The sequence below is a fragment of the Candidatus Pseudomonas auctus genome, assembly GCF_048654275.1.
Classification (GTDB): domain Bacteria; phylum Pseudomonadota; class Gammaproteobacteria; order Pseudomonadales; family Pseudomonadaceae; genus Aquipseudomonas; species Aquipseudomonas pharyngis.
Map to the genome: position 1 here is coordinate 512,086 of NZ_JBJYZK010000001.1, position 57,671 is coordinate 569,756.

Annotated in this window: 43 protein-coding genes and 1 pseudogene (2 of these 44 only partly in view); 32 read left to right on the forward strand and 12 right to left on the reverse strand. The window is 60.2% G+C overall.

All coding sequences use genetic code 11. The features are described 5' to 3' along the window. The 3 genes in view from ACKUG4_RS02345 to ACKUG4_RS02355 are tightly spaced (at most 4 nt apart) and all read left to right on the forward strand, a layout consistent with a single transcriptional unit that may run on beyond the window. Positions 1-488, forward strand: partial view of an FUSC family protein gene (locus ACKUG4_RS02345; RefSeq protein WP_236188333.1) — the end only. The gene continues 1,648 nt to the left of window position 1, outside the view; the window shows 488 of its 2,136 coding nt (coding positions 1,649-2,136); the start codon falls outside the window, past its left edge; it ends in the stop codon at positions 486-488. Further along, positions 478-678 carry a DUF1656 domain-containing protein gene (locus tag ACKUG4_RS02350; RefSeq protein ID WP_039768281.1) on the forward strand — a complete coding sequence of 67 codons (201 nt, stop codon included), beginning with the start codon at positions 478-480 and terminating at the stop codon, positions 676-678. The genes ACKUG4_RS02345 and ACKUG4_RS02350 overlap by 11 nt, the downstream gene beginning before the upstream one ends. 4 nt (positions 679-682) lie before the next feature. Further along, entirely contained in the window at positions 683-1,663 is a 981-nt protein-coding gene (locus ACKUG4_RS02355; RefSeq protein ID WP_064596470.1) for an HlyD family secretion protein, read from the forward strand. Positions 1,664-1,722: 59 nt separating this feature from the next. On the opposite strand, the gene ACKUG4_RS02360 is transcribed toward ACKUG4_RS02355, so the two are convergent. From ACKUG4_RS02360 to mexE, 3 genes are read right to left on the reverse strand one after another with little or no spacing between them, the layout of a single operon-like run. Further along, positions 1,723-3,144, reverse strand: a complete 1,422-nt coding sequence (locus ACKUG4_RS02360; protein WP_039768284.1) for an efflux transporter outer membrane subunit — start codon at positions 3,142-3,144, stop codon at positions 1,723-1,725. Continuing rightward, complete coding sequence (locus ACKUG4_RS02365; RefSeq protein ID WP_064596472.1) at positions 3,141-6,332, reverse strand: efflux RND transporter permease subunit; 3,192 nt, start codon at positions 6,330-6,332, stop codon at positions 3,141-3,143. The genes ACKUG4_RS02360 and ACKUG4_RS02365 overlap by 4 nt, the downstream gene beginning before the upstream one ends. Before the next feature lie 15 nt (positions 6,333-6,347). After that, positions 6,348-7,601 (reverse strand): multidrug efflux RND transporter periplasmic adaptor subunit MexE, encoded by a 1,254-nt coding sequence (gene mexE / locus ACKUG4_RS02370; RefSeq protein WP_064596473.1) that lies wholly within the window; start codon positions 7,599-7,601, stop codon positions 6,348-6,350. Between the two features lie 430 nt (positions 7,602-8,031). On the opposite strand from mexE, the gene gcvA reads away from it, so the two are divergent. The 3 genes from gcvA to ACKUG4_RS02385 all read left to right on the forward strand — a co-directional run bounded on the left by gcvA (position 8,032) and on the right by ACKUG4_RS02385 (position 10,630). Further along, entirely contained in the window at positions 8,032-8,943 is a 912-nt protein-coding gene (gene gcvA, locus ACKUG4_RS02375) for a transcriptional regulator GcvA (protein ID WP_445433324.1), read from the forward strand. 68 nt (positions 8,944-9,011) lie between these two features. Next, positions 9,012-9,839, forward strand: coding sequence for an EamA family transporter (locus ACKUG4_RS02380; protein ID WP_445433325.1), 828 nt, complete (start codon positions 9,012-9,014; stop codon positions 9,837-9,839). 29 nt (positions 9,840-9,868) lie between these two features. Continuing rightward, entirely contained in the window at positions 9,869-10,630 is a 762-nt protein-coding gene (locus tag ACKUG4_RS02385) for an SDR family oxidoreductase (RefSeq protein ID WP_445433326.1), read from the forward strand. 37 nt (positions 10,631-10,667) lie between these two features. Here ACKUG4_RS02385 and ACKUG4_RS02390 read toward each other — a convergent pair whose 3' ends face one another. Beyond that, positions 10,668-11,636 (reverse strand): AraC family transcriptional regulator, encoded by a 969-nt coding sequence (locus ACKUG4_RS02390; protein ID WP_085646525.1) that lies wholly within the window; start codon positions 11,634-11,636, stop codon positions 10,668-10,670. A gap of 101 nt (positions 11,637-11,737) precedes the next feature. On the opposite strand from ACKUG4_RS02390, the gene ACKUG4_RS02395 reads away from it, so the two are divergent. From ACKUG4_RS02395 to ACKUG4_RS02420, 6 genes are all read left to right on the forward strand, one after another. Next, a complete protein-coding gene (locus tag ACKUG4_RS02395) occupies positions 11,738-12,988 on the forward strand; it encodes an MFS transporter (RefSeq protein WP_445433327.1) in 1,251 nt (416 codons plus the stop codon). A gap of 605 nt (positions 12,989-13,593) precedes the next feature. After that, complete coding sequence (locus ACKUG4_RS02400; RefSeq protein ID WP_445433328.1) at positions 13,594-14,748, forward strand: aldo/keto reductase; 1,155 nt, start codon at positions 13,594-13,596, stop codon at positions 14,746-14,748. 118 nt (positions 14,749-14,866) lie between these two features. Further along, the gene (locus tag ACKUG4_RS02405) at positions 14,867-16,000 is read left to right on the forward strand and encodes an NADH-dependent flavin oxidoreductase (protein WP_445433329.1); all 1,134 of its coding nucleotides are present in this window, start codon (positions 14,867-14,869) and stop codon (positions 15,998-16,000) included. Positions 16,001-16,277: 277 nt separating this feature from the next. Next, entirely contained in the window at positions 16,278-17,024 is a 747-nt protein-coding gene (locus ACKUG4_RS02410; RefSeq protein ID WP_445433330.1) for a YkgJ family cysteine cluster protein, read from the forward strand. 397 nt (positions 17,025-17,421) lie between these two features. After that, positions 17,422-17,766 carry an antibiotic biosynthesis monooxygenase gene (locus tag ACKUG4_RS02415; protein WP_445433331.1) on the forward strand — a complete coding sequence of 115 codons (345 nt, stop codon included), beginning with the start codon at positions 17,422-17,424 and terminating at the stop codon, positions 17,764-17,766. 88 nt (positions 17,767-17,854) lie between these two features. Beyond that, a complete protein-coding gene (locus tag ACKUG4_RS02420) occupies positions 17,855-18,733 on the forward strand; it encodes an AraC family transcriptional regulator (protein WP_064600813.1) in 879 nt (292 codons plus the stop codon). Positions 18,734-18,828: 95 nt separating this feature from the next. Here ACKUG4_RS02420 and tatA read toward each other — a convergent pair whose 3' ends face one another. The 5 genes from tatA to ACKUG4_RS02445 all read right to left on the reverse strand — a co-directional run bounded on the left by tatA (position 18,829) and on the right by ACKUG4_RS02445 (position 23,443). Continuing rightward, complete coding sequence (gene tatA, locus ACKUG4_RS02425; RefSeq protein ID WP_445433332.1) at positions 18,829-19,059, reverse strand: twin-arginine translocase TatA/TatE family subunit; 231 nt, start codon at positions 19,057-19,059, stop codon at positions 18,829-18,831. 99 nt (positions 19,060-19,158) lie between these two features. Further along, the gene (locus ACKUG4_RS02430) at positions 19,159-21,399 is read right to left on the reverse strand and encodes a xanthine dehydrogenase family protein molybdopterin-binding subunit (RefSeq protein WP_445433333.1); all 2,241 of its coding nucleotides are present in this window, start codon (positions 21,397-21,399) and stop codon (positions 19,159-19,161) included. A 12-nt stretch (positions 21,400-21,411) separates the two neighbouring features. Next, a complete protein-coding gene (locus tag ACKUG4_RS02435; RefSeq protein ID WP_445433334.1) occupies positions 21,412-21,885 on the reverse strand; it encodes a (2Fe-2S)-binding protein in 474 nt (157 codons plus the stop codon). A 105-nt stretch (positions 21,886-21,990) separates the two neighbouring features. Next, positions 21,991-22,374, reverse strand: a complete 384-nt coding sequence (locus ACKUG4_RS02440) for a putative quinol monooxygenase (RefSeq protein WP_064596500.1) — start codon at positions 22,372-22,374, stop codon at positions 21,991-21,993. Positions 22,375-22,528: 154 nt separating this feature from the next. Next, the gene (locus tag ACKUG4_RS02445) at positions 22,529-23,443 is read right to left on the reverse strand and encodes a LysR family transcriptional regulator (RefSeq protein WP_039768298.1); all 915 of its coding nucleotides are present in this window, start codon (positions 23,441-23,443) and stop codon (positions 22,529-22,531) included. 270 nt (positions 23,444-23,713) lie between these two features. Here ACKUG4_RS02445 and ACKUG4_RS02450 point away from each other — a divergent pair, with 270 nt between their 5' ends. From ACKUG4_RS02450 to pgm, 4 genes and pseudogenes are all read left to right on the forward strand, one after another. Then, positions 23,714-24,736: a zinc-dependent alcohol dehydrogenase family protein gene (locus ACKUG4_RS02450; RefSeq protein WP_064381679.1), complete on the forward strand. Its 1,023-nt coding sequence runs from the start codon at positions 23,714-23,716 to the stop codon at positions 24,734-24,736. Positions 24,737-25,280: 544 nt separating this feature from the next. Continuing rightward, positions 25,281-26,736: pseudogene (locus ACKUG4_RS02455) on the forward strand (hypothetical protein). A 49-nt stretch (positions 26,737-26,785) separates the two neighbouring features. After that, positions 26,786-28,216 carry an aminotransferase-like domain-containing protein gene (locus ACKUG4_RS02460; protein WP_085610258.1) on the forward strand — a complete coding sequence of 477 codons (1,431 nt, stop codon included), beginning with the start codon at positions 26,786-26,788 and terminating at the stop codon, positions 28,214-28,216. A 76-nt stretch (positions 28,217-28,292) separates the two neighbouring features. Next, positions 28,293-29,939, forward strand: a complete 1,647-nt coding sequence (pgm, locus tag ACKUG4_RS02465) for a phosphoglucomutase (alpha-D-glucose-1,6-bisphosphate-dependent) (protein WP_445433335.1) — start codon at positions 28,293-28,295, stop codon at positions 29,937-29,939. A 61-nt stretch (positions 29,940-30,000) separates the two neighbouring features. On the opposite strand, the gene ACKUG4_RS02470 is transcribed toward pgm, so the two are convergent. After that, complete coding sequence (locus ACKUG4_RS02470; RefSeq protein ID WP_064381673.1) at positions 30,001-30,696, reverse strand: pirin family protein; 696 nt, start codon at positions 30,694-30,696, stop codon at positions 30,001-30,003. Between the two features lie 278 nt (positions 30,697-30,974). On the opposite strand from ACKUG4_RS02470, the gene ACKUG4_RS02475 reads away from it, so the two are divergent. Further along, positions 30,975-33,449: a UvrD-helicase domain-containing protein gene (locus ACKUG4_RS02475; protein ID WP_445433336.1), complete on the forward strand. Its 2,475-nt coding sequence runs from the start codon at positions 30,975-30,977 to the stop codon at positions 33,447-33,449. A 58-nt stretch (positions 33,450-33,507) separates the two neighbouring features. Here ACKUG4_RS02475 and ACKUG4_RS02480 read toward each other — a convergent pair whose 3' ends face one another. Then, on the reverse strand, positions 33,508-33,780 hold the full coding sequence (locus ACKUG4_RS02480) for a DUF1652 domain-containing protein (protein ID WP_445433479.1): 273 nt from the start codon (positions 33,778-33,780) through the stop codon (positions 33,508-33,510). 263 nt (positions 33,781-34,043) lie between these two features. On the opposite strand from ACKUG4_RS02480, the gene ACKUG4_RS02485 reads away from it, so the two are divergent. From ACKUG4_RS02485 to ACKUG4_RS02550, 14 genes are all read left to right on the forward strand, one after another. Beyond that, the gene (locus tag ACKUG4_RS02485) at positions 34,044-34,859 is read left to right on the forward strand and encodes a helix-turn-helix domain-containing protein (RefSeq protein ID WP_085646534.1); all 816 of its coding nucleotides are present in this window, start codon (positions 34,044-34,046) and stop codon (positions 34,857-34,859) included. A gap of 51 nt (positions 34,860-34,910) precedes the next feature. After that, entirely contained in the window at positions 34,911-36,317 is a 1,407-nt protein-coding gene (locus tag ACKUG4_RS02490) for an NAD(P)/FAD-dependent oxidoreductase (protein WP_445433337.1), read from the forward strand. A gap of 29 nt (positions 36,318-36,346) precedes the next feature. Next, complete coding sequence (locus ACKUG4_RS02495) at positions 36,347-36,691, forward strand: cupin domain-containing protein (RefSeq protein ID WP_064596520.1); 345 nt, start codon at positions 36,347-36,349, stop codon at positions 36,689-36,691. 56 nt (positions 36,692-36,747) lie between these two features. After that, a complete protein-coding gene (locus ACKUG4_RS02500; RefSeq protein ID WP_445433338.1) occupies positions 36,748-37,833 on the forward strand; it encodes a polyamine ABC transporter substrate-binding protein in 1,086 nt (361 codons plus the stop codon). A gap of 388 nt (positions 37,834-38,221) precedes the next feature. After that, positions 38,222-39,688 (forward strand): serralysin family metalloprotease, encoded by a 1,467-nt coding sequence (locus ACKUG4_RS02505; protein WP_064596527.1) that lies wholly within the window; start codon positions 38,222-38,224, stop codon positions 39,686-39,688. 93 nt (positions 39,689-39,781) lie between these two features. Further along, entirely contained in the window at positions 39,782-40,210 is a 429-nt protein-coding gene (locus ACKUG4_RS02510) for an AprI/Inh family metalloprotease inhibitor (protein ID WP_236188112.1), read from the forward strand. Positions 40,211-40,415: 205 nt separating this feature from the next. Continuing rightward, positions 40,416-42,203 (forward strand): type I secretion system permease/ATPase, encoded by a 1,788-nt coding sequence (locus ACKUG4_RS02515; RefSeq protein WP_064596529.1) that lies wholly within the window; start codon positions 40,416-40,418, stop codon positions 42,201-42,203. Then, positions 42,200-43,549 carry an HlyD family type I secretion periplasmic adaptor subunit gene (locus ACKUG4_RS02520; RefSeq protein WP_039768319.1) on the forward strand — a complete coding sequence of 450 codons (1,350 nt, stop codon included), beginning with the start codon at positions 42,200-42,202 and terminating at the stop codon, positions 43,547-43,549. The genes ACKUG4_RS02515 and ACKUG4_RS02520 overlap by 4 nt, the downstream gene beginning before the upstream one ends. 2 nt (positions 43,550-43,551) lie before the next feature. Then, the gene (locus tag ACKUG4_RS02525) at positions 43,552-44,913 is read left to right on the forward strand and encodes a TolC family outer membrane protein (protein WP_163975170.1); all 1,362 of its coding nucleotides are present in this window, start codon (positions 43,552-43,554) and stop codon (positions 44,911-44,913) included. Between the two features lie 250 nt (positions 44,914-45,163). Then, entirely contained in the window at positions 45,164-48,115 is a 2,952-nt protein-coding gene (gene eprS / locus ACKUG4_RS02530) for an autotransporter serine peptidase EprS (RefSeq protein ID WP_445433339.1), read from the forward strand. A gap of 182 nt (positions 48,116-48,297) precedes the next feature. After that, positions 48,298-51,384 carry an autotransporter domain-containing protein gene (locus ACKUG4_RS02535; RefSeq protein WP_445433340.1) on the forward strand — a complete coding sequence of 1,029 codons (3,087 nt, stop codon included), beginning with the start codon at positions 48,298-48,300 and terminating at the stop codon, positions 51,382-51,384. A gap of 57 nt (positions 51,385-51,441) precedes the next feature. Next, the gene (locus tag ACKUG4_RS02540; RefSeq protein ID WP_445433341.1) at positions 51,442-53,130 is read left to right on the forward strand and encodes a polyurethane esterase; all 1,689 of its coding nucleotides are present in this window, start codon (positions 51,442-51,444) and stop codon (positions 53,128-53,130) included. Positions 53,131-53,230: 100 nt separating this feature from the next. Then, positions 53,231-55,084, forward strand: coding sequence for a polyurethane esterase (locus tag ACKUG4_RS02545; RefSeq protein WP_445433342.1), 1,854 nt, complete (start codon positions 53,231-53,233; stop codon positions 55,082-55,084). Between the two features lie 159 nt (positions 55,085-55,243). Then, the gene (locus ACKUG4_RS02550) at positions 55,244-55,618 is read left to right on the forward strand and encodes a hypothetical protein (protein WP_064596542.1); all 375 of its coding nucleotides are present in this window, start codon (positions 55,244-55,246) and stop codon (positions 55,616-55,618) included. 59 nt (positions 55,619-55,677) lie between these two features. Here ACKUG4_RS02550 and ACKUG4_RS02555 read toward each other — a convergent pair whose 3' ends face one another. Then, positions 55,678-55,902: a YgdI/YgdR family lipoprotein gene (locus ACKUG4_RS02555; RefSeq protein WP_039768348.1), complete on the reverse strand. Its 225-nt coding sequence runs from the start codon at positions 55,900-55,902 to the stop codon at positions 55,678-55,680. A 195-nt stretch (positions 55,903-56,097) separates the two neighbouring features. On the opposite strand from ACKUG4_RS02555, the gene ACKUG4_RS02560 reads away from it, so the two are divergent. Next, on the forward strand, positions 56,098-57,671 hold the 5' portion of the coding sequence (locus ACKUG4_RS02560) for a VRR-NUC domain-containing protein (RefSeq protein WP_445433343.1). It continues 79 nt past the right edge of the window; 1,574 of the gene's 1,653 nt are visible here — the first part of the coding sequence; it begins with the start codon at positions 56,098-56,100; its stop codon lies off the right edge, out of view.

The window sequence follows — 57,671 nt, forward strand, 5'->3', positions numbered from 1 at the left end:
GGGAGCAGGTCTACCAACTGACCAAGAGCCCGGCCACCGATGAACAGCAATTCGCCTTCGAAAGCCGCATGGTTGATCGCCTGACCTCGATGCTGGGCGTGTTGCCGGCCGCCAACGAACGGGACATGCAGCGCCTGTATGAAATCAGCCTCGCCTGTGTAGCGCTGGGCGTGGCCATGCACCAGCTCAGGCAACAGGCGCAAAACAATGCTCTGCTTACGGACGATTTGCATAGGCAGCTGTCGACGGCATTGCGTCAGACCGGCCGTTTCGTCGCCGGCCGACCGGATGTACGCCTGACACCTTTACTGGCTACGCTGCATGCGCTCGGCGATGAGCTGGATGCCTTGCATGTCGCCACCCATGAGCACTTGTGGTCGGTATTTCGCATGCGTGTGGCCCTGTTGATCGTGGTGTCGTTTCTGGAACGCCATGGCGAGCATTTGCAGCCCGACCGATCTGAAGGAGAGCCCATCCTTGCCCATTGATTTCGAGATCGGCGGCGTTTACCTGCCGCCAATCGCTCAGGCCTTGTTGCTGGCCATACCGGTTTTTCTGCTGCTCGACTGGGGTTTGCGCCGGCTCGGCGTCCTGCGTTTTGTCTGGCATGAGGCGCTGTTCGAAGGCGCCCTTTATGCCTGTGTGTGCGCCGCACTGATTCTGCTGATGGGAGCCTGAAACCTTGAAGACGTTGCTCACTCGATTGACGACATTGGCGGTGGTGCTGCTGGCCATCGTGCTCGGCTGGTTTGCCTGGGAACATTACACCCGGGCCCCGTGGACTCGGGATGCGCGGGTGAGGGCGGATGTGGTGACACTCTCGGCGGATGTCTCGGGCCGCATCGTCACGCTGGCGGTGCAGGACAACCAGTATGTCGTCAAGGGCCAGTTGCTGCTGGAAATCGATCCGGCTCGCTACAGTCTGGCCGTCGAGCATGCGAAACGCTCGGTGGAGGTCTCCAAGGCTACGCTTGGGCAGTCGCAAGCGGCCATTGTCGCCAGCGAGGCATTGCTCAAACAACGCCAGAGTGAAGAGCGCCGGCGACGTACGCTCAAGCAAGGGTTCGCGATTTCCGGGGAAGAGTGGGAGAAGTCCAGCACCGATGTGGCGGTGGCCCAGGCCGATCTGTTGCGCAATCAGGCCAATCTCGGTCTCGCCGAAGCCAACGTGCAACTGGCGATTGCTGCATTGACCCAGGCTGAACTGGATCTGCAACGCACCCGCGTCGAAGCACCGGTCAGCGGTTATGTCACCAATCTGCTGACCCGGCAGGGGGATTACGCGGTAGCCGGCAATGCCTTGCTGGCGCTGGTGGATAGCGACTCCTTTTACGTCAGCGGCTATTTCGAGGAAACCAAACTGCCACGGATCGAGGAGGGTGATCGGGTGCGGATCGAATTGATGAGCGGGGAAAAATTCGGTGGAACCGTTCAAAGCATCGCCTTCGCCATTGCCGACCGGGAAAACGCCCCGGGAAGTCGATTGCTGGCCAACATCAACCCCAGCTACACCTGGGTGAAACTGGCGCAACGGGTGCCGGTGCGGATTGGCATCGATCCCGATTACGCGGGCAAGGACCGACTCAGAGCCGGTACCACCGCGACGGTCACGGTGCTGGAAAACCATGAAAGACAGAGACAAAAAAGCCCCGCGACCGAATGATACGCGGGGCAAAAAATTTGGTTGGTTGCGGCCAACCAAAGGAGCTCTTTAAAAATCTGTTACTTGCTGGCGACCGTCTCCGGCTGCCAACCGCCACCGAGGGCCTTGTAGATCGCGACGATGCCGCGATACAGATCCACTTCGGCCTGAGCCTGGCTGTCCTCGGCGTTCAAGCGTTCACGCTGGGCGTCGAGCAGCACCAGGAAATCGGTGGTGCCTTCGCGGTAGCGGATTTCGGCGAGGTCGGCAGCCTTGCGGCTCGATTCGCTCTGACGGATCAGTGAGATCAGGCGCTGTTGACGCTTGCCGTAATCGCTGAAGGCGTTTTCCGACTCTTCCAGCGCGAGCAATACTTGCTGCTCGTAAGTCGCCAGTGCGCCTTCGGCATCGGCATCGGCGCCGCGCAAACGGGCACGCACGCTGCCAAGGTCAAACGCCGCCCAGGTGATGCTCGGGCCCAGTGCCCAGGCGTTGGCCGCCGAGGAACCGATCTGCGAACCACGCCCGGCCGTCCAGCCGAGGAAACCGCTGAGACTGACCCGTGGGAACAGGTCGGCCTTGGCTACACCGATACGCGCCGTGGCCGAAGCCAGTCTGCGTTCGGCGCTGAGGATGTCCGGACGACGCTGCAGCAGTTCGCCCGGATCACCGATCGGCAAGGCCTTGGCAATCGCCGGCAGGTCTTTCGGACTCAGGTCGACGGTCAGCTTGTCCGGACGTTCACCCAGCAGCGTGGCGATACGGTTTTTCTGCCGGGCCTGTTCTGCCTGCAGCTGCGGCACGCTGGCTTCGACCGACGCCAGACGTGCATCGGCACGTTCGACATCGAGCTGATCGCCAACGCCGGCGTCACGCAGGCTGATGGTGATCTTGCGCGACTCCTGCTGGTTGTTCAGGTTGGCCAGCGCGATCTTTTCCCGCAGTTGAGCACCGCGCAGTTGACCGTAAGCGTCCACCAGTTCGGCAATCATGGTGACTTGCAGTTGGTACAGATCGGCTTCGGCCGCTTGCTGGTCGGCGTCGCTGGCTTCCAGATTGCGCTGGATACGTCCGAACAGGTCCAGTTCCCAAGCCATGTCCAGGCCCAGGTCATAGCGTTCACTATTGACCCGATTGGTGGTCTGGCCCGGGATCTGACCTTTGGCCAGATCGCTGCTGGCGCGGCTGGTGATGGTCGGCATTGCATCGTTGCTGGCGTCGTCGCGGATCGCCCGGGCGGCTTTCCAGCGGGCGAATGCCACGCGCAGTTCACGGTTGCCTTGCAGCGATTGAGTCACCAACTGGTTAAGGGTCGGATCGTCGAACTGCTGCCACCAGATGCCTTCGAATTTCGAACGGTCGAAGTTCTTCTGGCCGGCGGCGCCGTCGGTGGCGGACGTAATGTTCGCCGCCTCCGTCGTCGGGGTCTTGTAGTCAGGGCCGACGGCGCAGGCACTCAGGGCCAGCACCAGCAGGCTCGGCAGGAAGACTTTCAGACTCATTGGTGCGCCTCCAGTGGCTTTTGAAGATTTTGCGCCTTGGCCGCTTTGCGAGCTTCGCTGCGCTCCACGAAGTTGCGGATCAGCACATAGAACACGGGGGTCAGCAGCAGACCGAAGAAGGTCACACCGAGCATCCCGGAGAACACCGCCACACCCATGGCATGACGCATCTCGGCACCGGCACCGCTGGAGAAAACCAGTGGCACCACACCCATGATGAACGCGAACGAGGTCATCAGGATCGGCCGCAGACGCAGACGGCAGGCTTCCAGTACGGCGGCCAGCGGATCGAGGCCTTCTTCCTGCTTATCCTTGGCGAACTCGACGATCAGAATCGCGTTCTTGCACGCCAGGCCCACCAGTACGATCAGGCCGATCTGGGTGAAGATGTTGTTGTCGCCGCCAGAGATGATCACACCGGTGATGGCCGACAGCAGGGTCATCGGTACGATCAGGATCACCGCCAGTGGCAGGCTCCAGCTTTCGTATTGAGCCGCGAGCACCAGGAACGCCAGCAATACGCAGAGCGGGAACACGAACAGCGCTGTGTTACCGGACAGAATCTGCTGGTAGGTCAGGTCGGTCCACTCGTAGGTCATGCCGTTCGGAAGTTCATCCTTGAGCAGTTTCTCGATGGCTTTTTCGGCCTGGCCGGAGCTGTAGCCCGGGGCTGCCGCACCGTTGATTTCAGCGGTGATGAAGCCGTTGTAGTGCATCACACGATCCGGGCCCGAGGTGTCGCTGACCTTGATGAAGGTCGCCAGCGGGATCATCTCGCCTTTGTTGTTGCGTACTTTCAGCTGGCCGATCTGGTCGGATTCGAGGCGGAACTGCTGCTCGGCCTGAACGTTGACCTGATAGGTACGACCGAAGCGGTTGAAGTCGTTGGCATACAGCGAACCCAGGTAGATCTGCAGGGTGTCGAAGATGTCGCTGACGGCCACGCCGTGGGTCTTGGCTTTTTCCCGGTCGATGGCGGCATCGACCTGCGGCACGTTCACGGTGTAGCTGGTGAACAGGTTGGCCAGTTCCGGAACGTTATGGCTCTTGGCAATAATGTTCATGGTCTCCTTGTACAACTCTTCGTAGCCCAGGTTGCCCCGGTCTTCGATTTGCAGGCGGAAACCACCGATGGTGCCCAGCCCCTGTACCGGCGGCGGCGGGAAGATCGCCATATAGGCTTCCTGAATCCCGGCGTACTGGCCGTTCAATGCACCGGCAATCGCACCGGCGGACATGCTCGGGTCTTTACGCTCGTCGAACGGTTTCAGGGTCACGAACACGATGCCGGCGTTCGGGCTGTTGGTGAAGCCGTTGATCGACAGACCCGGGAACGCTACGGCGCTTTCCACGCCTGGCTGTTTCAGTGCCAGGTCGGACATGCGCTTGATGACGTCTTCGGTGCGGTCCAGACTCGCGGCGTCCGGCAGTTGCGCGAAGGCCACCAGATATTGCTTGTCCTGGCCGGGTACGAAGCCGGTCGGGGTGCTGGAGAAACCGAAGAAGGTCAGCACCATCAAGCCTGCGTACAGGAAGAGGGCGATGCCGCTGCCACGGATGACCCGGCGCACGGTACCGACGTAACCGTGACTGGCGCGGTCGAAGAAACGGTTGAACGGACGGAACAGCCAGCCACCGAAGATCTTGTCCAGCACTCGCGAGAACCGATCTTTCGGCGCGTCGTGGCCCTTGAGCAAGACGGCGGCCAGTGCTGGCGACAGGGTCAGCGAGTTGAACGCCGAGATCACCGTAGAGATCGCGATGGTCAAAGCAAACTGCTTGTAGAACTGACCGGTCAGGCCCGAGATGAACGCGGCGGGTACGAACACCGCACACAGCACGAGCGCTGTCGCAATGATCGGGCCGGTCACTTCACCCATGGCCTTTTTGGTCGCATCGAAGGGGTTGAGCCCCAGTTCAATGTTCCGCTCGACGTTCTCCACCACCACGATGGCGTCGTCCACCACGATACCGATCGCCAGTACCAGGCCGAACAGCGACAGGGCGTTGAGCGAGAAGCCGAACAGGTGCATCACCGCAAACGTACCGATCAACGATACCGGCACCGCCACCAGCGGAATGATCGAGGCGCGCCAGGTCTGCAGGAACAGGATCACCACCAGAACCACGAGAATCAGTGCTTCGAAGAGGGTGTGAACCACCGCCTCGATGGAGCCGCGCACAAAGATCGTCGGGTCATAGACGATGCTGTAGTCCATGCCTTGCGGGAAGCTTTTCTTCAGCTCTTCCATCTTGCCGCGAACTTCGTTCGAGATTTCGATGGCGTTGGAGCCCGGACGCTGGAAGATCGGGATCGCTACGGCTGGCTGGTTGTTCAGCAACGAACGCAGGGCGTACTGACTGGAGCCCAGTTCGACGCGGGCGATGTCCTTCAGGCGAGTGATTTCACCGTTGTCGCCGGCGCGAATGACGATGTTCTCGAACTCTTCCTCGGAGACCAGACGGCCTTGAGTGTTGATCGACAGCTGGAAGCTTTGCGCAGTCGGAGCAGGGGGCGCGCCCAACTGGCCGGCGGCCACCTGACGGTTCTGTTCACGAATAGCGGTCACCACATCAGTCGCGGTCAGATTGCGCGAAGCGGTCTTGTTCGGGTCGAGCCATACCCGCAGCGAGTAGTCGCCCATACCGAACAACTGCACGTCACCGACACCACCGAGGCGAGCGAGCTCATCCTTGATGTTGAGAATCGCGTAGTTGGACAGGTACAGCATGTCGTAGCGTTTGTCCGGCGAGGTCAAGTGCACAACCATGGTCAGGTCGGGCGAAGCCTTGTCGACGGTGATACCGATGCGCGTCACTTCTTCCGGAAGCTTCGGCTCGGTCCGGGTCACGCGGTTCTGCACCTGCACCTGCGCGTTGTCCAGGTCAGTACCCAGGGCGAAGGTGATGGTCAGGGTGATCTTGCCGTCAGCGGTGGATTGCGAGGACATGTACAGCATGTTCTCGACGCCGGTGATGGCTTGCTCCAGTGGAGCCGCCACGGTTTCACCGATGACTTTTGGGTTGGCGCCCGGGAAGTTGGCACGCACCACCACGGTCGGTGGCACGACTTCCGGGTATTCGCTGATCGGCAACTGGAACAGCGAAATCGCACCGGCGATCAGGATCAACAGCGACAGCACCGCTGCGAAGATCGGCCGTGAAATGAAGAATTGGGAAAAATTCATCGGAGTTGTCGTCCCTTAACCGCGTGGGGTCGCAGCAGCCAGTTTTACAACCGAACCCGGCGCGCCTTTGGCAGGTGCGACTTTGGGCAGGTTGCTGGCTTCCAGCGCTTGTCGTTGTTGAGCGAGAGCGGCAATGGTTTGCTCGCTGGCCATCGGTATCACTTCAGGCGTAACCGGGGAGCCAGGGCGAACCCGTTGCAGACCCTTGACGATGATCGTGTCGTCCTTGTTCAGGCCGCTGCGCACGATACGCAGGCCTTCGATCTTCGGACCGAGTTCAACGGCGCGGTAGACGGTCTTGTTGTCGCCATCCATCACCAGCACGAACTTCTTGCCGAGGTCGGTACCGACCGCTTCATCGTTGATCAACATGGCGTTGTAGGTGCCGCTGCCGACCAGTTTCAGACGTGCATACAGGCCCGGGGTGTAAGTGCCGTCGCTGTTGTCGAACACGGCGCGACCACGGATGGTGCCGGTTTTCGGGTTGACCTGGTTGTCGACGAAGTTCATTTGGCCCAGGTGCGGGTTGCCGTCTTCATTGGACAGGCCCATGTACACCGGGGTAGTGGCGCCGCGCTGACCCTGACGGGCGAGCTGGGTGTATTTGAGGAACACACGCTCGTCGGCGTCGAAGTAGGCGTAGACCTTGTCGGTGGACACAACGCTGGTCAGCGGGGTGGTGTCGGCGGTCACCAGGTTACCGGCGGTAATCTCGGCACGGCTGACGCGGCCACTGATTGGCGCAGTGACGCGGGTGAAGCTCAGGTTCAGCTTGGCCAGGTCCAGTTGCGCTTGCAGCGCGCCAACAGCCGCACGGGCTTCTTGTGCAGCGCTGGTACGCGAGTCGGCCAGTTCGGCGGAGATGGCGTTGCTGGCACGCAGGCGTTCGCCACGGCCGGCTTCGTTTTCACTGCGAGTGGCATTGGCACGGGCCTGGGCAACCAGCGCTTCGAGGCGGCGGACCTCGGCCTGGAACGGACGCGGGTCGATCTGGAACAGCAGGTCGCCTTTCTTGACCAGAGCACCTTCGGTGAAGGCGACTTCGTCGATCTGGCCGGAGACCCGCGGACGGATTTCAACGGTTTCCGGCGCTTCGAGGCGCCCGGTGAATTCGTCCCACTCGTTGACCGGTTGTTCCAGCACCTTGGCCACGCTGACCTTGGCAGCAGGCATGGTGGCGGCGGTTTCCGGAGTCTTGCCGCAGGCGCTCATCACCAGCACGGCCAACAGAGCCAACGGGAAGCGCAAATGTTTGAGTGATTGTTCCATGGATGCATCCGCCAATGTATTGAAGATGGGCGGATGATGCTCGGCGGGTCGATAGCAAAACGAATCGAATGACACGAAGGTAACTATCATTCGGAATGATATAAGCCCGAGAGAAGCCCTCTAGCATGCGCCTTTCGTTAGGGGGCTATCAATTGGCCTGATGACAATTCTGTGTTGCGCGATCGGCAACTGTCGCAGGCGAAATTGCTGGGTGAGGATTATGCGGCGATTAAATGCTGCGCTGAAGTTACCGAGCCTCGACATCCTTGCGGAGCATATGGCGCTTGTTTACAAAGACCTCGCCTGGCTGCTGGATCAATACGCCAACATCAAGAGTCCTGTTACCCGTAACAGGCAACTCACAACATTTCGCTCTAACATGACCTGATACTCATACCTCGATGTTTTGCCAATCCCGGACCCTTTGTTTATGAGAGATCTGCCCCCGACCGCGACCTTGCGGGCTTTCGAAGTATCCACCCGGCACCCGACTTTCACCGCCGCCGCGCAGGAACTGCATGTAACCCAGAGCGCGGTCAGCCATCAGCTGCGGCATCTGGAAGAGCTTTGGGGCTTGCAGCTGTTTGAACGGGGCAAGTCGTTACGCCTTACACCTGCGGGCGCTACCTTGGCGCCGATTGTGCGCGAGTTCTTCATGAGCCTTGAGGCGACGCTGGCCGACTTGCGTGAGCAAAAGGGCAGGGTCCGGCTCAGCGTCAGCACGACCTATTCCTTTGCGTTGAAATGGTTGCTGCCACGCTTGCCGAGCCTGGCCCGCCAGCACCCGGAACTGTTGGTGTCGCTGGACACCACGGACAAGGTCATCCATTTCGCCAGCAGCGAAGCCGATGTCGCGATCCGCTTGGGCAAGGGCAACTATCCCGGTCTGTATTCACAGTTTTTGTTCGGTGAGCAGGTTTTCCCGGTGGCCAGTCCCGAACTGCTGCAACGCGTCGGAATGCCGAGCAGTCCCGCCGATTTGTTGCAGTTGCCGCTGCTGGCACGTGACGGCGCTGAACTGGCACCGAAATGGGAAGCGTGGTTCCAGTCCGTCGGGCTGGCATTTTTGCCGCTGCGGGAAAGCGTCAGGTTTGGCGATACCAATATGACGGTCGAGGCGGCTTTGCTCGGCCATGGCATTGCTCTGGTGCGCAGCGGGCATGTCGAGAAGGAAATCGGCGATGGCCGGCTGGTGCGGCTGTTCGATGTGCCGTTTCAGTCACCGCTCGCTTATTACTTCGTTTGCCCCAAGGGCGTTGAGACGCAGCCGCACATTGTGAGTTTTCGCGAGTGGTTGCTCGGTGAGGCGCTCAAAGTGCAAGGCGGCAGGTTTGAGGCATGAAGAATCGCTCATGGTGCAATGAGGAGCCTTCTCTGTAATCCGGCCGTTCGGGCTGCCTAAAATGGCCAATGCCTACTCATCTCGTCCTCCTTGTCCTGTTCGCCGCGCTGCTGCACGCCGGCTGGAATGCATTGCTGCGCGGCGGTGCCGATCGGCTCTGGTCGATGACGGTGATGTGCGTTGCAATCGCCATAGTCTGTGCAATTGCCGCGATGTTCATGGTGGCGCCTGCGCCTCAGAGCTGGGGGTATGCGCTGCTGTCGGCATTGCTGCACGTTGGCTACAACCTGTTTCTGGTGCGCAGTTACCGGGTCGGCGATCTGGGACAGATTTATCCGATTTCGCGCGGTTCATCACCCGCGTTGATTACGCTCGGCGCCGCGTTGTTTGCCGGCGAAACCATCACCCCCGGCGAAATGCTCGGTATTGCGCTGGTGTCAGGCGGCATCATTTCGCTGGCTTTCCGGGGACGCAGCCTGTCGGTGCCCAGCCTGCCTTACGCATTGGGAACCGGTTGCTTTATCGCGGCTTATAGCGTGGTCGACGGCATTGGCGCGCGGCTGTCCGGTGCGCCGCTGGCCTACACAGTGTGGATGAGTGCCTTGTGGGGCGTGCTGATGCCGGTGGTCTACATCGGTCTGCGCGATGCCCGCAGCCTGTTTTCGATTCGGCCCGGTATGTTCGCTGCGGCAATGGGCGGGCTGGTTTCTCTGCTTGCCTACGCAATCGTTATCTACGCGATGAACGAAGCCCCGCTGGGCGCGGTGTCAGCCTTGCGTGAAACCAGCGTGCTGTTCGCGGCGTTGCTTGGCTACCTGTTCCTCGGTGAAACACTTACCGTCCGCCGGATGCTGGCCTGTGTGGTGATCGCCAGCGGCGCGATCATCATCGGCTGACTCGGCATCATCTGCTAAGGAGTAGTTTCATGGTTAACGTCTCGCAGGCTCCGCTGATTCTGATTACCGGTGGCAGTCGTGGAGTAGGCGCCGCCACCGCCCGACTCGCTGCTGCCCAAGGCTACGATGTTGCGATCAGTTACGTTGCCAATGAGTCCGCCGCGCTGGCGGTGGCGGCGGATATCGAAGCGATGGGGCGCAAGGCGTTGGCGATTCGCGCCGACAGTGCCGACCCCGAGCAGGTCGCGGGGCTTTTTACCGCGATCGACCGCACGTTCGGGCGCATCGATGTCCTGGTCAATAACGCTGGCGTGCTGGCGCAACAGTCACGCCTGGAAGACCTGGGCTTCGCGCGCATGCAACGCATCTTTGCGGTCAATGCTCTCGGGCCGATACTGTGCGCCCAACAGGCCGTGAAGCGCATGTCCCTGCGGCACGGCGGTGCGGGCGGCGTGGTGATCAATGTATCGTCGGCTTCGGCGCGTCTGGGCAGTCCGAATGAATATGTCGACTACGCAGCATCAAAGGGTGCGCTGGAAACGTTCACCATCGGGTTCGCCAAAGAGGTGGCCCGTGAGGGCATTCGCGTCAACTGTATCCGCCCGGGGCACATCTATACCGACATGCACGCCAGCGGCGGCGAGCCGGGGCGGGTCGATCGGGTCAAGGACTCGATCCCGATGGGGCGTGGCGGGCAGCCGGAAGAAGTGGCGCGGGCCATTTTGTGGCTGGCTGGTACAGAGGCATCATTTGTTACCGGTACATTCCTCGACGTAACGGGTGGTAAATGAGTCAGAGGCACGGATCGTCAACTCCTTGCGCTCGACTTCAAGTAACCGCGGGCCGCCTCACCTTGCGACTCAAGCCCGGTGTCCTGCCCGTAATGCGCTTGAATGCACGACTGAAAGCAGCCTGGGATGTATAACCCAAACGCTGCGCCACCTCTTCGATCGGCAGCCTCTCGAGCGTCAGCCACTGGCTTGCAAGCCGCATTCGCAGTTCGGTCACGTAGCGCAGCGGAGTCATGCCAATCGTGACCTGGAAGCGCTCCGCGAATACCGAGCGCGAGGTATTGCTGTGCTCTGCCAACTGCGCAACGGTCCAGTCGCGGCCCGGTTGTTGATGGAGCGCAAGCAGTGCACCGGCCAGGCGTGGATCGCGCAAGGCGGCGATCAGCCCCGAAGCATTGCCGCAGGCGCACTCCACCCAGCCGCGAACAACCATCGCGGCCACCACGTCGGCCAACCGCGCGAGGATGCCGGCAAAGCCCACGCGGGCGGCGCTGACCTCGCGCTCCATGGTGGTCAGGATCGGTACCAGCCCGGGATAACGCTGGCCACCGGCATCAATCAGCATCAGACCCGGCATCAGCCGGCCAAGGCCATGGATACTGCCCAGTTCAAACTCCATGCAACCGCTGAACAAAAGAGTGCTCGGCGTGGGGCTGGCATCGGCTCCGGTATCCACCGCGCTGACGGTGTCACCCAAGGTTTCGCCGTCTAGACCGTCGATGTCTTGAACAGGCGCGTCCGGATGGGAAAACAGTTGATGAGCCGCGCCATGGGAGATGAACACGGCGTTGCCGGCAGACAGCGCGTACCTGTTGCCGTCCTCCATTCGCAATTCCGCATTGCCGACGGCCATGAAGTGGAACCAGGCGTGCCCAGGTTTTTCCGCGAAGCTCAATCCGAACGTTGGACCCGCCTGGATACGCCGGTATTCAACGCCTCGCAGGCGCATGCCACGCAACAGCTCGTTGATGAGGTCCGAGGAAAGAGCAAACTGGTCTGCAGACATTGTTCAGGGGTTTTGATCAAAAAGTAGAGACTTTGGATCATAGATCATCCAGTTTTCAGCGCCTAGACTCGGCTCGCAATGAACATTGGGAGATCCGTGCGATGAATGACTGTGTATGTAACGCCGTATCCGACCGCCATTGCGGCGTCGGTGCGGATGTAGAGCCTGCGACGCCCGCGTGGATGGCCGTCTTCTCATTGGCAATGGGTGTGTTCGGGTTACTCACCGCTGAGTACCTTCCCGCGAGTTTGTTGACGCTGATGGCTACCGAACTGGGAGTGTCCGAAGCGCTGGCTGGCCAGGCGGTGACGGTAACAGCCGTGGTGGCGCTGTTCGCTGGCTTGTTGGTGCCAGGTCTGACCCGCAGCATCGACCGACGTTGGGTGTTGCTGGGCTTTTCCACGTTGATGGTCGCCTCGAATCTGTTGGTCGCCGTTTCTTCCAGCTTCGTGGTGCTGTTGTTGATGCGCATCTTGCTGGGTATTGCCCTTGGCGGGTTCTGGAGCATGGCGGCAGCGGTAGCGATGCGCCTGGTGCCGAATGCTCTGTTGCCTCGGGCGTTGTCGATCATTTTCAGCGGCATAGCCATAGGGACGGTCGTGGCAGTGCCGCTGGGCAGTTATCTGGGCGGATTATATGGCTGGCGCAGCGCGTTCTTTGCAGCGGCGGCGGTAGGCACGGTGACTCTGGCTTTCCAGTCTCTCACTCTGCCGCGCCTCGCGCCGCGCCGGCCGGCAAGACTGCGCACCGTTCTGGAGGTATTGCTGCGCCCGGGCATCGCCATGGGCATGTTCGGTTGTGTACTGGTGCACAGCGGGCACTTTGCGATGTTCACTTATGTTCGGCCATTCCTTGAAGGGACTACCGGCATCGGCCCGCAAGGGTTGTCGCTGATGCTGCTGGGGTTCGGTGTGGCGAACTTCGTCGGCACGTTGTTAGCCGGGAGGCTGCTGGAGCGCTACCCGCTGGCCACTCTGGTGTTGATGCCCGCGCTGGTCGGCGTCGCAGCACTGTCGTTGGTGCTGTTGCCGGCGTCGGTGCCGGGGCAGGCGGTATTGCTGGCGATCTGGGGTCTGGCCTTTGGTGGTGTGCCGGTGGCGTGGTCGAACTGGGTCGCCAATGCGGTACCTGATCAGGCGGAAAGCGCCGGAGGCATGGTGGTGGCCTCTGTGCAATCCGCTATCGCAACAGGCGCGGCCGCTGGCGGTGCGGTATTCAGCCTCGGTGGCAGCGCAGGCGTATTCGTCGCAGCGGCCGCGCTGATGCTACTGGCCGCGTTGCTGATTGCGCTGCGGGTCCGCGTCCCTTCTGGCCATGACGTTCGCCAGACCAAACCCGCGTTGCACCTTTGATCCGGCTTGCACGCTACAGCCTTGGGTACTGGTAGCGGGTGGGCTGTAATCGCGAGGTGCACTGGAAGTGACTGGATTTCCAGGGTCCATGAAAAGCCAGAAATGATCAGATGAACAGCCCGCCCGGCGAAACCTAGAGACTGTCAGGGTCGCCAAAAAACATTCTGACTGGGCTCTAGGGCGGTGGTTTCAGGTTTTAAAAAACTAGTGATGCCCCCATTTTTGCCCCCAATGAAACGGAAGGCCTGCGCGGCCTCGGGAAGCAGCTCGGCCCTTGGCCTGATTACCCTGGCCTGCTGATCGGTTTCTGGGTCGCGGGCCATGTCTCTGATTACTACGCCACCCCTGCGGGGCACCAGTGGCAGAGCATCTGGTTGTTCCCGGCGTTCTTGTCCCAGGGTACGGACTCCCCTCTGTAAACGACCGCGCGGTCCGCTGACTGTCTGAAATGCTCAGAAGAATCCTTGGAATAGGCAGTGATGCCGACAAAACGGGCAAATGATCCCGGCAGGTGCGCCGCATACTGAAACCAGGATTCACCCGGGGTATCGACGGGTTTAACCAACGTCTATCCCATGGCAGCAATTTACAGACAGGACCCGATCATGCAGCAGGATAATAGAGGCACATCAGAAAACGCATTCCAGGATCATCCAGGCTTCAGTCGCCGTGACGTTTTGATTGGCGGGGCGGTCGTTGGGGCCGGTTTGAGTGTTGCTCCGCTGTCCTGGGCAGCCTCGCCGGATAGCGCAAAAGTGAGCGGGGCGCGCGTCACAAACACGCGCAAGCTGGGTTTGCTGGAAGTCTCGGAACTCGGTGTCGGGTGCATGAACATCAGCGCCAATTACGGCGAACCGGCAGGCAAGGAGCAGGGCATCAAGGTCATCCGCACGGCTCATGAACAGGGCGTCACTTTTTTTGATACGGCCGAAGTGTATGGACCGTACACCAATGAAGAATTGGTAGGTGAAGCGCTTTCCCCGTTTCGCAACGAGGTTGTCGTCGCGTCAAAATTCGGTTTCGACATGGATGCCGGCGGCGCCCTCAATAGCCGCCCGGAACATATCAGGAAGGTGCTTGAGGGCTCGCTGAAGCGGCTGCGTACCGACCGTATCGATCTCTACTATCAACACCGAGTCGATCCAAACGTACCGATAGAGGATGTTGCGGGTACGGTCCAGGACCTTATAAAAGAGGGCAAGGTGTTGCACTTCGGTCTCTCGGAGGCAAGTGCAAGCACCATTCGCCGAGCGCATGCCGTTCAGCGTGTGACTGCGGTCCAAACCGAATACTCCGTCATGGAGAGAAGCGTCGAGCACAACGGAGTCCTTGATACCTGTGAACAACTGGGTATCGGTTTCGTGTGCTGGGGCCCGCTGGGTATGGGCTATTTACCCGGTACGCTGAATGGCAGTACGAGGTTCGACGCCGACACCGATCTGCGTTCAGGGTTTGACCGATTCACGCCCGAGAACCTGGAAGCAAACGAGCCAATCGTTGCTTTGCTCAGGCTGTTCGCAATGGAAAAGCATGCCACTCCCGCTCAGATAGCGTTGGCATGGTTGCTTGCGCAGAAACCCTGGATCGTCCCGATTCCAGGCACACGCAAGCTTAATCACCTCCAAGAGAACCTGGCATCCGTCAACGTGAGGCTGACGGCCGCCGAACTGGTGGAAATGGATGCTGCTCTGGCAAAGCTGACGGTGCACGGTGGTCGAATGAGCCCAATGCATATGCGTGCCGTCGACGTCACCCAGTGACCTTCAGAAGGTGAAAGCCGCTGAAGGCGTCCATTAGCGATTTTCCTCCAGCCGGAGCGTTTTGGTGCGGTGTGGAGAAGGGCGTCATTGATCACCCCGTTTTTTATCAGGTACTCAAATGAATCAGGTTACGCGTAAGGTGTTCGAGCCGTTTGTGTTCGACAACGGAATCAAGTTGCGCAATCGCGTGGCGATGGCCCCCATGACAACGTGGGCCGGCAACACGGACGGTACTGTTTCCGACGAGGAAATTGCTTACTACCAGCGTCGGGTAAACGGTGTTGGTCTGGTGATCACCGGTTGCACGCACGTACTCGCCAACGGTATTGGATTCACTGACGAATTTGCAGCGTTCGACGATACATTCGTTCCCAGTCTCAAGCGATTGGCAAAGGCCGCGAAGAGCGGTGGTGCAACGGCAGTGCTGCAGTTGTTCCACGCGGGTAACAAGGCCGTTATGGAGTTGGTGCCGGACGTTGTCAGCGCCAGTGCAGTGAGTATTGACGCAGGACCGTTCAGCGTTCCCGCTACCCCGCGCGCAATGACCCGGGAAGAAATTCACGACGTTATCCTGGCGTTTGGTGAGGCGACGCGTCGTGCCATCGAGGCAGGATTTGATGGTATAGAACTGCATGGCGCCCATGGATTTCTGATCCAGAATTTTTTCTCTCCGAAGTTCAACCAGCGCGATGACGAGTGGGGCGGCTCACTCGAGAACCGTCTGCGTTTTCCATTGGCGGTTGTGCATGAGGTTCATCGAGTCATCAAGGCACACGCTGATCGACCGTTCCTGTTCGGCTATCGCATTTCGCCAGATGAATCTGGCGAAAATGGATTGCGCATCGACGACACCTGCGTGCTTGTCGATGGACTGATCGAAAGCGGTATCGACTATCTCCACGTCTCCCTGGGAAGCGTGCTGGAAACGGTACCTGTCGACGGACAGGGTGATCAGACCACGGCGAAGGTGATACTGGATCATGTCGACGGACGCATCCCGGTGATTGCCGCCGGGCAGATCAAGACGCCCCGCCAAGCCGAGGAAGCGCTTGAGCTCGGCCTGTCGCTCGTCGCGGTTGGACAGGGCCTTGTCATAAATCCTGACTGGGTGGAACTGGCAGAAAAAGGCCACGACGATCAGATTCAAACGGCGCTTAACCCGGCACGTGTTTCGCAGATCGCAATTCCGCCAAAACTGTGGAGTGTAATCGAGGCCACCACGGGCTGGTTCAAACTCCAGGGCACACCGTAACGTAGATTTGGCCGTGGTGCGCAACTGCGAACCTCGGTCAGCGTGCCTCAGCCACATCAATATCAGTGGGGAGGCCCAGACCACTCGACGAGTAGCTCCCGCCGCTCCTCAATCTCCCGCATTTGAGATCGCTTGAATCGAGCAAAGATGCCACTCGATCGAGCAAACGCAACCGCGCTGCATTTCACATACTCCCAAGGTGCCTCAAGACCTGCCTGTGCTGTGGGCAGGTGGCGGGTGTTTCTGTGGAAAGTCGAACTTACAGGCGAGTAGGGATATGCAAAACAACAGCATCCGGTTTGCGTGCAATGGCTGCGGGATCTGCTGCAAGGGGCGGTTGGTTCCACTGACTTTGAACGAGACAAGGCAGTGGCTGGAAAGAGGTCATGAGGTCGCGATCATACTGGAGGCATTTGAACAGTCCTTCTGGACTGCTGGGCCGCAACAGTTTGCCCACGCCGCAGGACGCGCAGTCGAGGTGCCTTGCGGTAATTCTCATGTGCGGGCCATTGCAGTGTTTGCGGGTAATGCGCTGGTGCAATGCCCAAGCCTCGGCGATGACGGTCGTTGCGGCATCTATGAAGAGCGGCCGCTGGTGTGTCGTATATATCCGGCGGAGATCAATCCGTTCATTGCGCTTGATCCGGAACACAAGATTTGCCCGCCCGAAGTCTGGGAGGAGGGTGAAGTGTTGTTTACAGATCGAATCGTTGATCCGGTTCTTGCTGATCAGATTGAACGCTCCCGCCAGGCTGACAGAGAGGATGCGCAGGCAAAAATTGCGCTTTGTGAAACCTTGGGGCTGAACGTGGCTGCATGGAAAGGAAATGCGCTGGCGGTGTACTTGCCAGATCGCCTGAAGCTCGCCGAGGCGATTGCCCGCTACGATACTGGAAAAGTGGGGCATGCTCGTTCCAACTGGAAAGTCCGCGTCGATGCTCCGGCGTTGCGCGAGCAGCTTCACCAGGTGGGCTTGGCGTTTGATGACCAACTGCCCACTGACTACATTTTTCATGCGCTGTAGGTGTCAGGCGTTCTGATTGATTCGGGCAGCTTTCATTTCTGAAGTATATTGAAATAACTAGGCCTGCGGGGTTGATGTTGCTTGATAAGCGTTGAATCAGGCAATCAATCGCCTTGATCGGGCAAGAAGCGAGGTTCGTTGGCGCAGCATACTGAGGTCATGCTGATCAACGATGAAGGACCTCAAATGGCCTCTCTTCTGGCTCCCTGCATATTAAAGGACGCCTGGACCTGGTTGGTTTCGCTCGAACCTTGCCGGCAAATCCTCGCTGGTCATTCCAGGCAGTGCTCGATCCGGACATTGCAGGCCCCGCGCGGCGTATTCAACCGCTTGTTCACATGGGCATGAAAACTGGAAGTGCACGTCGGCCGTACGATAACTTTTTTGGAGAGCCTTCATGACCTGGTCAAGACGAAACTGCGGGTTCAGTCACTTCGTTGAGTTTACCGTCGACCCTATCCACATGCCGGAACTGGTGGCGTCGTTGATGAACCGTATTGAACGCTTTACCTGCTCATGTCCAGGGTTCATCAGAGCGTGCGTGCAAGTGAGTGACGAAGGCGATCACGCGCTCATGCAGCTTCTCTGGTCCTCCAGGGAACACGCGGAGCAAGCGCTGGAGAGGGCGCAGCGCCTGGAGCTCGATCTGTTTCACATGGCGGGCCAACCGTCGGCTAAAGCGCTGCTCTTCAGCTCCTTCAATGTCGTCGCGCAGATGCAAGCGCAGCACTTGTCGACGTGAGGATGAGTAATGGCTTGAACCGTGCCCATCTCTAAGTCTGGTTTTTTTGGAGTTGAATGTGAATAGCGATGTGTCTAACGACCAAATCATGACTGATATCACGCGTCTCGCTAAATCGGTCAGTCAGTTGGTTCCTGGCGATGGTGACCGCATTACCGACATTCCCGGTCTGAGCCTGCATCGGCGTAAAGCCGTTACGGCGCCCATGCACTGTATCTACGGCCTGGGAATTGGCGTGACCTTGCAAGGCGGCAAGCAGGTGATCGTCGGCAGTGAGGTGCTCCCCTATACGCCCGGCGAGTCGATGGTGACCAGTGTCGATCTCCCGGTCACTTCCCATGTCACTCAAGCCAGCGCGCTCAAGCCATTCCTCGGCATGATGCTGGCTCTCGACAGTACCACCGTGACGCAGGTCGCCGAGCGCATGCGGTTGTCGCAACGTATGCGAGATGACGCGTTTCGTCCCGTGACCGTACAGCCTTTGGATGTGGGGGTGCTGGATGCGCTGAGGCGCTTGGTGGACCTGCTCAAAGAACCCCACTGGATTGAGACCCTCGCGCCGCTGATCAAGGAAGAGATCATTGCCCGGCTGTTAAACGGAACCCATGGGCCGCAGTTGCTGCATGTCATTGCCGCCGGTTCACCCAGCCAGCAAATTGCCAAGACATTAGCCTGGCTCAAAGTTAATTTTCGTCAGGCGTTGCGCATGGATGATCTAGCGGTACAAGCGCATATGAGCCCTTCCACGTTTCGCCAACACTTTCGGGCCGTGACCGGGATGAGCCCGCTGCAATATCAGAAGCAGTTGCGGCTACAGGCAGCTCGACAGTTGATGCTCAGCCAGAATATCGATGCAAGCAGTGCGGGCGGGCTAGTGGGGTATGAAAGCTCATCGCAGTTCAGCCGCGAATACAGTCGTTTGTTTGGTGAGCCACCTCAGCGCGATATCAAACGGATTCGCATGTGACGTTAATGGTTGGTTGTGGGATGAGCCTGCAACAGAGACCTTTGTGTTGTCCTGCCCGGCTCTCCCATATGAGACCACCGGCAGGTGCGTGACCGCTAATTTTTCTCGGCCTTTCCCGCCTCGAACCGGTGGATAGTATTGACGGTCGCTTGCACGGTAGAAGCCTGCTCGTCAGGTTTGTTTTCGTCCTCGCTCATGGCTTTGCGAAAGCCTTTGATTGTCTCCCCCATATCCGTGCCCAGGGTTTTCAGTTTTTTAGCGCCGAAGACCAAGACCACCACGACCAAAATGACGGCCCAGTGTTTCCAATCAAAAAATAGCCACATTGATTTCCTGGCGAGATTTAACGCTGATTGCGGGTAGTCAGCGCCTGGCGATCATGGTGTAACAGCACACCATCATAGCCAGGCACTTGCTTCGTCGATTTATGCGAGTTTGAAGGGCAACTGACGTATTGGCTTACCCGTCAAACTGGCTATGGCGTTTGCAAAAGCGGGAGCCAGCGCTGGCAGGCCGGGCTCACCCATCCCGGTGGGGGGCTCTGCGCTTGGCACTACATGAACCGCGAACTCGGGCATGTCGGTGATGCGCGGGACGCTGAAGTCAGCAAAGTTGCTTTGTTGCACTACGCCTTCTTTCAGGGTGATGGCACCGCCCGGCAGGCACATCGACAACCCCATAAGCGCAGCGCCTTGCACCTGGGCTTCAACGCTGCGTGGGTTGACGACCAAATTGCAGTGGACGCCAGCAGTCACATGGTGCAGCACCGGGCGGCCGTCTTGCACTGAGGCTTCGACGACATAAGCGACTACCGAACTGAACGATTCGTGTACGGCCACCCCCCAGGCACGGCCGGCAGGCAGCTGGCGTTTGCCATATTCGCTTTTGTCCACCGCCAGTTGCAGTGCGGCCCGATGGCGCGGACTTTGGTCGGCAAATAGCTTCATCCTGTAATCTACTGGATCCTGCTTAGTTTTTCGGGCGATCTCGTCGATCAGCGTCTCCATCACAAAGGCCGTATGGGTCGACCCCACGCTGCGCCACCACAACACGGGTACGTTCAGTTCCGGATGATGAACCGTCAGGCGCATCGGCACCGGATAAGGGTCGCGCATCCCCTCTGTCGCGGTGGGATCGATACCGTTCTTCACTTGCCCGCCGAACACGGTACCAACGAGGATGGATTGCCCGATCAGGGCGTGATCCCAAGCCAACACCTTACCGCTGTCGTCAAAACCGATGCGCGCCTGGTGCAGATACACGGGGCGGTAGTAGCCACCTTTGATGTCGTCTTCACGGCTCCAGAGGGTGCGGACAGGAACGGTCAGTCCGGCGACACGCGCAGCTTTGGCCACCTCGCAAGCCAGCACAATGAAATCACTGCTCGGCACGCCGCGCCGGCCAAAGCCACCGCCAGCCGTTTGCACGTTGATCTGTATTTGTTCTGGCTTAAGATTCAGCACCTTTGCGGCAGCTGTACTGTCGCCGCCAGGGAACTGAGTGCCAACCCATAGCTGTGCGCGCCCCTCAGAAATCTGGACGGTGCAGTTCAACGGCTCCATGGGGGCGTGGGCGAGGTAGGGGAATACGAACTCTGCATCCAATTGATGCGGCGCCGAAGCAAGTGGCGTCATGTCGGCATCAAATTGGCGTGGGCCGGGCTGGCGAACCAGTTCCCGGTACTGAGCCAATTGTTTTTCGCTGTCCACTTTTTCTACGGTGGTCGAGTTCCATTCCACCTTCAGCGCATCACGAGCCAGCTTTGCCTGCCAATACCCGTCCGCAACCACCGCAACACCTTCGGCGCCGCGGTCCAGCGGCACGCGCAATACCGCTTTTACGCCTTTAATGGCACGGGCTGCGCTGTCATCCAGGGACGCGATTTTTGCACCGAACACCGGTGGGCGGGCAACGACGGCAGTGAGCTGTCCGGGCAAGTGCATATCTATGCCGAAATCCTGCTGCCCACTGCTCTTGGCCTTGGCATCGATGCGCGTAGTGGCCTGGCCAATGATGCGGAAATCCCCGGGATCCTTGAGCGTGACCTTGTCGGGCACGGGCAACGCCATCGCAGCCTCTGCAAGTTCCCCATAGCTCGCTTTATGGCCGGCAGGGCCGAACACCATGCCCGCTTTCGTGGTCAGGCTCGCCACGTCCACGTTCCAACGCGCTGCCGCTGCCGAGAGCAGCATGGCCCGAGCGCGGGCACCCAGCTCGCGGTACTGTGTAAAGCTGTTCTTGATCGAATTGGAGCCGCCAGTAAGGTGTATGCCGAAGAGCGGGTCCTGGTAGGCATTGTTGTTACTGCCGTTGCGGCTGCGCACAAGGCTCCAGTCGGCATCGAGCTCCTCAGCGAGAATCATCGGCAGTCCGGTCTGAACACCCTGACCGAACTCCAGCCGGTTGATCGTCACCGTGACTTCTCCGTTGGACGCGATCTGCACGAATGCAGAGGGCTGCTGACTCGGTTTGAGCGGCGCAACGTCACCGCCGGTGGCCTCCTGCGCCAGCGCCAGGTGAGGAAATGCACCCAGAGCCAGCCCGCCAATGCCGACGATCTTGAGGAAGTCGCGGCGTGGGAGTGTGAAGGAGCCGCGGGCTTGATCGCGTTCGAGCAGATGTTGCAGGGCACGGGGGAGCTCTGTAGTAAAGATGTCGTTCAGCATGGTGAGCTCCGGTCAGGCAAGGACTTTGGCGGCGTCCGCCACCGCCGCGCGAATACGGGCGTAGGTACCGCAGCGGCAAATATTGCCCGCCATGGCTGAATCGATCTCGGCAGCGGTGGGTTGCTTGCCTTTGGGTTGGGCCTTTAGAAAAGCCGTCGCGCTCATGATTTGACCGCTCTGGCAGTAGCCACATTGCGCCACGTCATGCTTGACCCAAGCCTCATGCACGGCAGTACCGATCGGGTCGCTGCCATTTGTCGCGGCTTCGATGGTGGTGATCTTGCGACCTTCGGCCGCGGCTATTGGCGTCACACATGATCGAATGGCCTGACCATCCAGGTGAACAGTGCAGGCGCCGCACAGCGCCGCGCCGCAGCCAAACTTAGTGCCGGTCATCCCCAGGGTGTCACGCAGGGTCCAGAGAATGGGGGTGCTGGGATCTACGTCAACCGTGTATTCACGGCCATTGATGGTGAGGACGCTCATGATAGCTCTCCGGAATGTGTGAGCAGCAATTTGCTCTCAATAACGGCTGACTATAGAGCTGTGCCTTCGGGCTTGATTGCACAATCCGAGCAAATAATTGCCCAATCATTGACCTTGCTGAGCGCTGAGTTGCACCGGGTCGGTTTCTATAAGCGTTCTGGAAACGATCATCGACTTTGTCGTATTCACGTATTTCTGAAAATGGGCAGAGGCGATGTGGCTTTTGTAGGCGGCTTCGTTTGCATAGATTTCGAAGAAGTGAAGGCGGTTCGGGTGGTCCTTTTCCGCCACCGAATAAATCGCGAGCACGCCTGGCTCAAGGCGAACAGAGTCAGCCATTTCCTCCTTGACCGCCGTTTGGTAAGCCGCCAATTGAGCAGGGTCTATCACGAGTTGTGCAATCCGCACGACTTTTGCGGTCGGTTCCGCGGCCAACACCGAACCTACCCAAATGCATCCAAATACACCAGCTATACGCAAGACCGACATGTGCAGTTATTCCAGATAGTGGGGCATCCTTTTCGCACCATCCAATGCATGCCCTCAGATGTGTCCCCAATGTAGCAATCCACTGGAAGTGAACGGATCTACATGGCCTAGGAAAAGCGAGAAATGATCAGATGAACAGCCCGCCCGGCGAAACCTAGAGACTGTCAGGGTCGCCAAAAAACATCTGAATCCGCGACCGTAACCAGCGCTCACCCGGATCGTTGTCCTGCGACCCACGCCAGGCCATGTGCAGTTCAAACGTGCGCGTCGGCAACGGTGGATCTTCCGCGCGAAGACCACCAGCCGCCGTCAGTGCTTCCGCTGTGTAATCGGGGACGGTCGCGACGATGTCGGTGCCCGCCAGCAGCGTACCCAATCCGTTGAACTGCGGCACGGCTAGTACCACATGCCGTTTACGCCCGAGTTTTTCCAGCTCTTCATCGACGAAACCACTGAGGTCGCCGGCAAACGACACCAGCGCATGCGGGCGGGCGCAGTAATCGTCCAGGCTCAGCGGCCCCGGCACGGTATCGGCGCGCAGCAACTTGGGAGCGCTGCGGCGCAGAACCTTGCGTTTGGCGTTGGCCGGCAGGTCGGTGGTGTAGCTGACGCCGATTGAGATTTCGCCGGAGGCGAGCAGGCCGGGCATCAGGATGTAGTTGACGCGACGCACCACCAGCACGATGCCGGGCGCCTCGGCGCGCAGGCGCTTGAGCAGCATCGGCAGCAATGCGAATTCCACGTCGTCCGACAGGCCGATGCGGAATACCGAAGTGCTGGTGGCCGGGTCGAATTCCGCTGCACGGCTGACGGCGGTGGAAATCGAGTCCAGGGCCGGGGAGAGCAGGGCGAAGATTTCCACCGCGCGGGCGGAAGGTTCCATGCTGCGTCCGGTGCGCACGAACAAAGGATCGTCGAACAGGCCGCGCAGGCGCGATAGCGCCGCGCTGATCGCCGGCTGTCCGAGGAACAGCTTTTCCGCCGCACGGGTCACGCTGCGCTCATGCATCAGCGTTTCGAACACGATCAACAGGTTGAGGTCGACACGACGCAGGTCATTACGATTCATCTGGAGTCCTGGCAGAGTCATCAAGCTTGACGAGAGCGACCATATGAGAACAATGGCCGGCATGAATCTTACGGGGAAAGGCTGGTACTCTGCACCGGGTAATTCAGCTTTACTGAGAAGGCGGCAGCAGATTTTTCATGGATTTTTTCAATGCTGGCCATGCTGCGGAATCAATGACAGGCATGTCGACTATTAATAGCCACTGATAGTCTTGGCTGGAAAGCCCAGATAGAGTTCAGGGCATTAGAGGTTACTTTGACGAGGTTTGCGATGTCCCGCACGATCCGTTTTCACAAGTTTGGTCCGGCCGAGGTGCTCAAATGCGAAGAGCATGCGGCTGCTCAGCCAGGTCCTGGCGAAGTGCAGGTGCGTGTCGAGGCAATCGGCATCAGCTGGTATGACACGCTGTGGCGCCAGAATCTGGCGTCGTCCCAGGCGCGTCTGCCTTCAGGCCTGGGTCATGAAATGGCTGGCGTGGTCACGGCCATCGGCGACGGCGTCGAAGATCTGGCCGTGGGCGACAAGGTGGCCAGCTTCCCGGCCGAGAGCCCCAATGATTATCCGGTCTACGGCGAACTGATCGTTCTGCCGCGCACCGCGCTGACCCGTTATCCGGACGTGCTCAGCCCGATTGAAGCCAGCGTGCATTACACGCCGCTGTTGATCGCCTATTTCGGTTACGTCGATCTGGCACGGGTCAAACCCGGACAGTTCGCCCTGGTGACCGACGCCAGTCACTGTGCCGGGCCGTCCTTCGTCCAGTTGGGCAAGGCGCTGGGTGTGCGGGTGATTGCCGCTACCAAAACGGCGGAAGAGCGCGAGTACCTGCTGTCGCTCGGTGCCGAGAAAGTGATCGTCACGGAAGAAGAAGATCTGTTGATGCGAATCAACAAGATCACCGACAACCGGGGTGTCGACGTGGTGTTCGACGGACTCGGCGGGCCACAGATGTCGCTGCTCGGTGATGTGCTGGCGCCCCGAGGAAGCCTGGTGCTGTACGGCTTGCAGGGCGGCAACCAGACGCCGTTCCCGGCCTGTGCGGCGTTCCAGAAGAACATTCAGTTCTTCGTGCACTGCATCGGCAACTTCACCGGCAAGCCAGAGCTGGGCATCATCCAGGACCACGTCGCCTTGCAACGTGCCTTGCGTGATATCAACCAGCTCACCGCCGACCGTGTGCTGCTTCCGCTCAAGACCCGGGTGTTTCCGTTCAACGAGTTTGTCGAAGCTCACCGCTACATGGACGAGTGCCCATGCCGCGAGCGGGTTGCCCTGCAAATCGAAACTGCCTGACCTTCCAATTAGAGTCCGTGGCCCCACGGACTCTTGTGCGTTTTTTCCTTCAGACATCGAGAAACCCTGGGCCAGACGCCTGGGGCTGTTCAGCAACTGAACTGGTTTTTGCTCTCGATCTGTATCTTCTAATTGCCCTTAAGACCCTGATAATTGAATGACTACTTTCATCTCAAGGAATGAGCTATGTCTGTGCATTCTATTTGCTCCGTGCAATATCAATCAGCTGTTTATCATCGCGCCTCAAACTTTTGTTTAATGTTTGTAGGGGCGCTATGTAATCCCTTCTTTTTTTCTTGTGCTCATCGTGCGCAGGGGCTTGTAAGAAGTTTCCTAGGAAAACTCACTTTCTCGAAGAGCCCAGCTACGACGGGGCTTTCGGTCATGCTGCTCGCAAATCCGAGACGCCGCGCGCTCAACTGTTTCAAATAACTACGAAAACTTAAGTGTTAGCATTTCAGCGTCTATTAATTAATGAAGAATGATTGTGCGTTCGCCATTCGTGGCCGCGCGATATAAACCTTTGATACCGGGTGAAGTACTGATGAGCACGATCCATGATCAGGCAATGAATTATGTCTACCAGCAAGTATTGCAACGCCTGCTGAGTTTCTTTTCACGTGCCGAACGCACGGCATTGCAGCTGTTGATCCAGCGCCTGGCGGTTGCTGCGGGGGGGGATGGAGCGCATCGGTGAATTCAAGGTATTGGTGACTCAATCCGGTACCCGTGATTGCTGTTACAGCCTGGCCCTGTTACGCGCCGCCCAGTTGAGCATCGCCGGCCGTGCGCCCGCCACATTTCAGTTGCGGGTCGCCACCGTGCGTTGCAATGGCGTACCGGATTCCGCACTGCACAACATGCATCGCAGCTTCAGTGCTCTGTTCCTGCATGACGACCCAAGGGTCGAGCTTCTGATGGTGGATCATCGCGAGATCCTGCCTTTCAACCATCTGGCGCCTGTCAGCGATGAGGGGCGAGAGGCCGGCAGACTCAATCTGCTGATGGTGGGTCATCGTCGTGGACGGGATGAGGAGCTGACACTGTGGGACGACCTGTATCTGACCACTGCCGAGTTCTATGGCCAGGTTGCCCGCTGGAACAACGGTGTCGACGCCTTGATCAGCAGCGACAACGCGCGTCGTCAGGAGCAGTTTATCGACGGTCTCGACCGGGCGGTGCGCAAGGCCGGCATTGGCGAGCTGGTGCGAAGGGGAGTGGGGTTCGATGAACTGTTCGGATTGCTCGACAGCATCGGTGGCGATTGTTATCGCGAGCTCTATTCCGAGGAAGACCGGGTGCCATGGCGGCCGCTGGGTGAGTTCGAGGCCTGTCGCCGCACCAGCTATATCGGCATCGACGATATGGTGGTCGGCAAGATGGAGGAGCGCTGGCCTTTGCTCAGCGATTTTCTTGGGTTCCAAGCCGATGAACTGATGTTTGAAGCGCGTGCCGGTGAATGTAACGACCCCTTGCTCGGTGCCTACCTGAAGGGGCTGCAAGCCAGTTACTTGGAAGGCCGCAGTTACGAGGCCGGTGTATCGGACTATCTGCAGCAATGCCTGGCGATGATGCGCCGCCGGAACACGCCTGAACAGGTTTGCGAACGCTTCATATCCCGGTTCGGCAATCTCTCCGATCTGGACGGCCAGCGGTCGCTGGCTGCGGCGGCGCTGCAAAAGAATTTCGGCCTCAACGAGGCGCAGGTGGTTTGTCTGTTGTTCGCGCCCTTTATCGATGCCGGCGCCGGCCTTGAACGATTCTTGCGCACTTGCCATCCGGGCATGCTGGTCGCCATGCCCGATCTGCACCGTGCCATGCAGGGCCTGCACGCGCCAGAGCAGGTTCTGCAATGGATGACCGATGTCAGCGGTTTACCCCTGCGACTGATCTGTCGGTTATATGCAATGGATGCAATCCGGATGGGTGAGCCTTTCGCCAAAACGCAGGAATTGCCCGAGCACGAGGTCACAGCGAGTGATCGTTCGGCGGAAGGTTGAATGTGATCTTGCTGCCCGGCCACGGGGAAGTATCTACGGGCACCGGCTCATGAATGAGTCGCAAACCTCCGATTTTGCCTATCAGGCGGTCTACCGCTACCTGACCCAACTGATCAGCGAACCGGGCAATCAGGGAGCCATTCGATTGCCATCGTTGAGGCAATTGGCCGAACGGTTGAACGTATCGATCTCGACCGTTCAGTACGCCTACGCGCTGCTGGAGAGAGAAGGCCGGGTCTACTCCGTGGCCAAGTCCGGATACTTTGCACAGGCGACATCGACGGTCATGCCGCCAGGACGCGGCAGTGATTTGCTGGAAACGGTCTACGTCAATGCCAGATGCGCTGGCATGCAGGTACTGAGTGCCGATGAGCCGGCGTTGGTTCAGCCCCTGGATCGTCCCTTGCTGACGCTCGAGCGAGAGCTGCTGCGTCAGTATCCCCAGCACTTGCAGACGCCCGCCCAGCCTTGCGGCGAATTGGAGCTGCGCACGTTGCTGGCGGCCCGCTACACCTCGTCGGCGACACATTGCTGGCACGCCGAAGATGTCTATATCGGTGCCGATCTGAGAGGGGTGCTGGAAATCCTGATCGCAGTTCTCGGGCTGCGCCACTCAACCGTAGTCGTCGAGTCGCCGTGTGACTGGATGATCCTGCGCTTGCTTGAGTCTGCCGAAGTCCGGGTCATTGAACTGCCGATTCAGCCAGACGGGGCGCTCGATCTGCAGACACTGCAGAGGCTGCTCGAAACCGAGCGGGTGCGGCTGATCCTGTTGTCCTCGAAACTGAACATGCCCCACGGCAGCCGTCACCCTCCGGACAGTCGCCAGGCCGTCGCACAACTTCTCGCGAATCATGGCACCTGGGTTTTGGAGAACGATTGTCATGGCGAGTTGCTGGACGACGATGACGGTGAGCCACTGCGCGAGCTGGTGGATCCCGACCGGCTGTTGATCTTTTCCATGTTCGAAAAAATCATCGGGGTTGAAGCCCCCTATGGGTTTGTCCTGTCGCGACAATGGCGCGCCGATTTGCAGCGTCACTTCCTGTTGCGTTCGTTTCGCCTTTCACCGATCCGGCAGAAGGCCATCGCCCGACTCTATGGAAGCGGGCGGGTCGACCAGCACTTGCCGGTGCTCAAGCGCATACTCAGGGAGCGTCGGACGCGATGGATCGAGCTGATACATGAACGCCTCGGCGACGTTGTGCAGATCATCGAACCCCGGGGCGGTGCAACGATCTGGCTGCATTCTGCGCGCCCGATCACCATGGATGCCGTGTTTCAGCGGTTACTTAAACAACACGTGCTGATTGCACCCGGAGAGCTGTTCAGCCTCCAGGGGCTGCACGCGCAGAACCTGCGTCTGAGTGTGACCGGCAGCGCCGAACTCGAGTTGTTAAGACTTGTCGGATTGCTTGGGGATGCGTTACGACTGGCTCCGCGGGCGGATGTTCGAAAACACCCGGCCTGTGTGCAATAGACCCCATCGCACTCCGGACAAACTGCCAGTAAACTCCCTTGTAATTTCTTGAACCACTCTATTTCAGAGGTTTTGCATGACACTCAGTCCTTTTGCGGGCAAACCGGCACCGGCAGAACTGTTGGTCGACATCCCGCGACTGGTTACGGCGTATTACACCGGTCAACCCGACGCCTCGGTTTCCACCCAGCGCGTGGCGTTCGGCACCTCCGGGCACCGGGGCAGTTCCTTTGATTTGAGTTTCAACGAGTGGCACGTTCTGGCCATCAGCCAGGCGATCTGCCTGTATCGCGAAGCCCAGGGCATCACCGGGCCGCTGTTCGTCGGCATCGACACGCATGCGCTGTCGACCCCGGCCGGGGCGAGCGCCCTGGAAGTACTGGCGGCAAACGGCGTGACCGTAATGATCGCCGAAGGTGATGAATACACGCCGACCCCGGCGGTTTCTCACGCCATTCTTTGCTACAACCGTGGTCGCACCACCGGCCTGGCCGACGGCATCGTCATCACCCCGTCGCACAATCCGCCTCAAAGCGGTGGCTACAAGTACAACCCAACCAACGGCGGCCCGGCCGATACCCACATCACCAAGTGGATCGAAGCCAAGGCCAACGAACTGCTGGCCAATAAACTGGCAGGCGTCAAACGCATCAGCTACGAGCAGGCGCTCAAAGCCAGCACCACCCATCGCCACGACTACGTGAACACCTACGTGGCCGATCTGATCAACGTCATCGACTTTGATGCCATTCGCGGCGCCAAACTGCGCTTGGGCGTCGATCCGCTGGGCGGAGCAGGGGTGCGCTACTGGTCGGCGATTGCCGAGCACTATCGTCTGGACCTGGATGTGGTGAACAAGGAAGTCGATTCGACGTTCCGTTTCATGACCGTCGACTGGGACGGGCAAATCCGCATGGACCCATCGTCCAGCCATGCCATGCAAGGTCTGATCGGTCTGAAAGAGCGCTTTGACGTGGCCTTCGCCTGCGACCCGGATCACGACCGTCACGGCATTGTCACTCCGTCCGGCGGCCTGCTGGCACCGAACAACTACCTGGCGGTGTCGATTGACTACCTGTTCCAGAACCGTCCGCAATGGCGTGCCGACGCGGCCGTGGGTAAAACCGTGGTCAGCAGCGGCCTGATCGATCGCGTGACCAAGCGTCTGGGCCGTCGCCTGTACGAAGTGCCGGTCGGTTTCAAATGGTTCGCTGACGGTCTGTTCGACGGTTCGCTGGGGTTTGGCGGCGAAGAAAGCGCTGGCGCCTCGTTCCTGCGCAAGGACGGCGGTGTCTGGAGCACCGACAAGGACGGTCTGATTCCAGCCCTGTTGGCTGCTGAAATGACCGCCCGTACCAGCCGCGACCCAAGCCAGGCCTACCGTGCGCTGACCGACGAGCTGGGCGAACCGTTCTCGGTGCGAGTCGATGCCAAGGCCAATCCGGAACAGAAAGCGCTGCTGAGCAAACTGTCGCCGGAGCAGGTCACCTCGACCGAACTGGCGGGCGAGAAGATCCAGAGCATTCTCAGCAAGGCTCCGGGTAACGATCAGGCCATCGGAGGCCTGAAAGTGATGACCGAAAACGGCTGGTTTGCCGCACGTCCGTCGGGCACTGAAGATATCTACAAGATCTACGCCGAAAGCTTCATCGGCGACGACCACCTCAAGCAGTTGGTGGCTGAAGCGCAAACTCTGGTAGACGGTGCGATCAGCACCCAGTAAATCCAGATAACGGAAAAGGGCGACCCTGAGGTCGCCCTTTTTTGTGCCCGCGATTCGCCGTTCAGGCCAGATCCACCAACACGATCTCGCTGTCTTCCAGCGCCGTGACGGTCAGCACTTGTTCATCAGCCACCGCCACACCGTCTCGAGCTTGTGCGCGCAAGCCGTTGACTTCAATGACGCCCGTCGCCGGAACCAGATACGCGCGACGTCCTGCATCGAGGCGATATTCAGCAGTTTCCCCGGCCTTGATATTGGCCGCCACCAGGCGTGCGTCGGCGCGGATGCGCAGGCTCTGATCGTCGCCAGTCTTGCCGCTGGCGAGGGTTACGAAACCTTCGCGGTCGCCTTTCGGGAACGGTTTGGCGCCCCATGACGGTGGTGCGCCGGTTTCGGTCGGCAGAATCCAGATCTGGAAGATCTTGGTGTCCGTGGCTTCCAGATTGTATTCGCTGTGGGCGATCCCGGTGCCGGCGCTCATCACTTGCACGTCGCCAGCCTCGGTGCGGCCCTTGTTGCCCAGGTTGTCCTGGTGGGTGATCGCACCTTCACGCACGTAAGTGATGATTTCCATGTCGCGGTGCGGGTGAGTAGGGAAGCCTGTGCCGGCGGCAATGATGTCGTCGTTCCATACACGCAGGTTGCCCCAGCTCATGCGTTGTGGATCGTAGTACTCGGCGAACGAAAAATGGTGATGGGCATCCAACCAGCCGTGATGGGCGCCGCCCAGCGAGCTGAAAGGTCTGAGTTCAAGCATGATCGTCTCCTCAAAAGGTTCGTCATGGGGCGTGATGCCTGAGCCACGAAGCGAGACCGGTGATTGATGGCAGCCATCATCTATCAGTCAATCATCGAGAAAAAGCGTAAAAAGTGCGGCATTCCAATCGAACAAATTGATATTTAAAAAGCTCGAAACCGTCTCATCTCACCTTCAATTGATCAGCTAAGCCAATGACCTGTAAGCATTTCGCTAGAACAAAAAAGCAAATGCAGACACCATAGTCTTCAACAGCCTCACATCCGGAGTCCGTCAGCGTGGCGCAACACACCCCCGATCTTCCTCCCGAACTTCGTCCCTTGGCCGAGATGCCCTGGTTCAAACGCCTGGCGGCGCGTTTCCTTGGCCACGGTCTGACGCAACTACGCGCCCAACACCGTGCCTCGTGGCTGCACGGCCAGGCTGACGGCTTTCGCAGCGGACATACCGCCGGCGTGGATTACGGGTACAAGGAAGGCAAGGCTGACGGGCTGGAAGAGGGGCGCCAGGTCTTGTTGATCCGCGACAGCCGCAATACCGAGCATCGCCCGCCGGGCATCGACAATCACCTGTTCGACGACTGGCGCCTGCCGCTCAGCGCAGAACTGAAGAAGCGCATGAAAGCCGACGTCGCGCGTCTGCTGCCTGCGCACGCCCAGCCGAGCGCGGCGCAATGGAAGATGATTTTCAGCGATACGCCGTCAACATCAGTGATTGCCGGGGCCGGAGCCGGCAAGTCGACCACGCTGGTGTTGCGGATCCTGCTGCTGACTCACTACCTGGGCTTCGAGCTCGATTCGATGACCGTGGTGACCTTCACCCGCGAGTCGCGCAAGGATTTCATCAGCAAACTGATCGAACTGTTTGCGTTATGGGACCGGGCACTCAGTCAGAAAGCTGCGAAGGATCTGGTGCGCACTTTCCACTCGCGGATCTTGCCGATGGTCCGCAGCCTGCCCGGATTCGAGCGCTTGCAGGCATTCGAAAACCTCAGCCACCGCGCGCCGGGTGCAGATGAAGACGTCGACAGCAATCCGTTCGATCTGCGCATCAACGACGCGCAGCGTCAGCAGCTCAACGCCTGTTACCACCGTCTCTACAAAGAAGATCCGCGCTTTGCGCAACTGATCCAGCCGCTGTCCCTGCACGCCTTGCAGCTTAAAGAGCTGGAACGCGATCACCCGGACGTGCAAAAACGCGTCGCTGTGACAGAACTGGCGGCCCGTCGCGATGAAGAGCTGTGCGACATGATCGAAGACATGTGGCTGCGCGCGGGCGCCTGGCCGATCAAGGGCATCGAACCGAGCCGCCAGACATTCGAAATCAACGGCGCATCGTTCCATTGCCATGGTTACATTCCGAGCCTGGATGCCTGGGTCGTGTTGGGTTTCGATCCTCGGGAAAACTCGCAGGTCTGCCGTCCCAACGCCAAACTGACGGTGCGTGCAGAGTGGGCAGTCAAACGCACCCTGTTTCAAGCTTTCTGCCGTAAGCCGTTGATATGGCTTGATAGTTACGAATCATCCAGACGTGTATTGGCCACGCTGGCGGGCGATGCCAGCGCCGGCCCGGGCTTCGATTACAAGGTCAAAGGCGAGCTGGCATCCGCGCCGTTGCTCGATTGTTTTGTCGCTGCCGCAGGCTTCATCGAGAACCTGGGCCTGGATGTTCCGGACGCCGTTGGCCGCATGAATTTCGCCAAGGACGATCCGGACCGGTTTTTCTTCGAAGCTTTAAGCCTGTTCTGGCGAGCGCTGGAAGATCACTTGCTGGATCAAAAGCCGCCGGTCATGACCTACAACCGGATGTTTGCCCTGTTCAGCGAGCACTCACCGGAAAACTTCAAATTGCTCAGCGATGAACTGCTGCGGCCAATGTCGCACCTGATGATCGATGAGTTTCAGGACGTTTCACCGCAGATCGTCTCGTGGATCCGCGCCAGCCTCTCGGAAATACGCAGTCGCGGCCCGGCCATGCACGTCGGACGAGGTGCGCAGCGATCGTCGCTGCTTTGCGTGGGCGATGACTGGCAATCGATCTACGGTTGGCGCGGCAGCTCGCCGAGTTACTTCATAGAGTTCAACAAGGAATTCCCGTCGCCGAGCACGACGCGGGTGATGCTCAGCGAGAACTATCGCAGCCATCAGCACATCATCGACGCGGCAGAACACATCGTTCGGGCAGCGCCGGCGATCCCGGGCAAGAAGGCCAAGGCCAGCGGCGAGGAGAGGCCGTTGCAGCCAGTCAATGTGCTGGAGCGCGACGATCAGGCGCTCGGCGAGCGCCTGGCGGAACACTATCGAAACGGCGATTCAATCCTGATGCTCTATCGAAAAAGCAGCGATAAGTTACTGATAGAACAGCATATTCAGTTAGTAGTTAATGTTGATTCGAGCTTGCCGTACGACTCCCGGCGCCTGAAACAACTGACCTATCACAGCGCCAAAGGTCTGCAGGCCGACGCGGTTTTTCTGTTGGGCGATTGCCAGCACTTGACCAGTTCGCCGTACAAGAATCAGGTGTATCGCATGGCCGGACTGGGCAAGGCCGGCGACAGCGAGCCGTACGACAGCGCGCAAAAAGACGAAATCCTGCGCCTGGCCTACGTCGGTATCACCCGTGCAGTCAGCCATTGCTACTGGTATGTCGAGCCGCAGGACACTCAGGCAGTCAACATGCCTCGGGCCTCGGACCGGGTCGCCAAAGGCAAACCGTTCTTCGTCGATCATCGTCCGGGAAAGAAAATGGCCTGAATCCAATGCCCATGAAAAAGCCCGCACAAGGCGGGCTTTTTTATTCTAAATCAGCCAGTTACGCGTAACTCTTGAGAGATTTCGGAGGAATGAAAGCCTCCAGTTCGTCCTCGACGGCTTCGATTATTCGCTCCACATCCGCCGCGTTCATCACCGTGGCACAGGGGATGCCGGCGATGGCAATCAAGGTTTCGCCGCTGGCCCGATCGAACAGGCGAGCGACCAGACTGCCAGGCGCATCCATGGTCGCCTCGAAACCCATGGGATGAAAATGCCAGCGCATCAGCTGGCAGGCATTGGGGAACGTGACTTTGCTTGTCCCTTTGATCATGTGTTGCCCGCCTTCTTCATCGAGCGCTTCCGTTTGCTCATGGTAGGTGGGAAGAGCCTTCATTGGCTCAACCGGTGACTGCCTTTAAAAGTAGCATCTGAATGTGAAATTCCTGTGAGAATTTTCAGTTCATTTAGCGATTGCGAGGATTCTTTTGATGTAAGTCACGGTCCACCCCAATCGTCGCCAAAATGCCATCACCACCGGTTGTTGAAGCAGCGCCGGAAGTTGGGCAAGCTCGGTTCTTTTTCCAAGAGTCTCTTATGCACGCCGATGATGACGGCCCGGATCAGAGCCAGGCTACGGCCGAGACGGTCATGCGCTATCACCTGTGCTGGAAACACCGGGACCTGGATGGCGTGATGGCGCTGTACCACCCGGACATCCAGTACAACGATTTTTTCCAGAACCGCGTGCTCGGACTCGACGAACTGCGCGAATACGTCCGGGTCAGCATGCCACGCGAGTCCGACGAAGCGCTGGAGCATTGCGACCGCATCCGTATCGACGGCAACACCGCCTTCATTCAATACGAAGTGACGTTACGCGGCGGTAACGGACTGGTGTCGTTTCGTTCCAGTGAAGCGATCACGGTCAAGGACGGGCGGATCTGGCGGGTCAACGAATATGCATCGTTGGTGCGCGAACAGGCTGAAAGTCCGACGACAACCCGCCAGCGTCCGGCGGTGAGTCGCCTGGGCCTGTCGCCGCGCCAGTTGAGCTTCATGGCCGATGACTTGCAGCAGTATTTCCAGCGCCAGCAACCGTATCTCGATCCGGAGCTCGACCTGCAACGGGTGGCGAAGGAGTGCGGGTACAGCCGCAACCAGATTTCCTATTTGCTGAATCAGGTGCTGGGGCAAAGCTTCTACCGCTACGTCAATCAGGCGCGTCTGCAACATCTATTGCAGTCACTGGACAACGCTACGCCGCCACTGCGTATCGACGAACTGGCGTTTGCCGCGGGGTTCAATTCACTGTCGGCTTTCTATAGCTGCTTTCGCCAGCACACCGGGCAATCGCCGAAAGCTTATGCGAAGCAAATTTCTTTGCGGACACGCGCGCAAGACAATCCCTGAGTCCAGCCACTAGGATCGACGCCATCGAAACCTGGATTGGCGGAGTCTTGCATGCCGGCGTGGCGCACTATCAGTTTGTGGATGGACCAACTCGACGAGCCGCTGACCGCGCGCCCGTCGCTTGCGCAGGACCTGGATGTCGATGTGGCGATCATCGGCGCCGGTTACACCGGACTGTGGACCGCGTACTACCTGAAACAACAGGCGCCGAGCCTGAACATTGCCATCATCGAAGCGCAAACCGCCGGGTTCGGCGCGTCCGGTCGCAACGGCGGCTGGTTGATGGGCAATCTGCTGGGCGAGGATCGTTTGCTGGCGGGCCTGTCACCGCAACAACGCCGCGCTTCGTTCGACCTGTTGCACAGCATTCCCGATGAAGTAGAAATCGTCCTGGAACGCGAAGGCATCGACTGCGACTACCGTAAGGGCGGAGTGCTGTATTGCGCCGCGCGCTATCCCGAGCAGGAAGCCAATCTTCGCGACTACCTGAAAAAGCTCCACGCCCAGGGCCTGACCGACGACGATTACCGTTGGCTCAGCCCCGAACAACTGGCGCAGCAGCTGCGCATCGCCAAGCCCTACGGCGCCATCTTCGCCCCGCATGTGGCGACCATTCACCCGGCGAAACTGGTGCGCGGTCTAGCGCGAGCCGTCGAAGGCCTGGGGGTGAAGATTTACGAAAACAGCCCGGTGACCCATTGGCAGGCCGGCAGCCTGCGGACCGACAACGCCAGTGTGCGCAGTCGCTGGATCGTTCCGGCCATCGAAGGCTATTCCGTCACGCTGCCACCGCTGGGTCGTTATCAATTGCCGGTGCAAAGCCTGATCGTCGCCACCGAGCCGTTGCCCGCTTCGACCTGGGATGCAATCGGCCTCAGTCGGGGCCAGGCTTTCAGCGAGTTCAGCCGTCAGGTCACTTACGGCCAGCGTAGCGCCGACAACCGCCTGATCTTCGGCGCCCGTGGCGGTTATCAATTCGCCGGCCAACTGCGGCATAACTTCGACCTGACACGCGATGAAGTCGAACTGCGGCGCTACCTGTTCGGCGAACTGTTCCCACAACTGAAAAACGTACAGATCACCCACGCCTGGGGCGGCAACCTCGGGATGTCCCGGCATTTCAAACCGCACATGCTCTGCGATCGGTCCAACGGCATCGCGCTGTCCGGCGGCTATGGCGGGGAGGGTGTCGGCGCTTCCAACTTGGGCGGGCGGACGCTTGCGGATCTGATTCTCGAGCGCGACACCGAGCTGACGCATCAACCATGGGTGCTGCCCGATGGCGGGATCCACGCACTGCGGGCCTGGGAGCCGGAGCCATGCCGCTGGCTCGGCTACAACGCGATCATCAAAAGCTTCGTCCACGAAGACCAGACCCTGGCCAACCCGGCGACCGCGCCCTGGCGGCGCAAGCTTGCCAGCCAGGTGGCCGGGTTCATGGAAGGTTTCATGCACTAAACGTTGTTTACTACCAGACAGGTAACGCCATGAGCATCACCCAATTCAAGAACACCGCCACGTTGCAACTGGATGAGTCCAACCCGGTGGCCGTGCCGCTCGGCACGCCAGTGGCGATTGCCTCGACCACCAGCGTCGAGCGCGACGACGGCGTCGAAACCGGCGTCTGGGAATGCACCCCAGGTCGCTGGCGCCGGCAGATCACTGCTCAAGAGTTCTGCCATTTCATTTCCGGTCGCTGCACGTTCACCCCGGACGACGGCGGCGAAACCCTGCACATACAAGGTGGCGACGCACTGATGTTGCCGGCCAATACGCTCGGGATCTGGGACATCCAGGAAACCGTACGCAAGACCTATGTCCTGATTTTCTGACGTTTTGATCCTTTTGATTGCCTGCCAACAACAATAGCCAATACAGGAATCGATCCATGATCCGAAAGACCCTCGCGCTCGCACCCTTGATGCTCGCCGTTTCCCTCGCTCAGGCGGCGGATACGGTCAAGGTTTACAACTGGTCCGACTACATCGCGCCTGACACCACCAAGAACTTCGAAAAGGCCAGCGGCATCGGCGTCATCTATGACGTCTACGACAGCAACGAAACCCTCGACGGCAAGCTGATGACCGGCAAATCCGGTTACGACGTGGTGTTTCCCTCCAACCACTTCATGGCGCGGCAGATCGAAGGCGGGGCGCTGAAGAAGCTCGACAAGAGCCAGTTGCCCAACTGGAAGAACCTCAACCCGGTGTTGCTCAAGGCTTTGCAGACCAACGACCCGGGCAACGAACACGGCTTTCCGTACCTGTGGGGCAGCACCGGCATCGGCTACAACATCGCCAAGGTCAAGGCCGTGCTGGGTGACAACGCGCCGGTGGACTCTTGGGATCTGATTTTCAAACCCGAATACATGGAAAAACTGCAGAAATGCGGTGTGGCAATCCTCGACAACGGCCCGGAACTGTTGCCGGCGGCGCTCAATTACCTGGGGCTGCCGCACCACAGCAAGAATCCCGAGGACTACAAGAAAGCTGAAGCGCTGCTGATGAAAGTGCGGCCGTATGTCAGCTATTTCCATTCCTCGAAATACACCAGCGATCTGGCCAATGGCGACATCTGCGTAGCTGTCGGTTTCTCCGGCGACATCCTCCAAGCGGAAAACCGCGCCAAAGAGGCGAAGAACGGCATCGACATCGGCTACGAAATTCCCAAGGAAGGTGCCGCCATCTGGTTCGACATGGTCGCCATGCCCGCCGACGCACCGGACGAGAAGGCCGGCTATGCGTTCATGAACTACCTGCTGCAGCCCGACGTGATGGCCGGCATCAGCAACTACGTGCACTACGCCAATGGCAACGAACAGGCCGACAGCCTGATCGACCCGGCGATCAAGAACGACACCAAGGTTTATCCGAGCCCGGAAATGATGGGCAAGCTGTTCGCACTGGAAGCGATGCCGCTGAACATCGACCGGATCCGCACGCGGGTGTGGAACAAGATTCGTACCGGTAGCTGAAGGAAAAAAGGCGAGGGCGGCACAGCCCTCGCCTGACTATGTTCTGTTGGATCAACTTGATATCAAACCACTGGCATTGCATCGGTAAAGTGCAGCAAAGTGAGACGCTGCTAACAAAAAACAACTTACCGATATTTAATATTTAAATAAGAAATCGTCAGACAATTAGGCAGCCTCACCACACTTTCAAACTTCTTTCGGCGGCACGTGCTTTGTTTACGGGAGTTTCCCGGAACAGTTCAATTTGATCTCGAAAAAATGCTAGACGACAGATTTCAAATTGTGTCAGGTTTCTTACGCCTTCATTGGGCGAGTGATAGGACAATCTCGCCAGAGGTTGTCGCTATCGGACAAAAACTGTTCCATTGCTAAACAAGGAAGTGTGTTTATGTCGAAAGTAAAAGCTAACGCTATTGATACCGCCGAACAGGCTTTTGAGCTGAACGCGGCGCCGCAACCTCTGGCAGCGACCAGCACGGCGTATAACCAGATCAATAGCTTCAGCCATCAGTACGATCGTGGCGGTAACCTCACGGTCAATGGCAAACCCTCCTTTTCCGTCGACCAGGCCGCAACCCAGTTGCTGCGCGACGGCGCTGCCTACCAGGACAAGGATGGCAGCGGCAAGATCGAACTTACCTACACGTTCCTGACTTCGGTATCGTCCAGCACGATGAACAAGCACGGGATCACCGGGTTCAGTCAGTTCAGTGCTCAACAGAAAGCCCAGGCCGTGCTCGCCATGCAATCCTGGGCCGACGTGGCCAACGTGACCTTCACCGAGAAAGCCTCGGGCGGTGATGGCCACATGACCTTCGCCAACTACAGCGGTGGCGTGGACGGCGCAGCAGCGTTCGCGTACCTGCCGGGCACCGGTCCGGGTTACGACGGCACTTCGTGGTACTTGATCAACAGCGGTTACACGCAGAACAAGACCCCGGACCTGAACAACTACGGCCGTCAGACCCTGACCCACGAAATCGGCCACACGCTTGGCCTGGCGCACCCGGGCGACTACAACGCCGGCAACGGCAACCCGACCTACAACGACGCGACCTACGGGCAAGACACCCGCGGCTACAGCGTCATGAGCTACTGGAGCGAAAGCAACACCAGCCAGAACTTCAGCAAGGGCGGCGTGGAAGCCTATTCCTCCGGTCCGCTGATGGATGACATCGCAGCGATCCAGAAGCTCTACGGCGCCAACATGACCACCCGAACCGGTGATACCACCTACGGCTTCAACTCCAACGCCGGTCGCGATTTCCTCAGCGCCTCGTCGTCGGCCGACAAGCTGGTGTTCTCGGTGTGGGATGCGGGCGGCAAGGACACCTTCGACTTCTCGGGCTTCACCCAGAACCAGAAGATCAACCTCAATGAAGCCTCGTTCTCCGACGTTGGCGGCCTGGTGGGCAACGTGTCCATCGCCAAGGGCGTCACCATCGAGAACGCGATCGGCGGTTCGGGCAACGACCTGCTGATCGGCAACAGCGCGGCCAACGAGCTCAAGGGCGGTGCCGGTAACGACATCATCTGGGGTGGCGGTGGCGCCGACAAGCTGTGGGGCGGCGCGGGTTCGGACACCTTTGTGTTCGCAGCCAGCTCCGACTCCAAGCCGGGTGCGATCGATCAGATCCTCGATTTCGTCAGCGGTCTCGACAAAATCGACCTGACCGGTATCACCAAGGGCGCCGGCCTGCACTTCGTCAGCGCCTTCACCGGCGCGGCGGGTGATGCGGTTCTGACGTCCTCGGGCGGCAACAGCCTGCTGTCAGTGGACTTCTCCGGTCACGGCGTGGCTGATTTCCAGGTCAGCACCGTTGGCCAGGCAGCCACCAGCGACATCGTGGCGTGATGTAACACGGGAAAGCGGCGCGTCATGCGCCGCTTTCTTCACTTGCATCGCCGTGACCGGTAAGCAAGGCTACGTGCCGGAGTGAAATTTCCTATGATCCAATTCGCTTTTACCCGCAAAGCGGCGGCGTATCTGTTGCCGATGCTGATGATGATTTCCGGAGAAACAACCATGGCAAGCAGCCTGAGACTCGAAGACCCATCGGTATTTGCCGGGCAGTGGCAAGCGACCCTGAGCGACCGCAACGACGCTCCAGAGGCCCAGGCTTTGCAGGACAAACCGTCGAACACTTGCCTGATCGACCTTGAAGCCAACCAGACGCTGGGCAAAGGTGCCGATTGCCTGAGCGCGTGGTTGCAGGACGCGGCCATCGGCTGGTTCCCCGATCCTGACGGTCTGTCGATCACTGGCAAGGAGGGCTCAAGAATCCAGTTTTTCAGCCGACAACGTGATGGGCTTTATCTGAGCACTTTGAAGTCGGGCCTGGTGATTACACTCAAGCGTGCTGTACAGCAACCTTGATGACCAAAACCGACTGACAGTTTAAATATAAAGCACCCCGTTACAGTTATAAGCCGCAGTGCAATAACACGGAGGCCGGTTTTAATCGGGGAAGTTGTTATTGAAGTGTAAGCAAATGCTGGCGGTGTATGTCTCGCTCTCATGGCGAGCAATTAATTTGAAGTCTCGCCAAGCAGGGCGGGAAATACCATTTCAGGAATAATCAATGAAGATGGCGAAGGCCCAAGCCACCGCTCCCTTATTCAAGGCATTGGGTGACTATAAAAGCATTCTGATCAGCGTCGGATGCTTTACCGCACTGATTAACGTGCTGATGCTGGTGCCTTCCATATATATGCTCCAGGTCTACGACCGGGTGCTGTCTTCGCAGAACGAAACTACCCTGGCGATGCTGTCGCTGATGGTCGTCGGTTTCTTCGCGTTTATCGGCCTGCTGGAAGTGGTGCGCAGCTTTATCGTGATCCGCATCGGCAGCCAGCTCGAGCGCCGTTTCAATCTGCGGGTCTATCAGGCAGCTTTCGAACGTAACCTGTTCAAGGGCGAGGGCAACGCCGGGCAGTCCCTGGGCGACCTGACCCACATTCGCCAATTCGTCACCGGGCCTGCGCTGTTCGCGTTCTTCGATGCGCCGTGGTTCCCGGTTTATCTGTTTGTGATTTACCTGTTCAACGTCTGGCTCGGCGTGCTGGCCACAGCGGGAGCGCTGCTGCTGATCGCGCTGGCGTGCCTGAACGAATACATGACCAAGAAGCCGCTGGGCGAAGCCGCCGGTTATTCGCAGAAATCCAGCCAATTGGCCACCAGCCACCTGCACAACGCCGAAACCATTCAAGCCATGGGCATGCTGGGCGCCTTGCGCAAGCGCTGGTTCCAGGTGCACTCGCGCTTCCTCGGCCTGCAGAATCAGGCCAGCGACACTGGCGCGGTGATCAGCTCGCTGAGCAAAACCTTGCGTCTGTGCCTGCAATCGCTGGTGCTGGGCCTCGGCGCACTGTTGGTGATCAAGGGCGACATGACCGCCGGGATGATGATCGCCGGCTCCATCCTGATGGGGCGGGTTTTGAGCCCGATCGACCAGTTGATTGCCGTGTGGAAGCAGTGGAGCGGGGCGAAGCTGGCTTACCGTCGCCTCGATGCGTTGCTGCAAGCTTTCCCGCCGAGCGATGACGCCATGGCGCTGCCGGCGCCGAAAGGCCAGATCACCTTTGAACAAGTCAGCGCCGGCCCTCCGGGTCAACGCTCCGCGACCCTGCACATGGTCAACTTCAACCTGGCGGCCGGTGAAGTGCTGGGCGTGCTCGGTGCCTCCGGTTCCGGAAAATCGACCCTGGCGCGTGTGCTGGTCGGCGTATGGCCGGCCCTTGGTGGCACGGTGCGTCTGGACGGCGCCGACATCCACCGTTGGAACCGCGATCAGCTCGGCCCATACATCGGCTATCTGCCGCAGGACATCGAGCTGTTCAGCGGCAGCATCGCCGAGAACATTGCCCGCTTCAGTGAAGCTGACCCGCAAAAGGTCGTGGCTGCCGCGCAACAGGCCGGCGTGCACGAACTGATCCTGCGCATGCCACAAGGCTACGACACGCAATTGGGCGAGGACGGCAGCGGTTTGTCCGGCGGCCAGAAACAGCGTGTGGCACTGGCCCGTGCGCTGTACGGCAACCCGAGCCTGGTAGTGCTGGATGAGCCGAATTCCAACCTCGACACCGTCGGCGAAGCCGCGTTGTCCAGCGCGATCGTGCAGCTCAAGGCCCAGGGCACCACCGTGGTACTGGTCACCCACCGTTCTTCGGTACTGGCTCAGGCCGACAAGCTGCTGGTACTCAACGACGGCCGTCTGCAGGCCTTCGGCCCGAGCCATGATGTGCTCAAGGCACTGTCCGGTAACCAGCCCGGCAACCCGCCACAACCAAACGAAAAACCTGCGCAAGCACCGGCCGGGCTCAGCATGAGCCGCCAGTATCAGCCGACGACAAGGAATTCGGGTGTATGAGCAGCGCGAGCATGAACACGCAAAACGAAGCCACGATGGAACACGACTACATCACCGAGCGCCCTGAACGCGACGCCAGATTTTTCGCCCGCATGGGCTGGATTCTGGCGCTGGTCGGCGCCGGCAGCTTCTTCACCTGGGCGGCATTGGCGCCGCTGGATCAGGGCATTCCGGTGCAGGGCACCGTGGTGGTGTCGGGCAAGCGCAAGGCCGTGCAGTCGATGAGCAGCGGCGTGGTCAGCCGGATTCTGGTGCGTGAAGGTGAAATCGTGAAGCAGGGCCAACCACTGTTCCGACTCGACCAGACCCAGGTTGCCGCCGACGTGCAGTCACTTCAGGCGCAATACCGCATGGCCTGGGCCAGCCTGGCGCGCTGGCAGGCCGAGCGTGACAACCTCAAACAAGTGACGTTTCCGGCAGAACTGAGCGACAACGCCGATCCGCGCCTGGCGCTGGTGCTGGAAGGTCAGCGGCAATTGTTCAGCAGCCGTCGCGAAGCGTTTGCCCGCGAACAGGCCGCCCTGCGCGCGAGCATCGAGGGCGCCACCGCGCAGCTGGCGGGCATGCGCCGCGCCCGTACTGACCTCAACGCCCAGGCCGACTCGCTGCAACAGCAGTTGAGCAACCTGCAACCGCTGGCCGACAACGGCTATATCCCACGCAACCGCCTGATGGAATACCAGCGTCAGCTGTCGCAGGTTCAGCAGCAATTGGCCGAGAACACCGGTGAAAGCGGCCGGGTGGAGCAGGGCATTCTTGAATCCCGGCTGAAACTGCAACAGCACGGCGAGGAATACCAGAAGGAGGTCCGCACCCAGCTGGCCGACGCACAACTGAAAAGCGTCACGCTGTCGGAGCAACTGACCTCCGCCGGTTTCGACCTGCAACACAGCGAAATCCTCGCCACCGCTGATGGCGTGGCCGTCAACCTCGGCGTGCACACCGAAGGCGCCGTGGTGCGTCAGGGCGAAACCCTGCTGGAAATCGTCCCGCAAGGCACGCGCCTGGAAGTCGAAGGGCACCTGCCGATCAACCTGATCGACAAAGTCGGCACGCACTTGCCGGTCGACATCCTGTTCACCGCGTTCAACCAGAGCAAGACGCCACGGGTGCCCGGCGAAGTCAGCCTGATTTCCGCCGACCAGATGGTCGACGAGAAAACCGGCGTTCCGTACTACGTGTTGCGCAGCAGCGTCAGCGATCAGGCCATGGAAAAACTCAACGGCTTGGTGATCAAACCCGGCATGCCGGCGGAAATGTTCGTGCGCACTGGCGAACGTTCGCTCCTCAACTACCTGTTCAAGCCGCTGCTCGACCGCGCCGGTTCCGCGTTGACCGAAGAATAAGGATGTTCGGCTGTATGAATAAGCTTTCCATGCTGGCGGCAGCGTTCGCGCTGCTCGCGGGCAACAGTGCAGTGGCGGCCATGGGGCCGTTCGAGATCTACGAACAGGCGTTGCGCAATGACCCGGTGTTCCTCGGCGCGATCAAGGAGCGCGATGCAGGCCTCGAAAACCGCGCCATCGGCCGCGCCGGTCTGTTGCCGAAACTGGGTTACAACTACAACAAGGGTCGCAACTCGTCGAAGGCCACGTCCCTCGACGAACGCGCGCGCAATCGCACCGATGAGCGTAATTACAACAGCTACGGCTCGAGCCTGACTTTGCAACAACCGTTGCTCGACTACGAAGCCTACGCGGCGTATCGCAAGGGCGTGGCCCAGTCGCTGTTTGCCGACGAGAACTTCCGCGGCAAGAGCCAGGAACTGCTGGTTCGCGTATTGGATAACTACACCAAGGCTTTGTTTGCCCAGGACCAGATCGACATCGCGCTGGCCAAGAAGAAGGCGTACGAGCAGCAGTTCCAGCAGAACGAGCACATGTTCCGCCAAGGCGAGGGCACTCGCACCGATATCCTCGAAGCCGAGTCGCGTTATGAACTGGCAACCGCCGAGGAAATCGAGGCCCGCAACGAGCAGGACGCCGCGCTACGGGAACTGGGCGCATTGGTAGGGGTGCCGGCGGTGGACATCAGTGATCTGGCGCCACTGGATCAGAACTTCCAGACATTCGCCCTGATGCCGGCCAACTACGACACCTGGCACGAACTGGCGATCAGCAACAACCCGAACCTGGCGTCCCAGCGTCAGGCGGTGGAAGTGGCGCGTTACGAAGTCGAGCGCAACCGCGCCGGGCACCTGCCGAAAGTCAGCGCTTACGCCACGATGCGCCAGAACGAATCGGAAAGCGGCAACACCTACAACCAGCGTTACGAAACCAACACCATCGGTTTCGAAGTCAGCGTGCCGTTGTACGCCGGTGGTGGTGTGTCGGCCTCGACCCGTCAGGCCAGCCGCACCATGGAACAGGCCGAATACGAACTGGACGGCAAGACCCGCGAGACGCTGATCGAATTGCGTCGTCAGTTCAGCGCCTGCCTGTCCGGGGTCAACAAGCTGCGCGCCTATCAAAAGGCCCTGGCCTCGGCCGAAGCGCTGGTGGTATCGACCAAACAAAGCATTCTCGGTGGCGAGCGCACCAATCTCGATGCGCTGAACGCCGAGCAACAACTATTTACCACCCGCCGCGACCTGGCCCAGGCACGCTATGACTACCTTATGGCCTGGACCAAATTGCATTACTACGCGGGCACCTTGAGCGAACAGGATCTGGCGCGGGTGGATGAGGCGTTTGGGGTGGCTCGACGTTGATGTGCATGGCTCAGACCGGCCCTCACCCTAACCCTCTCCCGGAGGGAGAGGGGACTGATCGGGGGATATTTTGGAGGTACACCGACCTGATCGGGCGTCACCGAATCCAGCATCGACCCGGTTTTTCAGGTCGATGTATGACGCAAGACACCTCGATCAGCTCCCTCTCCTTGGGGAGAGGGCTGGGGTGAGGGGAATGGGCAACACCGCAGAATCAACCTGCATAAAACAATAAAAGTGAGTGGTGAACATGGACGTATGCATCAAGCCGATCACGGTCGGCACCCTGCTGCTTGTGATGTCGGCAACCCAGGCTCAGGCCCAATACCTCGAAGCCGGCAAACCCGGCGATCCCGCCAGTTGGCGCAGCGCCGAATTCCTGCGTGACTGGGGCCTGGGCCGGATGCAGGCCGATCAGGCCTACGCCGCCGGCATCACCGGCAAGGGCGTGAAGGTCGGCGCGCTGGACTCCGGTTTCGACGCCGCCCACCCCGAGTTCGCCAGCGACCGTTATCACCCGGTACTGGCCAGCGGCAGTTACATCGACGGCACGCTGTTCAATGTCAACGGCACCCTCAATCCGAACAACGATTCCCACGGCACCCACGTGGTCGGCACCATGGGCGCGTCCCGTGATGGCACCGGCATGCATGGCGTGGCGTACAACGCGCAGATCTACGTCGGCAACACCAACAAGAACGACAGTTTCCTGTTCGGCCCAAACCCTGATCCGCGCTACTTCAAAGCGGTGTACGACGCCCTGGCGGATGCCGGCGTGCGGGCGATCAACAACAGCTGGGGCAGCCAACCGCCGGATGTCAGCTATCGAACCCTCGCGGATCTGCACGCCGCTTACGCCCAGCACTGGAACAAAGGCACCTGGCTGGATGCGGCGGCGGATGTTTCCCGTCGCGGCGTGATCAATGTGTTCAGCGCCGGCAACAGCGGCTACCCGAATGCCAGCGTGCGTTCGGCGCTGCCGTATTTTCAACCGGATCTGGAAGGCCACTGGCTGGCGGTTTCCGGGCTCGATCAAAGCAATCAGCAGAAGTACAACCAGTGCGGCATTGCCAAGTACTGGTGCATCACCACGCCGGGGGCGAAGATCGACAGCACCATTCCCGACGGCGGTTATGCGATCAAGTCCGGCACCTCGATGGCCGCGCCGCACGCCACCGGCGCACTGGCGCTGGTGATGGAGCGCTATCCGTACATGAATAATCAGCAGGCGCTCGAAGTGTTGCTGACCACCGCCACCCAGCTCGACGGTTCGGTGACTGACGCGCCCACCGAACGGGTCGGCTGGGGCGTGGCCAACCTGTACCGGGCGATGCGTGGGCCGGGGCAATTGCTCGGGGCGTTCGACGCCCATCTGGCGGCCGGGCAGAGCGATGTCTGGAGCAATGACATCAGCGACAAAGCCCTGATCCAGCGCCAGAGCGAAGACCTCGCCGAACACAGCGCCTGGCAGCAAACCCTGCAAAGCAAGGGCTGGCAGAACGGCGTGCCGGCCGGTGCCAGCCAGCAGGATCAGACCGACTACGCCGTGGGCATGGCCCGTGACGCAGCGGCGGCCGGTCGGGTATATCAGGGCAGCCTGATCAAATCCGGCGACGGGCGACTGATTCTGACCGGTGACAACACGTATCGTGGGCCGACCACGGTCAATGGCGGTCTGCTGACAGTGAACGGCTCGCTGACATCGGCCGTGACCATCAATGACGGCGGCACTCTTGGCGGTTCCGGGCGAATCGGCGCGCTGACCGCCAACAGCGGCGGCCGGGTGGCACCGGGCAATTCGATCGGTACGTTGAACGTCGCCGGTGACGTGACCTTTGCGCCGGGTTCGACCTACGCCGTGGAGTTGTCTCCCACCAGCAGCGACCGCATCGTCGCCGGCGGCATCGCCTCCATCAACGGCGCCACCGTGAGCCTGTCGCTGGAAAACAGCCCGACACTGCTCAGCACCAGCGAAGCCAGAAGCCTGCTCGGCCAGCAGTACAACATTCTGCAAGCGGCGGGCGGCATTCAGGGTCGGTTCGGTGCAGTGCTGCCGGATTATCTGTTCATCGGTGGCAGCCTGGCCTACAGCGGCAACGGCATCGGCTTGAATGTCGAGCGCAACGCGACATCGTTCGCCAGCGTCGGCCAGACACCGAATCAGCGCTCCGTGGCCACAGCCGTCGAAGGTCTGGGCGCGGGCAATTCCGTGTACGAAAGCCTGTTGTTGTCGGCCAACGCCGGTGACGCGCAACAAGCCTTTCAACAGTTGAGCGGTGAAATCTACCCGGCCCTCGGTTCGGTGCTGATCAACGACAGCCGCCAACTGCGCGACGCCATCGGCGAGCGCCTGCATGACGCCCAAACCACGCAAAGCAACGGCTGGATCAAAGCTCTCGGCGCCTGGGGCACAACCGACTCTCGCCACGACACCGCCGGTTACAGCACCTCCATCGGCGGCCTGCTGGCCGGTGTCGACGGAGCGCTGGACGAGCAGACCCGCATCGGTCTGGTCACCGGTTACAGCGACAGTTCGCTGAGCATGGGCTCGGGCACCCATTCCTCGGCCAAGGTCGACAGCTATCACCTCGGTGCCTACGCCGGTCACGACATCGGCGCCTGGCGCCTGAGCACCGGCGCCGCTTACAGCTGGCATCGCGCCGATGTGAAGCGCGACTTGCAGTACGGCAACGTCAGCGCCAAGCAGAAAGCCAAGGTCGATGCCGCCACCACTCAGGTGTTCGGCGAAGCGGCTTATCGACTGGACCTGCAACCGCTGGCCCTGGAGCCGTTCGCCAACCTGGCCTACGTGCATCTCGACACCGACGGCTTCACCGAGAAGGGCGACGCCGCCGCGCTGAAAAGCAATGACGACCAGCGCGACGCGGTGTTGAGCACCCTCGGCGTGCGGGCGCTCAAGACCTTCGACCTGCCGTCCGCGCAGAAACTGCAAGTGAGCGGTCATCTGGGCTGGCAGCACAGCCTGACCGACATCGAATCCGAACAGCATTTGCGTTTCGCCAGCGGCAGCGCGCCGTACACGGTCGAAAGCTCGCCACTGGTGCGCGACGCCGCCCTGGTCGGCGTGCAGGCCAGCCTGGCGCTGACCCGCGACGTGCGGGTCAACCTCGATTACACCGGACAACTGGCCAGCCGCGAGAAACAACACGGCGTGGGCCTGAGCCTGAACTGGCAGTTCTAAACACACGGATGATCGTTCCCACGTCGAGGCGTCGAACCGTCTGCGTGGGAATGCCTCTAGGGACGCTCCGCGTCCAGTGACGCGGAGCGTCACGGGCTGCATTCCCACGCGGGAGCGTGGGAACGATCAACGATCACTTCAATAGACGGATTTTTCGCAACATCACTAAGGAAGGTCGCTGGATGAAAAACAACAACACCCCCGCGCAATCGGGTGGCTGCTTTCGCCTGAAAACTCTCAACGTCGCCTTGCTCTGCGCACTGGCCACCTGGGGCAACGCAAACGCGGCGCCCTACGTGGAAAGCGGCCGGGCAGGGGATCCGGGCAGTTGGCGCAGCGCCGAATTCCAGGCCGACTGGGGCCTGGGCGCCATCGGTGCGGATCACGCGTACGCCGCCGGTTACACCGGTAAGGGCGTGAAACTGGGGATCTTCGACCAGCCGGTCTACGCCGCGCACCCGGAGTTTTCCGGCAGTAACAAAGTCATCACCCTGGTGACCTCGGGGATCCGCGAATACACCGACCCGTACATTCCGGTCAAAGCCGGGGACGCGTTTCGCTATGACGGTTCGCCCTCGGTCGGCTCCGACGGCAAGCTCGGCGCCCACGGTACTCACGTCGGCGGTATCGCCGCCGGCAGCCGTGACGGCGGGCCGATGCACGGCGTGGCGTTCGGCGCACAGATCATCAGCGCCGACAACGGCGACCCGGGCCCGGAAGACGGCATCGTGCGCGGCAACGACGGCGCGGTTTACAAGGCCGGCTGGGATGCGCTGATCGCCAGCGGCGCGCGGATCATCAACAACAGCTGGGGGATCGGCATCACCGACCGCTTCGACCTCGGCGGCCGTGACCCGGCGTACCCGCATTTCACCGTCAACGACGCGCAACTGCAGTTCAACGAAATTCGCACACTGCTGGGCACCAAACCCGGCGGCGCCTACGACGGCGCAATCGCCGCCGCACGCAGCGGGATCGTGACGATTTTCGCAGCGGGCAACGACTACAACCTGAACAACCCGGACGCCATCGCCGGCCTCGGTTACTTCGTGCCGGACATCGCGCCGAACTGGATCACCGTCGCCGCCTTGCAGAAGAACCCGGATCTGGCCAGTGCCAACCCGTACATCATGAGTACGTTCTCTTCGCGTTGCGGCTACACCGCGAGTTTCTGCGTCTCGGCACCGGGTACGAAAATCTTCAGCTCGATCATCGAAGGCACCAACGCCGACAACCTGACCACGGGTTACAAGAACTACAACGGCACCTCGATGGCCGCGCCGCACGTGGCCGGTTCCATCGCAGTGCTGATGGAGCGCTTCCCGTACATGTCCGGCGATCAGGTCGCCAGCGTGTTGCGCACCACGGCTACCGACCTCGGCGCACCGGGCATCGACGCCCTGTACGGCTGGGGCATGATCAACCTGCGCAAGGGCATCGACGGCCCGGCGATGTTCGTCACCGAGCAGGACATTCCCGAAGAATTCCGCATCCAGGGCGCCTACGGTTCCGGTCAGTTCGTGGCCGATCTGCCGGGCATCGGCGCGATCATCGATGCGGGCAAGCCCACCGAGCGCGTGTGCAACGACATCACCTGCGGGCTCGACACTTGGCGCAACGACATTTCCGGCCATGGCGGTTTGACCAAGCAGGGCATCGGCACCTTGGTGCTGACCGGCAACAACACCTACAGCGGCCCGACCCTGGTCAATCAGGGGCGATTGGCAATCAATGGCTCGCTGCAATCGGCGGTGACGGTCAATGACGGCGGCATCCTCGGCGGTAACGGCCGGATCGCTGCGCTGAACGCCAACAGCGGCGGTACCGTGGCGCCGGGCAATTCCATCGGCACCTTGAATGTGGCCGGTGACGTGACCTTCGCACCGGGTTCGACCTATGCGGTGGAAGTGTCCCCGACCAGCAGCGACCGGATCGTCGCCGGCGGCAAAGCGCTGATCGAAGGCGCAACCGTGACCATGTCGCTGGAAAACAGCCCGACGCTGCTGACCACGGGCGAAGTGAAAAGCCTGCTCGGCACCCAGTTCAACATCTTGCAGGCAGCGGGCGGCATTGAAGGGCAGTTCGGCCAAGTGTTGCCCGACTACGCGTTCCTCGGCGGCACCCTGGCGTACTCGGCGAGCGGTGTGCAACTGGACGTCGGCCGTAATGGCGCCTCGTTCGCGAGTGTCGGCCTGACCCCGAACCAGCGCGCGGTCGGCGCTGCTGCCGAACGCCTCGGCGCCGGCAATGCGTTGTTCGAAACCCTGTTGCTGTCACCGTCGGCGGCCGCTGCGCAGGAGGCCTTCCAGCAATTGTCCGGCGAGATTCATCCGGCCATCGGCACGCTGCTGATCAACGACAGCCGCTACCTGCGCGATGCGGTGGGCGAACGTCTGCGTGAGCGTGATCTGTTCGACGCCGGCGCGCCGACCGATGACCGCAGCAACGCCTGGCTCAAAGTGCTGGGCGCCTGGGGCAAAAGCGATGGTGGGTCGAAATACGCCGACTCCACCAGCTCCATCGGCGGCTTGCTGGCCGGTGTCGACGGCCTGATCGCTGAAGATACCCGCCTGGGTTTCGTTACTGGCTATAGCGACAGCTCGTTGAGCATGGGCGACGGGACACATTCGTCCGCCTCGGTCGACAGCTATCACCTGGGCGCATACCTGGGGCATCAGATCGATGCGCTGCGTCTGACCGCCGGTGCGGCCTACAGCTGGCATCGCATTGACGTCAAACGCGACCTGCAATTCGCTGGCGTCAGCGGCAAACAGAAAACCAAGCGCGATGCGACCACCGCGCAACTGTTCACCGAAGCGGCCTACGACCTGGGCCTGCAACCGATGAACCTGGAGCCGTTCGCCAATCTGGCCTACGTGCACCTCAACAGCGACAGCTTCACCGAGAAGGGTGATGCCGCCGCACTGAAGGGCGGCGAAGACAACCGCGATGTGGTGTTGTCGACCCTCGGTGTGCGGGCCAAGCGCACGTTTGCCCTGTCGGAGAAACATCAGCTGGAACTGGGCGCAAGCCTGGGCTGGCAGCACAACTTGAGCCGCGTGGATGCTGACAGTCACCTGGCGTTCGCCAATGGCAACAGTGCATTCACCGTGCAAAGTGTGTCGATGGATCGAGATGCCGCGGTGGTCGGCGTGCGCGCCGGGCTGGCGCTCAATCGCGATGTCCGGGTCAACCTGGATTACAACGGGCTGATCGGCTCCAACGAAAAGGACCACGGTGTGGGCCTGACGCTGGACTGGCAGTTCTAAGGGGTAGCGGCAGTTCTTTCGAGAACTGCCGTTTTTGAAAGGAAGAGAGAGCACAACATGGGATTGTTCGATTACAAAAATGCCGACGGCAAAGCGCTGTACAGCGACGCCATCGCCCTGACGCTGTATGCCTACACGCCGACCGGGCAGGCCTTGCCCGGCACTGGCTGGAAGCCGATCGGCGCCACGGCGCTGGGCTATCAGGGCAAGGTCGGGGCGCAGGGCACGTTTTTCGGCGAGAAGGACGGCTTCACCAGCGCCGAAGCCGAAGTGCTCGGCAAGTACGACGCCGCGGGCAAGCTGATCGGCATCGGCGTGGCCTTCCGGGGCACCGGCGGGCTGGGTTACAGCGACACCTTCGGCGACATGAAAAACAACCTGCTGGCCGCCATCGGCCCGTCGGATTACGCCACCCAGTACGCGAAAAACGCGTTCGACAACCTGCTGAAATCGGTGGCGGCTTTTGCCATTGCCCACGGCATCGCAGCCAAGGATGTGCTGATCAGCGGCCACAGCCTCGGTGGTCTCGGGGTCAACAGCGTGGCGGAGTTGAGCGCGAGCAACTGGGGCGGGTTCTTCAAGGACGCCAACTACATTTCGTTCGCCTCGCCGACCCAGAGCAGCACCGGCACCAACGTGCTGAACATCGGTTACGAGAACGACCCGGTGTTCCGCGTGCTCGACGGCACCACGTTCAGTACCGCGTCGATGGGCAAGCACGACAAGCCGCACGACTCGACCACCGACAATATCGTCAACTTCAACGACAACTACGCGTCCACCGCGCAGAACCTGGTGCCGTTCAGCATTGCCAATCCGCTGAACTGGTCGGCCCACAGCTCGCTGGGGTATGCCGACGGCCTGAACCGGGTGATCGCGTCGAAGTTCTACGGCCTGACACATAAGGACTCGACGATCATCGTCTCCAACCTTGAGGAAGTATCGCGGGGCAAGACCTGGGTCGAGGATCTGGGCCGCAGCGGCGAGCCGCACACCGGCAGCACGTTCATCATCGGCACCGACAGCGGTGACTGGCTCAAGGGCGGAGCGGGCAACGACTTCCTCGAAGGTCTGGGCGGCGATGACCGTTTCCGTGACGACGGCGGTTTCAACATCCTGCTCGGTGGCCAGGGCCACAACACCTTCGAACTGCAAAAGCCGCTGCAGAACTTCAGCTTCGCCAACGACGGCGACGGCACGCTGTACGTGCGTGACGCCTACGGCGGCATCAGCATGACCCGCGACATCGGCGCGCTGGTGAGCAAGGAGTCGGGTTCGTGGTGGGGCAGCAAGGAAATTACCTGGACCGTCACCGCCAAAGGCCTGGCCAACGGTGCCGAACTGACCCAGTACAACCATTCGCTCAGCGGCGGCGCCATGGGCGACACCCTCAAAGCCACCGCCGACGGCGACTGGCTGTTCGGCCTGGGCGGCAACGATCACCTGCAAAGCGACAAGGCCCACGTGACCTTCGTCGGTGGCGCCGGCAATGACGTGATGAGCGCGGTGGGTGGCAACAACACCTTCCTGTTCAGCGGCGCCTTTGGCTTCGACGCGATCAATGGCTACCAGGGCAGCGACAAACTGGTGTTCATGGGCGTCGAGGGTGCAGGGCAGGGCTACGACTACAAGCAACACGCGTCGCAGTCCGGAAGCGATACCGTGCTGAAGATTGGCGACTTTGCCGTGACGCTGGTCGGGGTTGGTGTGGCTAACCTGTCGGATTCGAGTTTCGTCTTCGCCTGACAAACGAAAGTTGTACTGAAATGCTCCGGGGCGCCTCGGGAGGGGCGTTCTGGTTGTGAGCTATCTCTGAACAATTCCAACAAAGAGAGAGGCAACAGCAATGGGTGTGTATGACTACAAGAATTTCGGTACGGCGGAATCCAAGGCGCTGTTCAGCGACGCCATGGCCATTACGCTGTATTCCTACCACAACCTCGATAACGGCTTTGCCGTCGGTTATCAGCACAACGGCTTCGGCCTCGGCTTGCCGGCCACGCTGGTGACCGCGCTGATCGGCGGCACGGACTCCCAGGGAGTGATCCCCGGCATTCCGTGGAACCCCGATTCGGAAAAAGCCGCACTCGACGCGGTGAAAAAAGCCGGCTGGACCCCGATCACCGCCGCGCAACTGGGTTACGAGGGCAAGACCGACGCGCGCGGCACCTTTTTCGGTGAAAAGGCCGGTTACACCAGCGCACAGGTGGAAATCCTCGGCAAATACGACGCTCAGGGCCATCTGACGGAAATCGGCATCGCTTTTCGCGGCACCAGCGGCCCGCGGGAAATCCTGATCGGTGACTCCATCGGCGACGTGATCAGCGACCTGCTCGCCGCGTTCGGCCCCAAGGATTACGCCAGGAACTACGTCGGCGAAGCCTTCGGCAATCTGATGAACGATGTGGTGGCGTTCGCCAAAGCCAACGGCCTGACCGGCAAGGACGTGCTGGTCAGCGGCCACAGCCTGGGCGGGCTGGCGGTCAACAGCATGGCGGACTTGAGCACCAGTAAATGGGGTGGGTTCTTCCAGGATTCCAACTACATCGCCTACGCCTCGCCGACCCAGAGCAGCACCGACAAGGTGCTCAACGTCGGCTACGAAAACGATCCGGTGTTCCGCGCCCTCGACGGCTCGACCTTCACCGGCGCCTCGCTCGGCGTGCACGACGCGCCCAAGGAGTCGGCGACCGACAACATCGTCAGCTTCAACGACCACTACGCCTCGGCGGCGTGGAACGTGCTGCCGTTCTCGATCGTCAACATTCCGACCTGGATCTCGCACCTGCCGACCGCCTATGGCGACGGCATGAACCGGGTGATCGAGTCGAAGTTCTACGACCTGACCAGCAAGGACTCGACGATCATCGTCGCCAACCTGTCGGATCCGGCGCGGGCCAACACCTGGGTGCAAGACCTGAACCGCAACGCCGAAACCCACAAGGGCAGCACCTTCATCATCGGCAGCGACGGTAATGATTTGATCCAGGGCGGCAGCGGCAACGATTACCTGGAGGGCCGCGCCGGCAACGATACGTTCCGCGATGGCGGGGGTTACAACATCCTGCTCGGCGGCTCGGGCAACAACACCCTGGAGTTGCAGAAGTCGGTCAATAGCTTCGACTTCGCCAACGACGGCGCCGGCAACCTGTACATCCGCGATGCCAACGGCGGGATCAGCATCACCCGTGACATCGGCAGCATCGTCACCAAGGAGCCGGGCTTTCTCTGGGGCCTGTTCAAGGACGACGTGACCCACAGCGTCACGGCGGCCGGTCTTAAGGTCGGCAACAACGTCACCCAGTACGAATCGAGCGTGAAGGGCACCGGCGGTGCCGACACCCTCAAGGCCAAGGCCAGCGGAGACTGGCTGTTCGGCCTGGACGGCAACGACCATCTGATCGGCGGGACGGGCAACGACGTATTCGTCGGCGGCGCCGGCAATGACCTGATGGAGTCGGGCGGCGGGGCGGATACCTTCTTGTTCAGCGGCGCGTTCGGCCAGGATCGCGTGGTGGGTTACACCGCCAACGACAAACTGGTGTTCCTCGGCGTGCAGGGCGTATTGCCCAACGACGACTTCCGCGCCCATGCCACGGCGGTGGGGCAGGACACGGTGCTGAAATTCGGCGCTGATTCGGTGACGCTGGTCGGGGTTGCGTTGAACAGCCTGAGTGCCGACGGGATCGTGATCGCCTGACGGCAAGGGTGGGGAGGGAGCGCATTCCCTCCCCATATCAAAAGTGACTCACCAACCACTCCCTGACTCCAATCCCTGCACCAACAGGAAATGCGGCCTAAAGCCATGACGTCGACGTTCGTCATTCAAGGGCTGCCAACGAGTACAGGAGATTCACACGTGAAAGGTTTCAAGGGGTATATCGGTGTTGCGGGGCTTGTGCTGCTGTCGGCCAATGCCTGGGCCGATCTGCCTCACAGCTCGATTCTGAGCCGCTATGGCGTGACACCCGATCAACTGCCAGAGCCGGCCAAAAGCGAAGACGCCAAACCCGTCGAAGAAAAAAGCCGCTTTCATATCCAGCCCGAACAACCGTTCGTGACGATTCGCATCGGCGAAGACCATGAGCCGGAAATGACCGGAAATCTGAGCATCGACCGCATGGCGCAACAGGAGCGTCAGCGCTGCCAGCGCTTGCAGGAAGAACTGGTTCGCCGTGGCGAGCGTCCCTTCAGTTGCGACGGCTCACTCCCGGGCATGGCGTTACCACGCTGATGAATGCAAAAAAGGCTGCGATCCCATAGGGTTCGCAGCCTTTTTTGATGTTTTATCCGTCAGTCTTCTTTGCGCACCGTGGCCACTTCGTCGGCACGTACGCGGACTTTGGCGCCTGAAATATCCTTGAACTCGTAGAAGCCATCCTCGGTTTTGGTATCGGGCATGTCTTCGGTCAGGTACTGGGTGCCGTTCTGCAGGGTAACCACCGTCGGGGTCGAGCAACCCGCCAGGGTCAGCAGGGCCGCAACAGCCAAAGGGATCCCGAGAGTCTTGATTTTCATAAGCAGCATTCCTGTTCATTTCGACCATTGTCGGCCTCTAACGCGGTTGGTGCCATTACGCCGGGAAAAGTTCGATGGCCACCTGAAAAAAACCGCAATGAAGGTGCCACTGATCCTTTTCCGTTTGCGCCCGCCGGGACAGGCTGGTATCTGTACGCATAACCAGTACTCGCTTGCCATGGCCCCGAATCTACCGTGACTGCCAATCCCCTTGACGACCCGTTCTATTACCTCAACAACTTCCGCCAGGTGCTTGATTGGCTTGAGCTTCGCTACGCCGATGTCATGAGCGAAACGGAACATGCCTTCATTCGCGACTTCAAGGCGCTGCCGCGTCCGTCCCAGGGTTTGCTGGTGCGTATGGTGATGCGCAAGGGTGTACATTTCCGGGCCAGCAAGCTGAATTACACGGAAATCGGCGACATCGCCGAAGCGGCGCAACCACTGCTGGAGCATGGCTGGCTCGATGAACAGGCACCGTTGACGATGGTGGAGCTGTTCGAGGTGTTGCTGAAGGCGGAGCTTCTGCAAGCCTTCGGCCCGGCCATCGACCAGCCTAAAAGCAAGAAAGTCGACTGGCTGCCGCTGCTGCACGAACAATTCCCCGAGCCACGCAGTTTCCAGCAATGGTGTCCGGCGCTGGCGGATCGGCTGTTCAGCCTGACGCTGATGGACCTGTGTGATCGTTTTCGCCTGATGTTCTTCGGCAACCTCTATCAGGACTGGTCGGAGTTCGTGCTCGCCGACCTTGGCATTTTCACCTACGAAAAAGTCGAATTCAGTGCCGATTCCCGTGGCTTGCGCAGCCGTGCCGACGTCGATGCGTGCCTGTTTCTGCACAACTGCCAGCTGTATTTCGAAGCGGGCGAACCACTGGAACCGATCGTCGAACAGGTCGCCGCGTTGCATTTCGACAACCCGTGGCTGCAACGCCGGCGCGGCAAACTGTTGTTCCAGATCGGCCAATACTGCGAGCGCATCGGCGAGTTTGCCCTGGCCCTGAAGATCTATCGCGATTGCGCCTATCCCGGCGCCCGATTGCGGATGATCCGCGTGCTGGAGCGCAGCGCCGAATACGCGCTGGCCCTGGAACTGGCGGTCATTGCCGAGCAGGCGCCGGAAACGGCCACCGAACAACAGGGCCTGCAACGGCTGGTGCCGCGTTTGCGGCGCAAGCTCGGCGGCCCACCGATCAAGCGCACGGCGCCCGGCCTGGTGGAGCGGCTGGATCTGCACCTGCCGCGCCTCGATCCGGCGTTGTCGGTGGAATATCACGTTCAGGCGCACCTGCACGAAGAAACGGGCCCGGTGCATTACGTGGAAAACAGCCTGATCAATTCATTGTTCGGCCTGTTGTGCTGGCCGGCGATCTTCGCGCCATTGCCGGGCGCATTCTTTCACCCGTTCCAGCGCGGGCCGGTGGATTTGCTCAATGAAGACTTCCAGCTCCGACGCGCCGAGCTGTTCCAGGCCTGTCTGGCCGAACTCGACGATGGCCGTTATGCCGACACCATCCGCGCGCGGTTCACCACCAAATGGGGTGTGCAGTCGCCGTTCGTGTTCTGGGGCGCGCTCAATGAAGAACTGCTGGAGCAAGCTTTGGCCTGTCTGCCGGCCGAACACCTCAAGCACTGGTTCAGCCGTCTGCTGCTGGACATCAAGGCCAATCGCGCCGGCATGCCCGACCTGATCCAGTTCTGGCCGCAGCACAAGACCTACCGGATGATCGAAGTCAAAGGGCCCGGCGATCGTTTGCAGGACAACCAGCT

What these genes read in the sequence shown, in the direction of transcription:
- ACKUG4_RS02435 (WP_445433334.1), bottom strand. Translation starts at nt 21,885, where the DNA reads ATGAGCGTCCTCACCATCAATGGCCGTGAATACACGGTTGACGTAGAT.
- ACKUG4_RS02450 (WP_064381679.1), top strand. Translation starts at nt 23,714, where the DNA reads ATGTCCCGCACGATCCGTTTTCACAAGTTTGGTCCGGCCGAGGTGCTC.
- eprS (WP_445433339.1), top strand. Translation starts at nt 45,164, where the DNA reads ATGGACGTATGCATCAAGCCGATCACGGTCGGCACCCTGCTGCTTGTG.
- ACKUG4_RS02480 (WP_445433479.1), bottom strand. Translation starts at nt 33,780, where the DNA reads ATGATCAAAGGGACAAGCAAAGTCACGTTCCCCAATGCCTGCCAGCTG.
- pgm (WP_445433335.1), top strand. Translation starts at nt 28,293, where the DNA reads ATGACACTCAGTCCTTTTGCGGGCAAACCGGCACCGGCAGAACTGTTG.
- ACKUG4_RS02460 (WP_085610258.1), top strand. Translation starts at nt 26,786, where the DNA reads ATGAATGAGTCGCAAACCTCCGATTTTGCCTATCAGGCGGTCTACCGC.
- ACKUG4_RS02555 (WP_039768348.1), bottom strand. Translation starts at nt 55,902, where the DNA reads ATGAAAATCAAGACTCTCGGGATCCCTTTGGCTGTTGCGGCCCTGCTG.
- ACKUG4_RS02535 (WP_445433340.1), top strand. Translation starts at nt 48,298, where the DNA reads ATGAAAAACAACAACACCCCCGCGCAATCGGGTGGCTGCTTTCGCCTG.
- ACKUG4_RS02505 (WP_064596527.1), top strand. Translation starts at nt 38,222, where the DNA reads ATGTCGAAAGTAAAAGCTAACGCTATTGATACCGCCGAACAGGCTTTT.
- ACKUG4_RS02405 (WP_445433329.1), top strand. Translation starts at nt 14,867, where the DNA reads ATGAATCAGGTTACGCGTAAGGTGTTCGAGCCGTTTGTGTTCGACAAC.
- ACKUG4_RS02515 (WP_064596529.1), top strand. Translation starts at nt 40,416, where the DNA reads ATGAAGATGGCGAAGGCCCAAGCCACCGCTCCCTTATTCAAGGCATTG.
- ACKUG4_RS02385 (WP_445433326.1), top strand. Translation starts at nt 9,869, where the DNA reads ATGGTTAACGTCTCGCAGGCTCCGCTGATTCTGATTACCGGTGGCAGT.
- mexE (WP_064596473.1), bottom strand. Translation starts at nt 7,601, where the DNA reads ATGGAACAATCACTCAAACATTTGCGCTTCCCGTTGGCTCTGTTGGCC.
- tatA (WP_445433332.1), bottom strand. Translation starts at nt 19,059, where the DNA reads ATGTGGCTATTTTTTGATTGGAAACACTGGGCCGTCATTTTGGTCGTG.
- ACKUG4_RS02395 (WP_445433327.1), top strand. Translation starts at nt 11,738, where the DNA reads ATGAATGACTGTGTATGTAACGCCGTATCCGACCGCCATTGCGGCGTC.
- ACKUG4_RS02500 (WP_445433338.1), top strand. Translation starts at nt 36,748, where the DNA reads ATGATCCGAAAGACCCTCGCGCTCGCACCCTTGATGCTCGCCGTTTCC.
- gcvA (WP_445433324.1), top strand. Translation starts at nt 8,032, where the DNA reads ATGAGAGATCTGCCCCCGACCGCGACCTTGCGGGCTTTCGAAGTATCC.
- ACKUG4_RS02440 (WP_064596500.1), bottom strand. Translation starts at nt 22,374, where the DNA reads ATGTCGGTCTTGCGTATAGCTGGTGTATTTGGATGCATTTGGGTAGGT.
- ACKUG4_RS02470 (WP_064381673.1), bottom strand. Translation starts at nt 30,696, where the DNA reads ATGCTTGAACTCAGACCTTTCAGCTCGCTGGGCGGCGCCCATCACGGC.
- ACKUG4_RS02485 (WP_085646534.1), top strand. Translation starts at nt 34,044, where the DNA reads ATGCACGCCGATGATGACGGCCCGGATCAGAGCCAGGCTACGGCCGAG.
- ACKUG4_RS02410 (WP_445433330.1), top strand. Translation starts at nt 16,278, where the DNA reads ATGCAAAACAACAGCATCCGGTTTGCGTGCAATGGCTGCGGGATCTGC.
- ACKUG4_RS02445 (WP_039768298.1), bottom strand. Translation starts at nt 23,443, where the DNA reads ATGAATCGTAATGACCTGCGTCGTGTCGACCTCAACCTGTTGATCGTG.
- ACKUG4_RS02520 (WP_039768319.1), top strand. Translation starts at nt 42,200, where the DNA reads ATGAGCAGCGCGAGCATGAACACGCAAAACGAAGCCACGATGGAACAC.
- ACKUG4_RS02415 (WP_445433331.1), top strand. Translation starts at nt 17,422, where the DNA reads ATGACCTGGTCAAGACGAAACTGCGGGTTCAGTCACTTCGTTGAGTTT.
- ACKUG4_RS02420 (WP_064600813.1), top strand. Translation starts at nt 17,855, where the DNA reads ATGACTGATATCACGCGTCTCGCTAAATCGGTCAGTCAGTTGGTTCCT.
- ACKUG4_RS02525 (WP_163975170.1), top strand. Translation starts at nt 43,552, where the DNA reads ATGTTCGGCTGTATGAATAAGCTTTCCATGCTGGCGGCAGCGTTCGCG.
- ACKUG4_RS02540 (WP_445433341.1), top strand. Translation starts at nt 51,442, where the DNA reads ATGGGATTGTTCGATTACAAAAATGCCGACGGCAAAGCGCTGTACAGC.
- ACKUG4_RS02430 (WP_445433333.1), bottom strand. Translation starts at nt 21,399, where the DNA reads ATGCTGAACGACATCTTTACTACAGAGCTCCCCCGTGCCCTGCAACAT.
- ACKUG4_RS02510 (WP_236188112.1), top strand. Translation starts at nt 39,782, where the DNA reads ATGATCCAATTCGCTTTTACCCGCAAAGCGGCGGCGTATCTGTTGCCG.
- ACKUG4_RS02490 (WP_445433337.1), top strand. Translation starts at nt 34,911, where the DNA reads ATGCCGGCGTGGCGCACTATCAGTTTGTGGATGGACCAACTCGACGAG.
- ACKUG4_RS02365 (WP_064596472.1), bottom strand. Translation starts at nt 6,332, where the DNA reads ATGAATTTTTCCCAATTCTTCATTTCACGGCCGATCTTCGCAGCGGTG.
- ACKUG4_RS02360 (WP_039768284.1), bottom strand. Translation starts at nt 3,144, where the DNA reads ATGAGTCTGAAAGTCTTCCTGCCGAGCCTGCTGGTGCTGGCCCTGAGT.
- ACKUG4_RS02380 (WP_445433325.1), top strand. Translation starts at nt 9,012, where the DNA reads ATGCCTACTCATCTCGTCCTCCTTGTCCTGTTCGCCGCGCTGCTGCAC.
- ACKUG4_RS02495 (WP_064596520.1), top strand. Translation starts at nt 36,347, where the DNA reads ATGAGCATCACCCAATTCAAGAACACCGCCACGTTGCAACTGGATGAG.
- ACKUG4_RS02545 (WP_445433342.1), top strand. Translation starts at nt 53,231, where the DNA reads ATGGGTGTGTATGACTACAAGAATTTCGGTACGGCGGAATCCAAGGCG.
- ACKUG4_RS02400 (WP_445433328.1), top strand. Translation starts at nt 13,594, where the DNA reads ATGCAGCAGGATAATAGAGGCACATCAGAAAACGCATTCCAGGATCAT.
- ACKUG4_RS02390 (WP_085646525.1), bottom strand. Translation starts at nt 11,636, where the DNA reads ATGTCTGCAGACCAGTTTGCTCTTTCCTCGGACCTCATCAACGAGCTG.